Here is a 46,363-nt window from a genome sequence, read left to right as displayed (position 1 = left end):
CGCCCGCGCCGAGGTCTTCACCTTCATCGAGACCTTCTACAACCGGCGCCGCCTGCGGAAACACGCTGCCTTCGGGTACATCAGGCCCCGCGAGACACGCCAGCGGCTCCAGAACGACCAAGCATGTCGGTGTGCCACTGACGATCACCGGTTACGCCTGGGTCGTGGTCTTCTGCTTGAGGCGTTCGTAGGGGGTTTGGCCGCCGAGTCCGCCGTGAGGGCGATGGTAGTTGTAGTAGTCCTCCCACTCGCGCAGCTTGTCGTTGAAGACCTCGGCGTCGTCGATGATGACGCCGTCGAGCAGCCGGTAGAACTCCTCGGTGTCGATGCGGTGGGAGCGTTCGACCTTGCCGTTCAGACGTGGCGTGCGGGGCTTGATGTAGGTGTGGGCGATGCCCTTGTCGAGAACGTGCCAGTGGAAGGCAGTCTGGAACTCGGCGCCGTTGTCGGTCTGGATCACCTCGACCTGGAACGGTAGGCGTTGGATGACGTAGTCGAGGAACTGAATGGCGGTCTTCTGGTTCAGCGCGGGATAGATCCGCAGGATGCGCAGGCGGGTGCAGTCGTCAATGGCGGTGAACTGGTAGTACTTGTTGCGTCCGCCGCGCCGTCCCTGTGCCGCGGAGGCGAGGGGTTCGATGAACTTGACGTCGATCTGCACGCGGTGGCCGGGCAGCTGCTTCTCGTACCGTTTCCATCGCTTGTCGTGGCGCTTGTAGCGCTGAGAGGCCGGCAGGCGGCCCATGTCCAGGCGGTGGAGGATCCGCCACACCCCCGACTTGCTGATGGTGACGTCGTGGTACCGCTTGAGGTACATCGCGATCTTCTCCGGGCCGAAGTGGTAGTTCTTCCGGAGATAGATGATCTTCCCGACCACCTCGACGTGCGTCGCGTTCGGAGAGGTCTTCGGGGCCTTGGAGCGGGTGCGTAGGCCCTCGGCGCCCTCGGCCTGGTAGCGGCGGTACCAGGTGTAGTACGCCTGCCGGCTGATCCCGAAGTAGCGGCAGGACAGCGCGACGTTCCCGGTGACCTCTTCGACATGGCGTATCACCGCCAGGCGCCGCTTGGCCTCACGGTCAAGCCGCGGAGTGATGGGGGTCGACTTCGACATGCGGATCTCCGTACTGATCAGAGACCCAGGTGTCAACGATGATCGTCAGTTTTATAGGGGGATCTTGGCTATGGTGATGTCCTCGCTGGCGAATAGGGGGTCGAAGGTGGCGGTGAACTTCGTGTCCCGGTCGCGGATGATGTGAGTGAATTCGGCGGCCCGATCGCCGAGTTGCCACAGGAACTGTCGGGCCTGCTGAGTGGCCCATGCGGCGGTGGGGTGGGCGGTGACGCCGAGGATGTGGACGGTGCGGGTGCGCACCTCCATGATGAATAGGGCGTAGAGGCGCTGCAGGCTGATGGTGTCGACATGGAAGAGATCGGTGGCGAGCAGGCCGCTGGCCTGGGCTTTGAGGAACGCTGCCCACTCACCGCGCGCCGGCTGGCGGCGCGGCGCGGGACCGAGACCGGCGGCGCGCAGCACCCGACGGACGGTGGCGGGGCTGACCTTGTGCCCGAGGCGTGTGCCGTTCAGAAACCCGTCGCGGCTAGTCAGGCCGCATGTCTGTACTCGTTGATCAGGCCTGAAGGGTGTCTTTATTGCCGTACGGTGGTTGACCTGGGGCTTTGCCGTCGTCTGCGTGTGGGCATGATCAGTGATTGTGGGTCCGCGACTGCTCTACTTGATCTTCTGCCGGCTACTGGGCTGCCTTCTTTTGCTGGGCCGGTCGACCGCCGCGAACAACGCCGAGATCCTCGCGCTTCGTCATGAGGTTGCTGTGCTTCGTCGGCAAGTAGTGCGGCCGCGGCTCTCTTGGGCTGATCGTGCCGTGCTCTCCGCTCTCGCGCGGCATCTGCCATCCGCCTTGCGCCGCTATCGGCTGGTTACTCCGGGGACGCTGCTGGCCTGGCACCGTCGTCTGGTGTGCTGGAAGTGGCGTCAGACGGCGGTCGGACCGGGTCGGCCACCGCTGGCAGAAGAGATTGCGGCGCTCATCCAGCGCCTGGCGCGAGAGAACCCGACCTGGGGGTACGTCAGGATCCAAGGCGAGCTGCGCTGGCTCGGTCATCGGGTTGCCGCCGCTACGGTCCGGCGCGTCCTGCGCCGTTCTGGTCTACCGCCCGCACCGCAGCGAGCAAGCCAGCAGACCTGGCGTTCCTTCCTCCGTTCACAGGCTCACACGCTCCTCGCTTGCGATTTCATGCACGTAGAGACCGTCTTCCTCAAGCGTCTCTATGTCTTCTTCGTCATGGAGATCGCCACCCGGCGCGTTCACGTCCTGGGTGTCACCGCCCACCCGACCGGCGCATGGGTCACCCAACTTGCCCGCAATCTGCTCATGGACCTCGGCGACAGAGCGGGGTGCTTCCGGTTCCTCATCCGTGACCGGGACAGCAAGTTCACCGCCGCGTTCGACGCTGTCTTCGCCGGCAATGGCACAGCCGTCATCCCGACCCCGCCGCAAAGCCCCCGGTCAAACGCGTTCGCCGAACGATGGATACGCACAGCCCGCGCCGAATGCACCGACCGACTCCTCATCACCGGCGAACGACACCTCCGTGCCGTCTTCACCACGTACGCCGAGCACTACAACACCGGACGGGCCCACCGCAGCCTCGACCTACGGGCCCCAGACGACCACCCGAACGTCATCCCTCTACCCGCCGCCACAGTCAGACGCCGCCAGATACTTGGCGGACTGCTCAACGAATACCACACCATGCCGCCCCGGCTGCCTCACGATCCACAGGAAACACCCAGCTCAGCAGCCTGATCGGAATATTGACACCCTTCAGGTATCAGCCCCGACAGCGCAGCCAGCCAGAACCGATCAAAGGGCTCGTAGCGTACTCGGCCGCTGATCTGGCGCCGCAGCACCTCGTTCTCGTGCCGCAACACGAGCAACTCCACGTCCTTCGTCGCCTCCCGGCGCAGCAGCACCCGGGGTATGGACAGCAGCTTGCGAACGACCTTGTACACCAGCGAGACAGTCACGCGGACATGCTGCCAGCCGAGACCGAATACCTGACGCCACCTGCAGCGACGACTTTCCGAGCCCCACACGTCGGCCCCGATCTCAAAGCGGCTGGCTTGCTCGAGATCGGCGACGACACCGTCACGGTTTAGAGGTCAGAGCCCGCAGTCTGCTGGTCTACAGACTCGTCCCGCCTGGCAGCTCCGGCGGTCTCCGGGGCGGTGTAGAAGACGGACGCGCCCTGCTTGGTGCGCTGGGCCTGGTTCTTGGCCACGAGGTTTTCGAGCGTGGTGCGCACGACGGTGGTCTTGACGTTGCGCTCAGGGTGCTGCTTGTCGAGCGCGGCCGTGATTTCGGCTGCGGAGCGGGGCTCGCCCTGGCCAGTCAGATGCTCGCGGACCAAGTCGACGAGAGTGGGCTGGGCCGATGATACGGCGGATGCCTCGGGCGGGTTCTTCTTGCGGGCCTGCTTGGGGGCTGGCGTGGCGGACTTCTTTGCCCGCGGCTGCTTGTCGGCCTTCGAGGCGGCAGCCTTCTTCTTGCGGGGTGCGGGCACTGCTGTGGTGGACTCGGATACAGCGGGTGCTGCCGAGGCTCCGAGGGCCTGCTGGATGTTCACCAGGACGGTGTGGTCCTGCTCCAGAGCGGCCAACTGTGCTTTCAGCGCTTCAATTTCACCGCTGATGCGTTCCTGTTCCTTGAGGTTGCGCTTGAGGTCATCCGCCACCTGCGTGCTGTACTGCGAGGTCAACTGGGTTGGCGGAGCAGTGTTTTTCGACATGTGGTTACGTCCCCTTCTGGGCGCCACGGCTGGTGGGGGAGGGCTCGCCGTGTGTGCGAATCATATGTATGTGCTGTCAGGGTCTGCTGCCACGTGTGCGGGAGCAGGTACTACTCCCGCATGGCAATGTCGTAGTGATAGTACGGAAAGGGCATGTGTCTTGCACTGCCGTGTGTCGCAGACGCAGCGGATCCGAAGTCTGGTGATGGTGAGCGCGCACCTGTGATGGCATAACGGTAGGGAGCCACGAGGACGGTAACGGGGGGAGCTCTTCGGTGTCTCGCGGGACGGTTCCGACGCAGGGTGTGGCTTACTCACTGCTGCACAGCTGGCCCGCTGCGGAGGTTGTCTTTCGACCCCTCGTGAAGCTGGGATGGGAACCACAGCCCGCCGGCACACCGAACTCCTCACCACGGGTAGGTCCGTCGTTAGGACCGCCGACCTCGCCCTGCTCCGCCGCTACGCGCCCTGCCCCTGTGACCCCGCCCCCTTGGAGCACGTAATGCTGGACATCGAAGTGCAGACCGCCGATGCCTGGACCAGGTACGGCGCGCACCACGCCACTCGGGGCAGCGACGTCCCCGAAGTCGACAGGCTGGCGTGGGGCTACTGGCTCGCGGGTCCCGACGAAGAACTCCTCGGCGACCTGACCGGCCTCCGCGTACTGGACCTCGGATCCGGCATCAGCAAATACGCGGCCCACCTCGCCCGCTGCGGCGTCCAGGTCGATTGTGCCGTTCAGAAATGCGTCGCTGCAGATCACTGGGGGTGTCTGGCGGGGCCTGCTGGGGTGCTGGGGTCCTGCCGAGGTGATCGTTTCGCTGGTGTATCGGGTGACGCGGATGCTGTTGTCGGTCCCGGCGGTGCTGTTGCGTCGGCAGGCGGTCAAGGATGCTGAACTGTTGGTGCTCCGGCACGAGAATGCGGTGCTGCGCAGGCAACGTGTGGGCCCGGTTCGATACGAGCCGGGGGATCGGCTCTGGTTCGCGGCGCTGTCCTCGCTGATACCCCGGTGGCGTTGGGTGCAGGTGTTTCCCGTGATACCTGGGACGTTGCTTGGCTGGCAGCGATGGCTTGTCGCGCGCAGATGGGGCTACAGCGATCGCGGGGGGAAGGCGGGTCGGCCGACGACGGCGACGGTGGTGAAGGAGTTGGTGGTGTGGTTGGCGTGGGAGAACCCGCGCTGGGGTTGTCGCAGGATTCAGGGCGAGCTCGCGCGGCTGGGGTATCGGCTCGGCGCCTCGAGGGTCTGGGAGATCTTAACGGCGGCCGGTATCGGTCCGGCTCCCCGCCGTTGCGGACCGACGTGGCGTGAGTTCCTGACAGCGCAGGCCGAGTCCACCATCGCCTGCGACTTCGTGCACATCGATCTGGTGGACCTTCGCCGGGTGTACGCGCTGATCTTCCTGGAGCACGGCACGCGCCGCCTGCATGTCTCTGGGGTGACCGCGCATCCGACCGCGGCGTGGACGGTGCAGCAGGCCCGCAACCTCGCTGTCGAAATGGGCGTGTATCTGGAGTCTCTGCGATTTTTGATCCGCGACCAGGACGTCAAATACACCGAGTCCTTCGACGCGGTCTTCCAGGCCGAGGACATCGAAACCGTGACGACCGCCCCACGGGCCCCGCGGATGAACGCGCACTGCGAGAGAGTCATCGGGACGCTACGACGCGAGGCCTGCGACCACGTGCTGGTCTGGAACGAGGCCCATGCTCGACACGTTCTTGAGAGCTACGCGCGGCACTGCAACGGGCATCGACCACATCAGGCGCGGGCGCAACGCCCTCCTCTCGCCGAACACCAGGCTGCACTGCTGTCCGACCTGAACACCACGCGGCGGCTATGCCGGACTCGTGTCCTCGGCGGCCTGACAAGCCGCGATGAGTTTCTGAACGGCACACGGTAGCCCGGTTGCAGGGCTACGAAGACGGTAATGGGGGGGGAAGGCTGCTGCCGAGGCCAGGCCGAACTGCTGCTTCAGAGCGTGGGTGATCTGGGTGACGGTCCAGCAGGTCGCCGGGTCGGGCCGAAGGAATATCCCGTAGCGAATGTCGTTCAAAGCCGTTTCTCTCTCTTCATGGCGCGATCGGATCCGGGCCGCTGCTGGCCGAGCTGGTCCTGGCACTTCCTGATCGTGGTCTTTAGGTCGGCGACCGCCCGGGTGGGGGCCACGTGGAACGCCCCTCCCGACGCGTCGAGGTCACCCTGCATACCGGAGACGACGGCCCCGCCCTCGTTGTTTCGTGCGTTGGCTTCGGCAGGCGGCCGGCCCGCAGAGCCCGCGTAGTTGGAGAGCAGGACATCGAGAACCAGCCTCTGGCTAGAAGTCGTAGTCGATCTGCCGGCCCGCCAGGGGAACGTGTTCTCGTTTCCCCGGATCGGAAAGGAGGTGGGAAATTGCTCAGCGCTGGCGTTGCGCACGACGGTGTTCGACTGCACCGTGCGACCCGTACTTCGTACGTGGACGGCATGGGCCGCGCCGGGAACATCACCTGGCGCGGTCGTCGCAACGCATCGGTCGCGGTCGTTGTCGGACCCGTCGTCCTCCGCCCGCCGTCCTCCGCATCGCGTCGCATGCAGCGTGCCGGGCCGGTGGCCAGGAGGTGCAAGTGCAGCTACAGCCAGTTGCGCCGCGTGGCCGCCGCCGAAACCGGTGGCGGCCACGCCGGGTCAGGATGCTTCTGGAGTCAACGCTGCATCGTTGCGGGCGAAGGACGGGAATCGCGACGTGAACTCGTCGCTCGCCAGCAGGAGCTGGCGTGCGTATTCCGGTGCGTTCGAGGCCGACATGTCGACGTCGAGTTCGAGAAGGCGTCGGACGTCACCGGGTCCTTCGATGAGGGACCCGCCGACGACGTATCCCGCGTCGTGCAGCTCATCGACGAGCGACCGCTTCAGTGTCGCCAGTGGAAGCAGGATCGTCGAGACGTCCAGTCGCCGCATGTCGTCGCGCCAGTTGCTGTCCATGTCGGGGACGTGCAGAGCGGTTCCGCGAGGGGTGTCTGGCCACTCGTCGGTGTAGTCGCTCAGCGACAGCGGTTCGAAGCTCGTCACCAGGCATCGTGCCTGATCGCGTTCAGGTCGGTCACGCAGCAGCTTCGCGAGGCCGCGTGCCGCGGCCGGCGCCTTGATCTCGACCTGGAGGAGGACGGTCGTCGCATCGAGTACTTCGTCGAACGTGGGGATCCGTTCCCCCGAACCCAGGTCGACGCTCCGCAGCTCGCTGAAGGTGAGCTCCTCGACGGGGGTGTGCAGATGGGGGGTCGACGTTGCGGCGGTTCGGGCGGCTGTCCGATCGTGGATGACCACGAGTACATCGTCTCGTGTCACACGAACGTCGAGTTCGATTTCGTCGACGCCGACGCGTTCTGCGCTGGCGAACGACGACAACGTGTTCTCCGGCGTGTCCGCAACGTTTCCGCGGTGTCCGCAGAGCACAAAGGTGCGTGAGTCTGTCATCAGGACTCCTTCATCCCGTGGGGGGTGTGCTGGCGGGTGCTGTCAGTCGAGCAGCGGATCGAGCGCGTCGGCGAGCCGGGGGCTGGCGATGAGTAGCCGCTCGGCCGTGGGCGCCACGCCGGCGACGACGCGCACGTCGGCTCCCGCCTGGACTGCGATGAGAGTCGCCGCTGCGTAGTCCCAGATCGGAAGTCCCCGCTGGATGTGGGCGTCTGTGCGGCCCTCCGCGACCCCGCAGATCTCCAGTGCCGCGGCCCCGATCAGCCGGAAGTCGCGGATGCGCGGGGTCAGTGTGTTGATGTCCTCAAGGATCTGGGCGCGCCTGGCGAGGTCGTAGTGAATGCCCGTGGACACGAGAGCCTTGTCCAGGGGCACGTTCTCGTTGACGTGCAGCGGCGTTCCGTTCAGGCGGGCGGGATGGCTGACGGCTGCGGTGTACTCCGCCGAGCGCGCCGGTGCGTAGACGCAGGCCGCGACGGAGGTGTGTCCGCCGTCCTCGTCCTTAACCGTTGCGGCAATGGACACCGCGTAGTACGGGGAGCCGTACAGGTAGTTCACGGTGCCGTCGATCGGGTCGACGATCCAGGTGATGCCGCTGCTGCCGGAGACCTCGCCGGTTTCCTCGCCGAAGAATCCGTCGTGCGGTCGCTCTGCGGTCAGCTTTTCCCGGATGAGCGCTTCCACGGCGGTGTCGGCCTGGGTGACGATGTCCAGTTGGCTGGACTTCGTTGTCTCCACGCTGATTCCGGCGTTCCGCATGGTCGTGGCCAGCGTCCCCGCTTCGGCCGCGATACTCCGGGCGATATCAAGCAATTCCAGGGGATCGGGGTTCGTCACGGTGACGCTGTCCTTTCAGTGGTCTTCTGTGCGGTGTCGCAGACGATGTCCACAACCGGCGCGGGCATCAGGTTCGCCCGGGGACGTGACATCCGTGGACGGCACGTGAAGCGATCCTGCAGACAACGGCTCACGGGAGGTGTGCTCCTGCGAGATCGACGGGCCGAGCTACTTCAACCCGCTTCGGGTGAATGGCGATGAGCCGCTTCCGGAGGATGAGGAAGATGATGACCATGGGCAGCGCGGCAAGGACGCCGGCCGGCATCAGCACGTTCCCATCGATTGTGTACGCACCGCGGAGCGAAGCGATGCCTGGTGCGAGGGTGAGCTTGGTGTTGCGTAGGTCATCCTTTGAGCGCGGAGCCGGCGACGCTCTGGATGAAGTATCGCTGGAAGAGGAGGAAGACGATCAGCACCGGAAGCACGAGGAGTGTTCCAAACGCGAACACCTGGCCCCAGTCCGGCGGCTGCTGCGCGGAGAAGACACTCATCTCGAGTGGCAGGGGCCGCACATTCGGGTCGGAGGTCATGAGCAGTGGCCAGAGGAACTTCCCCCATGAGTCGAGGAAGGAGAGGATCGCGACGGTTGCGAATGCTGGCTTCGAGTTCGGGACGACGATGCGGAGGTATACGCCCCAGGAACTCAGGCCGTCCAGGCGGGCAGCCTCTTCCAGGCTCTTGGGGATGTTGAGGAAGAACGTGTAGAAGAGGTACACCGAGAACGCGTTGGCGATGAACGGGATCATCTGCACGAACAGAGTGTCGCGTTGTCCCGACATCAGCCACAGCAGCGGCATCGCGATCGACTCGAACGGCACGATGATCAGCAGGACGACGAGAATGAAGACCTTGTCGCGACCGGCCCATTTCAACCGTGCAAAGGCGTAGCCAGCCATCGAGTTGACGATCAGCCCGGCGATGACGATCACGAACGAGATGACGAATGAGTTGACGAAGAATCGCCAGAAGTATCCGGTGGCATCGGAGTTCAGTGCGGAGAACGCGGCCAGGTAGTTGTTGAAGGACAGGTGCACGGGGAGAAACCCGCTGAAGCCGTTGAGGACCTCGTTCGAGGGCTTCAGGCTGCCGATGACGAGGTAGTAGATCGGGGCGACCATGATGATCGCAGCGATCACCATAACGACGTAGTCGCGAGCATCTGCGAGGGTGCGTCGGCGGTTCCTGGGCCGGAGGGTGGGGGGTGTCACTCTTCGCTCCTCTGTCGAAGCAGTCGTCGCTGGATCAGAGTGATGATCACTACGATGACGAATAGGAATACGGAGATGGCCGATGCCCGGCCGAGATTATTGTCCGAGGAGAGGGAATTCGTCGCCTGGTACAGCACCGTTTGTGTCGCGCTCTCGTTCGCGCCTGCGGTGCGAATGAGGATGTAAACCTGGTCGTAGACGCGGAACGCCAGGATGGTAGTCAGGAGCACGACGAAGATCAGCGTGTTGCGGATACCGGGGACGGTCACGTGAATGAACTGCTGCCATGCGTTGGCGCGGTCAAGGCGGGCGGCTTCGTAACGTTCTTCGGGAATGTCCTGGAGGCCGGCGAGGATGATGACCATCTGGAAGCCGACGCCCTGCCAGACCGAGAGCAGGATGACAGACCCGAGCGCAGTCGCGGACGAGCCGAGCCAGTCCTGCGTGGGGACAAGACCCGCCGTGAGGAAGTGGACCGAGGCGTTGAGCAGACCGTCTGAGCTGCGGTCCAGGATCAGCCGCCAGATGACGGCGACGAGCGCCATCGGGAAGACGACGGGCATGAAGAACAACGTGCGGAAGAAGCGCACGCCTCTCAGCTTGCGGTTGAGCAGGACCGCGAGGAGGAGCGCGAGTCCTGTCTGAGCCGGGATGACGACGATCGCGAAGACGAGGTTGTTGATCAGGGAACGGAGGAACGCTCCTGAGACCAGGGGGTCGGTGAACAGCCGAATGTACTGGTCGAGGCCGACGAAGGTGGCTGGCCGAACCTGATTGATCTGCACGTTGAACAGGGACAGGGCGATTGCGGTGATGAAGGGGACGGCGATGAACGCGATCAGCCCCGCGACGGCGGGGAGGGCCATGAGGATGCCCGTGGCGGTGTCCCGGTTCGGTCGCCGTCGGCGGGCCCGACGTGTGCGTGCGCTCGAAGCGGTGGTAGCGGTGGGAAGGCCTGGCTCAGCCATGAGATCTCTTTCGGGAGATGGGTGTGGGTGCCCTGCGCCCACACCCGTTGTTCCTACTTGTAGTTGCTGTTGTCGGCGAAGTTCGAGTCGATTGCCCTGGCAGCGTTGGTGAGCTCAGTCTTCGGGTCGGCGCCGCCGTAGATGGCGGACAGGGCACTTCCGAACTTCGCTGTGACGGTCGGGTATCCCGGGGTGACCGGGCGGTAGATGGCGGCGCAGTCGCTGGTCACCTTGTCAGCCGCGCAGGCCTTTGCCAGCTGCTTACCCCACAGCGCCAGGGCGCCTCCGGTCTTGTACAGGCTCGCGTCGGCGAACGCGGATTTCGTCGCGGGCGGAGCGCCGTTTGCCTTGACCATGGCGTTGACGCTGGTGTCGCTCAGCAGGTAGTCGAGGAATGCGCCGGCGGCCTTGCCGTTCTTGGTGCCGGCGCCGATTCCCCACGTCCAGGAGCCGACGCCAGACTTCGCTCCGTCACCGAGGTTGGGCAGCGGCAATGCCACCAGGTTCTTGCCGAGGGCCTTGCTGTTGTCCGGGTACAGCCAGTGGCCACTCCACTGCAGACCTACCTTGCCGTCGGGGAAGGCCTTGCCGTCGGGGCTGGAGGCTACGTACGGCTTCCACGACGCGAACGTCTTCAGGGCCTTGACGCTTGCGGCCGAGTTGAGGGCGCCGGAGGCCTTGTTGTCCTTGAGGATGCCTCCGCCGGCGGAGTAGATCAGGGGGGAGAACGCGTAGATGCCCCACTCGCCGGACAGGCCTGACTCTCTGAGGTCGATCGCCTTGCCGGACGGGGAGACCGCGGCGACTTTCTTCAGGACATCAGCGAACTGGCTAGTTGTCCAAGCCTGATCGCTGGAAGTCGGGATGGGGACGCCGGCGGCCGCCAGGAGCTTCTTGTTGCCGTACAGGCCGATGGCGGAGTCGAACTGGGCAAGCCCATAGAGCTTGTGGTCGTAGGTGCCTTCCGCGATGGAGCCGGCGGTCGCGTTATCGATGGTGGCCTTGGAGACGTAGTCGCTGAGTGGGCTGATCCGCTTGTTGTAGGCGAAGGAGGCGAGGGTCGGGCCGTCGATGTCCATCACATCCGGGAGCTTGTCCGCGGGGGTGTTGGTGATGGTCTGCGTGTACGTGTCGCCCGGGATCAGCCGGAGCGACGCCTTGACCTTCGACTGGGACGAGTTGAAGCCGTTGACGGCCGCCTTGATCGCGGCGACCTCAGCTTCCTGGCCCTGGTGCGACCAGATCTGGATCGTCCCGGTTCCGTCGCCGGCCGCGGACTGGGGTTCGCTGGAGCTGCAGCCGGTGATGACAGCGACGGCGGTGACCGCGGCGAGAGCTGCGAGGCTTCCTCGACGCGCAGCGCGCTTGATGTTCATGATTCTCCTCTTGTCGTGCGCTGGGGCTGGGATCACGGGTTGGGTGGCTGGGGCCTCAGTCCGCCGCGTCTGCCACGGCGGTCCGAAGCTGGAGGGTGCTGCGTTACAGCGGTGAGGAATCGAAAGCGGCATCGTCGACAGCCAGGTAACCGTCCGCGTCGAGGCTGACCGGGAGGGGATCGCTGATCACGCCACGGAAGTCGCTTCCGGGTTCGGCGCCGATGAAGCACATGAGGGACCATTGGGCGTCGCGATCTGCCACGAGCCGGCCGGAGTAGTGAAATGACGTCGTGATCGGGCGCGCGGCCCGCACATCCATGTGCTCATGAGGCGCAGAGATGGGAAGCGCCCACGTGCCCGGGTCGCCCTGGCGCGCCGGGTTGTCGGCTGAAAGCGTGTTCGGTCCGCACGAGAACACGAGCCACCATTGCCCGTCGATTTGCGCGACCTGCGGCACCTCAAGGTGAGCGAATCCTGCACCGGGATCGGACAGCGGCGGGAGGATTTCCCACTCCTGAAGGTCCGGTGAGTACGCGTGCCCGATCACTCCGCGGTTGTCGAGAGGCCCCTCCTTGGCACGGGCGGTGACGAGCATGTGCCACCCAGATCCGTTCGGATCACGGAAGACCCACGGGTCCCGCCACGCTTCCTCTTTCCAGCCCTCGCCGGGCACGTACGTCTCGTACCAACGCGGATCAGCACGGGTGATGGGGCCAGGAAGTTTTTCCCAGGTGGTCAGGTCCGAAGACACGGCGACCCCGACTGTCTCGATGTTGGCGTACTCCGGTTCAGGGTGCAGGAATCGAGAGCCGGTGTAGAACATGCGCCAGAGGCCGTCATCTCCGCGGACAACGCAGCCCGTCCACGTCGCCGTGGCGTCGAACGCGCCCTCGTCCCCAGCCTCGAAGGCGCGCCCGACGATCTCCCATGTACGGAGATCCGTAGAGACCGCGTGACCGATACGGGCGGCGCGGTGGCGCCGTTGTGGATCCCCCAGACTGTGGGGAGCGTTCAGGAAGTAGAGGTGGAAACGATCCGTATCCTGGGCGATCCAGAAGTCCCATGCCCACCCGTCGGGAACCTTCAGCATGAGTGCTCTCCCTTGGTGTACTCATCCAACGGCTGCAATGCGCCTCCGTCGACGTAGTTCGGAGCCGTGGAGCTTTGCCACATGACGTCAAGGCCTTCGCCTGCGCCGAGGGGGACGTCGAGCCGGTAGTACTGGTCCACCGGGACCTGCTGGAGGTAAAGCTTGACGTCCGGGTTCGCAGCCTTGAGTCCATCCACGGCCTTCTGAACACCCGCCTTCTGGGTGGGGCCCCAGATCATCAAGCTCAGATTGATGGAACCGCTGGTGTGCGTCGGTGATGCTGAACAGCCGACGATGCCGGTGTTGAGGGCTGCCGCGCCGACAGCAGTGGAATCGGAACCTTGGGCGCGCTTGAACGAGAGCATCTCTCCGGACCTCCTTCGATCTCCTGCTGTGGGGCGCCTTCTGCGACCGAAACTGTCAGCCACGGGCCGAGACCGTTCCTACGCCTCTTGGCCACCGGAGTGACGACGTACGGGAAGGCCTATGTACTGCTTCGCCCGGCACCTCACACGTCTGCGACGCTACGGGAACGTTCCCGGTCCGACAATGGGCGTGAAAGTATCAGAGGTCGTTCGACGTGAACAAGCAACACTTGCGTAAACGTGAAGTGGCCGCAAAAATCCGAAATGATAGACCGGCGTTCTTGCCCGAGGGGGGCGATGCACGTAACCTGCCCCGCCGGGAACGCTCCCGGCTCGATGGTGTGCCGGGCACCTACCATCAGCCAGGAAAGGAGCGCCCGTGACCGATCCCGGTCTCATATTCGGACTCTCGTTCAGGATCCTCGTCGCCATGGTGCTGGGCGCGGCGATCGGCCTGGAACGGCAATGGCAGCTGCGCACTGCCGGCATCCGCACCAACGCCCTGGTCTCCGTCGGTGCGTGCCTGTTCGTCTTCATGGGAGCCGTCGGGCTCGGCGAGAACCCCGGAGCCGACCCCACGCGGGTGGCGGCGCAGGTCGTGTCCGGCATCGGTTTCCTCGGCGCCGGCGTCATCCTGCGGGACGGGTTCAACATCCGCGGACTGACCACGGCAGCGACCCTGTGGTGTGCCGCAGCGATCGGCTCCCTCGCCGGAGCCGGGATGGAGATCATGGCGCTCATCGGCTGCGTGGCGATCATCGCGACCAACACACTCCTGCGCCCCCTGGGCCGGTTCGTCAACGGCCGCCAGCGAAACCCCGGCGCGTCACCGCAGCAGGCGGGCGACGAGGACGACGAGCCGACCGACTACATGCTCGAGGTCGTCACCACCGACAAGAGCGAACCGCGCGTCAGGGCGATGGTCCTGCAGGCCGTGGACCGGCCGGAATACACACTCCGCTCGCTCAACATACGGCCCGGAAAGAGTTCGCAGACCAAGGTCCTGGCGGGTGTGTCGGCGCAGCACGCCGGTGACTCGGAGGGCCTGGAGATCGCCGTCCAGCGCATCGGCATGGACCCGAAGGTGACATCGAGCCGATGGTGGCCGGCCGAAACCGATGACTGACCGGGCCCTCCCGGCCGCGCAGGGGTCACGGCAGGCGGGGAAGTCTGCCTGCCGTGCGGCCTTCGATGAGACTGCCCCGAAGCTCGACCAGGCGGTCCTGGTCGGTCTTGCCTTCGATCTTGTCGAGCAGGAGATTGATCGAGGTCCTGCCGATCTCCTCCACCGGCTGGCGGAACGTGGTGAGCCCAAGGTATGGGGTGTTCAGCGGGCCGAAGCCGTCGTAACCGGTCACCGTGCAGTCCTCGGGTGCCGACTGCCCTCGCTGCCTCAGGACCTCCAGGGCATCGACCGCTGACCCGTCCGTGGGGCACATGATGGCCGTCACTCCGGCGCCGTCGAGCTGGTCGGTGATCGCCTGGGTCGCCTCTCGGTCGGTGGCGACGTGCCAGACGACGGGTGTTTTCCCTACGGCGCGTATGCGCTCGACCATGGCGAAGCCGCGGGCGTACTGGCTCAGGGAGTAGGCCTCGTCGGCCAGGACGACCGCGATGCGCTCGTGTCCGAGCTGTAGCAGGTGCTCCGCCAGCACGGTGCCGCCGTCGGCGTCGTCACAGAACACGCTGGTGATGCCCCGGCTCGTCTCGCGCCGGCCCGCCACCACGATCGGTACCCGGTCGATGAATGGGACGATCTCCTCCGAAGGCAGACGGGCCGACGACACCACCAAGCCGTCCACCTGCAACGAGACGAGATTCCTCAGCGCACGCAGCGCGTCGGCGACACCCAGGTCGGCGGCGCTCGTGGCGGTGACGACCTGATAGCCGCGGTCCTCGGCCGCGCGCTGCATCGCCGTCTGCAGCAAAGCATAAAACGGCCGTGTCATGTCCCTGAGCAGGACACCGACTGTCTTCGTCTGCGAGCTGACGAGCCCCCGGGCCATGGCGTTGGCCACGTAGCCGAGCTTGCGCGCGGCACGCTCGACCTTCTCCCGGGTCTCTGCGCTTACCTCGCCCTGCCCCGACAGGGCGCGCGACACGGCAGACTTGGAGACCCCTGCTTCCGCGGCGATGTCCAAGATCGTGGGAGCCTTGCCGCGGGCCCTCGTCATCCGTTCCAGCTCCCCACTACGCGTTAGCCAATGCCATCCGGGAACGTTCCCTGCCAACGACTATAACCGGTGGCCCTAGCAGTGATCTCCCATCGTAGCGGCCCGAAAGCACAGAGCGAGGGTGGAAGGGGCGATGGCCTGACCTGCCGTGAACCGGTACCGGCAAAGCTATCTCGTTGAAGGATTCGGCGGGTGCGGATGCAGGAGCAAAATCACTCGGCCACTGCCCTCACATGAGCGTCGGTCGGTGCGGTTGCCTGGCTGCCGGCGGCGCGTCAGCTTGCTCTCGGCAGTTCGGAGCGGGTGAGGCGGTGGTCGATCGTCGCGGCTGCGGTCTGGAGCATGGAGATTGCCTGGTTCAGGAAGGGGCTGGGGTCCGAGGTGCGGCGGACTGCTAAGACCCGGCGCACATGCGAGGGGCGGGTGAGCCGGATGACGCGCACCTCGTGGGATTCGATCATGCCTAGTGCCGCATCAGGCAACGTTCGCCCTGTTCGCTGCGGCTTTGGTTCGAAGGGCCGCGACCGCAGCATCGGCGGCGGAGGAGGAGGACGTCGGCCGGCGAGGGCCCGCGCTAAGTTGAGAATCCTTGGACCGGCGGGCTGCTGTTCCGGCTACGGTCTCGATCATGTTCAGGTCAGGGATGGGGTTCCTCGCGTTGTTCGGGCTCGGCTGGTGGCTGCTGGGCTCGAGCGCATTCGGCGGGTTGTTGTGGCAGGTCCTGGTCGTAGTTGGCTGTGCCGTCATGGTGGGGCTGATGCTCGCCGCGCGCCGTTTCCTTCCTTCGTCGGCAGGGGGGCCATTCCCCGTTGGGCGACGTCGACGGTTCCACCAAATCAACGGGCTTCAGTGGCTGTTGATCATCGCTATCGCCGCAGTCTGCCGTCGTGTCGGGGTGCCGGTGATCATTCCCCCGCTGATTGCGGTCGTCGTCGGGCTCCACTTCCTGCCGTTGGCGGCGGTGTTCGAGCAGCCCCGACTGCGAATACCGGCGGGCCTGTTGATCGCTTCCGGGGCGGCGGGTGTGACCGTCTGGCTCACGAACGGCCCGGACGAGACCGTTCGCCTCGTGGTGGGCGTTATTTCTGCGCTCTCCCTTTGGGGGATGGCGATATGGACAGTCGCAGGGGCGGCATCCGCTGCCGGGCAAGGGGCAGGAAATGAGGGATCTGGCGACGCGTGACCGCCATCCTGTCTTGGTGGCTGAGCGAGTACGCGTGCGTGAGATCGGAGATGACGAGGGGCGGCGGCTGCTGCGGATCATCCGAAGGGGCACTGGGTCGGTGGTGACCTGGCGGCGGGCCCAGGTCGTCCTGCTGTCCGCTCAAGGCATGCCGGTCGCGAAAATCGCCGAGGTGTCGTTCACCAGCGCCGACCGGGTCCGCAATGTGATCCACAACTTCAACACGGACGGCTTCGACTCGCTCTACCCGAAGTACAAGGGCGGCCGCCCGAAGACGTTCACGCTGCCCGAGCGCCGCGAGATCAAGAAGATCGCCAAGTCCAAGCCGACCGAGCACGACCTGCCGTTCTCGACCTGGAGCCTGGCCAAGCTGGCGGACTTCCTGGTCGCCGAGGGGGTGGTCGACGAAATCAGCCACGAGGGCCTGCGCATCCTGCTCCGTGAGGAAGGCGTTTCCTTTCAACGCCTGAAGACCTGGAAGACCTCCCGTGATCCCAACTACGCGGCCAAGAAGGCTCGCGTCGAACACCTCTACGCGATCGCCGACGACGAGGTCATACCTGAGGAGGGCGAGCCCGAAGTGGTCTTCTGCATGGACGAGTTTGGGCCGCTCAACCTGATGCCGCACCCCGGACGGCAGTGGGCCGAACGCGGGGGCAAGCACAAAGACCCCGACCGCGAACCCCGCCGCAGACGGCGGGCGACCTACAACCGCTACGGGGGAGTGCGGCACCTGTTCGCCGCCCTGGACCTGGCCAAGAACAGGCTCTACGGCCACATCAAGCCCATCAAGAAGCGCACGCAGTTCCTGGAGTTCTGCCGCTACCTACGCAGCCTCTACCCGCCCGATGTCCGTATCGCGATCGTCTGTGACAACTTCTCCCCGCACCTGACAACGAAGAAGTGCCAGCGCGTCGGCATCTGGGCAGCGGCGAACAACGTCGAGATCGCCTACACACCCACCAACAGTTCCTGGCTGAACCGGATCGAGGCCCAGTTCACCGCGCTGCGGTACTTCACTCTCGACGGCACCGACCACGTCGACCACAAGGAACAGGGCAGCATGATCCGCCGCTACATCATCTGGCGAAACCGCTATGCCGACGACCAGCACCTCCGCACACTCGTCGACAGGGCGAACGTTGCCTGATGCGGCACTAGCGACGCAGGACCGCGTTCTCGTGCCGCAGCACCAGCAGTTCCGCGTCCTTCGCCGTCCCGCGACGGAGGAGAACTGATGGAACGCTCAGCAGTTTCCGGGTCACGTTGTACAGCAAGGACACGATCACGGAGGACATGATCCCAGCGGACTGCTCGCACCCGGCTCACCTGCGGCGATGACTTTTCGAGCGGCACAGGCTCAGAACTTCTCGGCGACGTGCTTGCCGAGATCGAGTTCGATTCCCTGAGGCTGCTGCAAGCCGCGTTCGAAGAGGCTGCGCAGGTGATCCGCGTTCTCCGGACGCATCGACGTGCGCCTGAAGGCGGCCATAGCGGCTGCGTAGTCCCCCGCTGGGATTGCGGTGGCCGCGTCGACGAACTCCTTCGCGCCGGAGACCCCGGCCTTGCTGAAGCCGGCGATGCGGCGGGCGAAGGTGTCGACGAAGTCGTCCAGCTCGTCCTCGGGAAGAACGCGGTTGACGTAGCCGTATTCGGCGGCGAGATGGGCCGGGAAGTCGTCTCCTCCCACCACGATCTCCATCGCGCGGCCCCGGCCCACCAACTCGGCCAGTCGCCCCATCGGGTTGCCACCGGGTACGGCGCCGAAGCCCACCTCGGGCTGTCCCAGGATGGCGTTGGTACCGGCGAAGCGGATGTCCGTGTTCAGGACGAACTCACTTCCCGCTCCTCGGACACGGCCCTTGATGGCCGAGATCGTGACAGCCGGGACCTTGCTGAGGCGCAGAAGGCTGTCCGGGTAGGGGAGGAGTCCGGTGGGGCCCGGGGCCGTGGTGTACACGCGCTCGATCTCGGACAAGAGGTCGAAGTGTGCCATGAAGAAGTCGGGGTTGGCACTCTGGAACACCACGACGGTCAGATCGGGGTCCTCCTCCATACGGGTCACCAGATCGGCAAGCTGCTCGATGGTGTCCGGATCGATGAGGTTGATCGGGCCGTTCTCGAAGGTCACCTTCCAGTAGGACGGCGACACCGCATGTACCTGAAATTGCGAGTGATTGCTCATGGGGGCGATGCTAGAGAGTCTGACTTTAAAAATGCAACCCAGTCTGGACGTGACTGTGACCCCACTTTCGAGGGAAGCGGTGAGTTCGAGGGCGCCGGACTGTCACCGCATCGGCGCTGAGCAGGCATGTCCGTCGTCCGGCTGCGCGGATGGCGCCGCGAGCCGCCGGAAGAGGAGGTGATGCGGGTGGGATTCTTGCTGCTGTTCATGGCGCAGCCCCCGAAGGCTCTCGCGCATCCTGACGCCGCAGAAGGAGTGCCAGGAGAAAGCCTCGGTGACTGCTCGGGCCGTCAAGAGATCCATGGACCCAGGAGTGCTCACTGGAGTGCGGGCAGGTTCTCTGTGTACCGCCCCAGCGCGGGTCCTGTGGGCCGCCGGCCCTCGCCGTTCCGCCGCATCCCGGATACCGCTGCAGTCGGCTGGGCGGGATCAGGAACTTGTTGGCGGGGGACGCCGTCAGCCGGACTGGCTGGCGGGTGGTCGACCCAGTGGACGACACCTACCGCAGGCAGATGAACCGGCAGCTCGCCGTGCAGGAGTCCCGCCACAAGCTGGCCCGGGACATCTGCCACGGCAAGCGTGGGCAGATCATGGAGGCGTACCGCGAGGGCCAGGAGGACCAGCTCGGCGCGCTCGGCCTGGTCCTGAACGCGACCGTGCTGTGGACGACCACTACCGGACGCCGCCTCGCCCAGCTGCGGTCGCTGCCGCCCGAGGAGCGTGAGCACGACGTTCTGGACGAGGACGTGGCCCGGCTCTCCCCGCTCAAGCACGCCAACCTCAACGTGCTGGGCCGCTACAGCATCCGCGCTTCGGTCCCGGCCGACGGCGGCCTGCGCCCGCTGCGCGGCCCCATCGCGCCGGAGCTTGACGAGGACGACGGTGGGCAGGGCTGACCCGGACCCAAGGCCGACGGCAGGTGCCTTGCCGGTGCGGCAACACTCTGTCTGGACCGGAGGCCAGGTGACTTCCGAGTGCCGCCTGGCCGTCCTGGATCCGTCGCGTCGGGGGCCGGGCGGGTCGGGGCCTGCTGGCGGCGTCAGGCACCGCTGACAACCCGCATGAAGACCGTCGGTTCAGTGTGCTCGTTGAGGTAGGCATACTGCTGGTCGCTGGGGATGGTGGCGCTCTGCCCCGGCCCCACCATCTGCGGTCCGGTTTCCAGGGCGAGGGTGAGACGGCCGGCGAGGACGTGGTGGATCTCCTGTGCTCCGGGCCGGTCGGGTTCGGCGTCGTAACGGCCGCCTGGGGTGAGGGTCCAGCGCCATAGTTCGGCGCGCGGGTTCTCGGTGGCGCCCAGCAGGAGGGCGGTGCTGCCGTCCCGGGCCTCCCATACGAGCGTGCCTTCGGCTTCCGCGCCGGGCGCGTCGTTCTCAGGCAGGGCGAGGGCGGCGAAGTCGGTGTCGAGGGCGAGGGCGACGCGGTCGACGGTGGCGAGGCTGGGGTTGGCCTGGCCGAGTTCGATGTCGGTGAGCATGCGCCGGCTGAGCTTGGCGGCGTCGGCGAGCTGCTGGACGCCCCAGCCTCGCTGTTTGCGCAGCGTGCGGATGCGCCTGCCGATACGGGTGACGAACTCCTGCGTTGCCTGACTGTCGGGGGCGCTCTCGCTGCTCATGGTGAGCACTATAGTGCACAAAAAAGTTGCCACCCGATCGAGTGGGCAATATATTGCTCATTATGCGTGTGATCAGCTCTCCCCGCGTCTCCGAGCAGGCCGTCCTCGCCGCTCTCCGCGACGCCTTCGGGGCCCCTTCCCTCCGTACGGCACCGACTCCGGGCCAGTTCGTCGTCGACCTGCCCGGTGGCGGTGACGTCATCCACTACCCGGCCGTCCTGCCCCATGCCGACGTCTACTCGGTCAAGGTCTCCCCGTACCTGCCCGACCCTGCCGGTCCCGCCGTGGTCACGGCGTGGACGATGCTCGTGAGCCTGTCCACCGGACAGCCGCTCGCGCTGCTGGACGCCTCCAAGCTGACTGTCGAGCGCACCGCGGCCACCACCGTGCTCGCCACCGACCTGCTCCTGCCGCCCGGCGCCCGCACCGCGGCCGTCATCGGTTACGGGCGCGTCGGCCGTGCGCACGCCCGCTACCTGCGCCACCTGCGCCCCGGCATGACCGTCCGCGCGTTCTCACCGAAGGGCGTCGACGAGGCCGACGACGGCGTCCAGGCCGCGGCGAACCTTGAGGACGCGGTGACGGGTGCGGACCTGGTGATGCTGTGCACCTCGGCCGCCGACGATGTGATCGACCCCCGTGCCCTGCCCGCAGGCACGGTCGTCACCTCGATCTCGACCAACGCCCCCGGCGCCCGCGAGATCCCGCCCGCCGCCGTCGAGGCCCTCGACGTCTACGTCGACGCGCTCACCACCCTGCAGGTCGCCGCCGACCTGACCCGCGCCGCCGCTGACGGCTGGGACCCCGCCGCCGTGCGCGGCGACCTGGCCGGCCTCGTGGCCGGCCGCGCCCAGGGCCCGAGCGGCGAGCGGCCGGTGTACTTCCGGTCCGTGGGACTGGGCATCGAGGACGCGGCCGTCGCCTGGGCCGCCCTGTACAACGACAATGCCATGACGAAGGGACAGTCCCGGTGAAGATCCGCCCGTTCGCCGTCGAGCAGTGGATGAACGACTACGAGGAGACCTGCCGCCACAACCTCGCCGAGACCTGCGTCCGCTCCCTGACCACCGGCGAATTGCTTCAGATGTCCGGACGGCGGGAGGAGATTCTTGCCGAACTCGACGACACCCCGCTCACCTACGGCCCCATCGCCGGTAGCCCCCGCCTGCGTGGCCTCGTCGCCGGCCTCTACGAGAGCCGGGGCCCGGACAACGTCCTGATCACCCACGGCGCGATCGGCGCGAACACCCTCGTGCACGCCACCCTCGTTGAACCCGCCGACCACATCGTGGCCGTCGTCCCCACCTACCAGCAGCACTACTCCATCCCCGACAGCTACGGCGCCCGCGTCACCCAACTGCCGCTGCGCGAGGAGAACGGCTGGCTGCCCGACCTCGACGAACTCGACCGCCTGGTCTCGGCCGACACCAAGCTCATCGCCGTCAACAATCCCAACAACCCCACCGGCGCCCTCATCGACGAAGCCGGACTGGCCCGCATCGTCAAGATTGCCGAACGGGTCGGGGCATGGGTGTTGTGCGACGAGGTTTACCGGGGCGTCGACCAATACGGCGACGGCTTCACCGCCTCGATCGCCGACCTGTACGAGCTCGGCATCTCCACCGGCAGCATGTCCAAGCCCTACTCCCTGGCCGGACTGCGCCTGGGCTGGATCGTCGGCCCCACCCGCCTCCTCGCCGAGGTAGCCACCCACCGGGACTACACCACCATCAGCGTCGGACGCGTCGACGACCTCCTGGCCTGCGTCGCCCTGGAGAACAAGGACGCCGTCCTCGCCCGCTCCCACCAGATCACCCGCACCAACCTCGCCATCCTCGACGAGTGGGTCACCGGCCGTGACGACATCACCTACGTCAAACCGGCCTCGGGCACCACCGCGCTCCTGCGCTACAACGCCCCGATCGGTTCCTACGAGTTCTGCACCCGCCTACTCGGGGAGACCGGCGTCATGTTCACCCCCGGCGCCGCCTTCGGCATCGAGCACACCGTCCGCATCGGCTTCGCCGACGACACCGAGACCGTGTGCACCGGCCTGGAACTGGTCGGCCAGTTCCTCGACCGCCTCGCCCAGGACTGACTCACCGGCAAGAGGGCCGGGGGAACCCGGGTGCTCCGCCTGAAGAAGGCGCTGCGCATCCCGACCCGGCGGACCGGGGGCCGGGTCGGCCATGGCGCCCGGGCACTCCGCCGCCGGCGCCGATCGACCCGGACCTGCCGAGCGCGGACATCCGCATCGGGTACGCCCGCTGCTCGACGCTCACCCAGGAACTCCGGTCGCAGGTCGACGCGCCCGACAAGCACGGCATCGAGCGTCCTGCTTCTCCGAGTGCGCCAAGACCAGGACGCCGTCGATGTCCACGATCACTTGCCCGCACGCGTCCGGCGCCGCATCCCCGGCCAATCGCCAGACGTGTTCGCGCACTTCGGCGCGGGCGATGCGGAGCGCAGCCAAGACCCGCTTGCCGCCTGACGCCAGCCTGCCGACCAGACGAGAGACCGTGGGGTCCGAGGCCACAGGCCCGAACACGGCCGACTCGGCCCGCAACAGGGCCACATCGGCCAGGCAGTCCCCGCCCAGCGCGACGGCGAGCGCCACATCCATCAGGATCTTGCCCGGATCGTGCACCGCCCGCGGACGCCGCCACGGCGAGAGCGCCGCCGATATCGCCCCATCCAGTCCGGCTTTCCGGACGGTCTCCACCAGCAGTACGCCGCCCGCCTGGCTGACGACTCCACGGCCGCCGCCCTCGACATGAACACGTGGGTAGGACCCGGTACGCTTCTTCACCCGAGAAATACTCCTAAGCCAGCAACGGACAAGACCCTCAGCAAGTCTCATCGTTGCAGCTCAGGAGCATTTCTTACGTTTTCGATCAGGGTGCGGACAGCTCGCCCCTGCGAGGGCCCGAGGCTAGTCGGCGCGGCCTGTCGCTGCCACGGTCACGCCCAGGCCGATCATTGCGAAGCCGCCCGCCCCGCCGACCATCGAAAGGCGGCGATCCGAGCGGGCGAACCAGGAACGGGCCGCCGAGGCGCCCAGGCCCCACAGGGTGTCCGTAATCATGCCTATGGCGACCGGGACCAGCCCCAACACCATCATCTGGAGGGGGACTTGGCCCGCCGAGTGATCCACGAACTGCGGCAGCACCGCCGCGAAGAAGACGACGCCCTTCGGGTTGGTGACGCCCACGAAAATACCGTCCAGGATCGTGCGCAGATCACCGCGCCGCTCACCCGCCGGGGCCTCCATGTCCCCCGCGCGCATCTCCTTGCGGTGCCGGAACGCCTGCACGCCGAGGTAGACGAGATACGCCGCTCCGGCCAGCTTCACACCCATGAACACCGTCGCCGAACTCTCCACCAGCGCGCCGAGGCCCCACGCCACAGCGATCACCAGGAGGTACGAACCGACCAGGTTGCCCAGGACCGTCGCGAGCGCCGTGCGGCGGCCGTGCGCGAGGGCTCTGCCGATCACAAACAGCACGCTCGGCCCCGGAATCACGATCACCAGCAGCGACATCGCCGCGAACGCGAGAATACTCTCCGTGGACACCATAAGTCCGCCACCTCCTGGATTGCCGTCCAGAGGTCATACAAACAGATGGCGGACCGTCCACTCCAGGCTCATCCACCTGCCGAGACACCTGAGGAGTGCAGCCTTCCCGACGACGAACAGGACCCTAGACAAGTCCCATCGTCCCAGGTCAGCGGCACACCTCACTCATCCGAACAAGCTTCGGACAGGTCACCTCGTGAAAGCGCGAGGCTAGTCTTGGAGATGCTCGCCGGCCCCCTGCCCGGCATCTACGACCCCACAGGCCCGGGAAAGCTGCTGTTCGCATTCTTCGCGGCGATGGCGCAGACCGAGCGGGAGGACATCCGCGAGTCCACGTCCGAAGGGCTCGACACCGCGGCCCGCAAGGGCAAGCACGGCGGCCGCCCGTCATAACCTACGACATGCTCCACACCGTGCTCCGCCGCCGCGCGGCCGGCGAGCCCGTCGAGCAGATTCAGCCCGACCTGATCATCCCCACCGGCAAGCGCAAGGACCAGAACCCCTCGGTGGCCAGCATCTACCGGGCACTCGCCGAGCACGCCAAGCGCGAGGCATACCCCGAAGCCGTCGCCCAGGCACACGCCGACTTCTCCGCCCTCCAGGCCGGGGAAGTCCGGAGCCACGGGCCAAGTCACAGCCCGTACGGTGACACGCCTCCAGGGGCACGGGAGCGCTTAGCGCTAACGGCTGTTCCGTAGTTCCCCGAGGCCGGACGAGTTCTGAGGGTCAGGTGCTGCCATCAGCGACACATCCTCCATGGGAACCTCGCGACCATCGTCATCGAGAAACCCCACGTGGACGGCCCGACCCGTGGAGCGGGTCCGCTGGGAAGCGGAGGGACCTGCGGGCCGCGGACGGTGACGGTCCCCCCACTGCTGCAGCGCACCCAGGACGGGCTGCAGTTCGAGCCCGGCCGGCGTCAGATGGTAGCTCTGCCGGTGCCTGCTACCGGCCTCCTGGTATGCCAGCGTCCGCAGCACTCCGGCGTCGACGAGAACCTTGAGTCGGTCACTGAGCAGGTTCGACGCGATGCCGAGAGCTGACCGGATTTCAGCGAACCGGTGCCTGCCGTAGAGGACCTCACGCAGCACCAGCAGAGTCCACCGCTCGCCGAGTATCTGCAGGCTCCGCTCCATGGAACAGGCCGGCTCGTCATCCATAGGGCCGGACACGTGCCTTCCTGACGGCACAGAACTCACCTCCACATCGACGCCGGGTACTCGTTCCGGTGGCCACATACGCCCCGCAGCCCGCACGACCTGAGTTTACTATCACTAACCAGATGGCACGTACGCCTGCCGGGCGGGAGCAGGCGACTCGGGCAGGTCCTGCCACGGGGTGGACGGCGTGCATCACGCGCAAGATCCCACACAGGCAAAGGGACGCGGCAGGTAAGCAGAAACAACCGTGCACCCCCTCGCAGACCGGGCCGATTGCACGCCGCGGCCGCCGACCTGGCGCATGTAACGGCGAGACGGGCTGGCCAGTACGACCGGCGAGCCAGTGATCCGGTCAGTAAGGCGCAGCCGGGGGCGTCCGCAGCGGACGCCGGACATGGACGGCGCTGCGGGAACCGCGGCCAGCCAGCCGTCAGGCGCGGCGCCTCCGGCGAAGGCCGCCCGCTCCGGATTCCACGGAGCGGGCCGCAAGGCCTGGCGGCGTTCGTTCGCCTCCGGTCGTGGAGCCTGCGAGGGTCACGTCTTGGAACTGGAACCTGCGCTACTTCCGGCCGGGGGAGGCGGCGGTCGGCATCAGTGCCACGGAGCTTTCGTCGACTTCGTTTCCGTCGTCGTCGATGAACCCGACGTGCACCGGTCGTTCGGTGCCCTCGACCAGGCGCAGGATGCTCGGCCCGTCCGGCCACGGCAGGTACTTGTCGCCCCATTGCTGCAGGCCGAGCAGGACGACGAGGAGCTCCCGGCCCGCATCCGTGAGCACGTACGAGAAGCGAGCCCGCTCCCTGGGCTCCCGATAGGGCACCTTCTCCATCACGCCGTATTCGACCAGCGTGTTCAGGCGTGCGGTGAGAACATCCGGCGCCACACCGAGCCCGCTGCGGAACTCCGAGAACCGGCTCGACCCCGCCACGGCCTCGCGCAGGATCAGAAACGTCCAGCGCTCGCCCAGCACGCCCAGGCTGCGGGCGATAGCGCAACTGTCATTCGGAATCTTGCCCATGCTGCAACCCTACCCTGAGTTGCTTCTTCCAACCCAGGTGGTCTACATTGGAAAAACCTACCCAGCAGGAGTTGCGCCATGCAGATCGAAGGACAGACGGCACTGGTCACCGGGGCGAACCGCGGCCTGGGACGTCACCTGGCGAAGCAGTTGCGCGACCGCGGCGCGACCGTCTACGCGGCCGCCCGCAATCCCGCAGCCGTCGGCCTCGACGGCGTGAAGCCGATCGCCCTCGACGTGACCGATCCCGCCTCCATCGCCGCCGCGGCAGAGGCGACCGGCGACGTGTCGATCCTGATCAACAACGCCGGTTCGGCCACCTACGCATCGCTGCTGACGGGCGACCTGGCGGACATCCGCCTGGAGATCGACACCCACTACCTCGGCACCTTGGCGGTCACCCGGGCATTCGCCCCCCAGCTCGGCTCTCACGACAGCAGCGCGGTGCTGAACATCCTGTCGGTCGCCTCCTGGGTCAACTTCACCGATTTCGGTGCCTACTGCGCCGCCAAGTCGGCCTCCTGGTCGATGACGAGCGGGCTGCGCCAGGAACTCGCCCCGCAGGGCACCCGGGTCTCGGCGCTGCACGTCGGGTACATGGACACCGACATGACCGCTGGCCTCGACGCGCCGAAGGCCGACCCTGCCGACATCGCGCGCATCGCCCTCGACGGTGTCGCTTCCGGCGCCCCTGAGATCATCGCCGACGAGACGAGCAAGACCGTGCTCGCGAGTCTGTCCGGAGGCATCGGCGCGCTCCACCCGCAGTTCGGGACGGAGAAGGTCACGCCCGCTTACGTCATTGTCAACTTCGATGTGCTCGACGAGGAGGCCGGCCTGGCCTACGCGGCCGTGGCCCAGCAGTCCATCCTCGACCACGGCGGCCATTACCTGGTCGGGGGACCCACGCCCGAGCCCGTCGAAGGCACCTGGGACTCCTCCGGGTTCGTGGTCATCGAGTTTCCCGACATGGACCGGATCCGGGAGTGGTACGACTCCGCCGAGTACCGGCGGGCCCGGGAGATACGAAAGGACAAGGCCCGGGTGGCCATGCTGTTCGTCGAGGGCGCACCGCCTGAGGGCTTCTCCCGCCCGGCCTAGGTGTGCTGTCCGGGGACGGTCGGGGCGCCCTGGGTGCCGTCGAGGGGCCGGCAGCGGGCGAGGGGTTGGCGGTGGACCTCCGGCGTGGTGCTGATGCGCAGGGTGTAGCCCTGGCCGCACCGTACGGTGACGCCCTGGTCGAGCGCGCCGCGCTCGACGGGCTCCAGTTCGGTGGCGCGGAGGAAGTCGGCGACCTTGCCCGGCACGTCGCGGACGACCGGCGCTCCGGAGCCGGGGCGTCCTTGTCGGCGGCCGCGTGCTCGGGCAGAAGATCAGCGACGGCGGTGCGAACATTCTCGGCAAGCACAGGTACGGCCGCGCCTCACCCGGCCGGTGACGGCGTCGCGATACCGCACGACGAGCCCGGGCGAGGGAGGGGAGCTACGCGGTGACTTTGTCCTTGGCCTCGGTGTCGTCGTCGAAGGTCATCTCCGGTGCGGGCCGGCGGAAGCCCTTGGTCATGGCAGCCAGGTAGACGACGCCGATCGCCAGCCAGACGCCGCCGATCTGGAGTGCGACGTCACCGAGCCTCGTGAGCAGGTAGAGGGAAACGCCGGCGCCGACGGCCGGCATCACCAGGTACGAGAAGAGGTTGGGGGTGCGGCCGTGTCTGCGCTCTCGGACCAGGTGGGCGATCACGCAGACGTTCACCAGGACGAAGCCGAGGAAGGCGCCGAAGTTGATGAACGAGGTGGCTGTGGTCAGGTCGAGTTTCATGGCGATGACACCGGCGGCCGCTGTCAGCAGCAGGTTCAAGACGGGCGTGCCGGTCTTCTTCGACAGGTTGCCGAAGACGGCCTTGGGCAGTGCGCCGTCGCGTCCCATGACGTACATGAGGCGAGCGGCGGAGGCTTGCAGGGCGATGCAGGAGGCGATGGATCCGGCGATGGTGACGAAGTTGATGATCTCGGCGTACGTCTCGCCGCCGACCTGGACCTTCAGGTGGTAGGCGGCCGCGTCGACGTCGGCGAACTTCGCGCCGGGGTGGACCAGTTGCATCACGAAGGACAGCACGATGAAGATCGCTCCGGCGGCGATGACGCAGCCGATGATGCCTCGGCCGATCGTCTTTGCCCCGCCCCTGGCCTCCTCACCGAGCGTGGAGACGGCGTCGAAGCCGAGGAAGGAGTACGCGGCGATGGCGGCGGCCGCAGTGACCGCGCCGATCGAAGTACCGGAGTTCCACAGGGCGTCCGTGGCGGGGGCGGAGGAGCCGTGCTTGCCGAGGAAGACGACACACAGGGTGGCGAAGAGGACCAGCGACCCCAGAGCGATGAACATCAGGACCTTGTTGACGCGGTCCGCGAGCTTCATGCCGAAGACGTTGATGCCGGTGGTGATGCCCACCGAGACGATCAGCCAGACCCACTTGGGTATGTCAGGGAACTGGGCGTTGAAGTAGATCGCCGTGATCAGCCAGCCGACCATCGGGATGAAGAAGTAGTCGAGCAGCATCGCCCAGCCGGACAGGAAACCGATGCGGCTGTCGAGCATCTTGCGGGCGTAGGTGTAGACCGACCCCGAGCCGGGCACGGCGCGCGCCATCCTCGCGTAACTCAGCCCGGTGAGCAGCATCGCGAGGGTGGCGACGGCGAACGCGGTCGGGGCCACGCCGCCGCTGGTGGCGGCGACCACGCCGAAGATCGTGACGACGATGCCGGGGGAGATGTAGGCCAGGCCGAACAGGACGACGGAGAGGAGGCTCAGGTCGCCCTTCAGTCTCATGGTGTTCCCGGTTGTCTCGCTGTTCATCGTGGTGGCTCCTCGGTGGTGTGGGCGGCGTTCCAGGTGGCGGGGTCGATGCGGCCGCCGTACAGCGGGAGCTCGAGGGCTGGGTCGCCGGGGCGGAACTGGTCCCAGATCCGGTTGAGACCGGCGGTGCCGTAGCGGCGGACGTTGCTGACCTCGTCGAGGTCGATCACGTCGGTGAGGGTGGAGTCGCCGGCATCGACGGTTTCGGCGCGCACCGTGCCCTGCGGATCGATGACGAGGCTGCGGCCGATCCCGGATGGGGCAGCGGAATTGACGCTGGCGACGAAGACCTGATTGGTGATGGCGTTGGCGCGGCTGAGGACGACTTCCTGCGCGCGGTCGCTCGTCGACGTGCGGACCACGTTGACGATCAGCTCTGCGCCCATCCAGGCCAGATGGCGGGAGATCTCCGGGAACCAGGTGTCATAGCAGATGGACAGTCCGATGCGGCCGACCCCGGCGAGGTCGACGACCTCGAACCGGTTGCCGGGTGTGGTCGTCTCGTACGGGCGCCACGGGCAGATCTTGCGGTACGCGGCGAGGCGCTCACCCCGTGGTGAATAGACCGGTGTCGTGTTGTGGACGCGGTCGCCGGTGCCTCGCTCGTAGACGCTGCCGGGTACCAGCCAGATGCCCAGATCCCCCGCGAGCTCGGCGAAGGCGGCATCGCGTTTGCCGTCGAGCGGCTCGGCCCCCTTCTCCGGGGCGGCGGGGACGCCGGGGGCGCTCTCGCCGAGGTGCAGTTCGGGGTAGACGACGAGGGCGCCGGGTGCGCGCAGTTTCACGCGCCGCTCCACGTCGGTGGCAAAGCCTGCGAGGTCGTCGGCCGGGCGGCCGGGCGCCTGGGCGAGGATCAGGGGCAGGGGGCGGGCCATGCGGGAACCAGCCAATCGAAAGGATTATTTGTACGAGGAGAAGTCGACGGAAATTCGGGCGCCGATAACCGAAAATTCCGGTGGGACAAGAATGCAGCCAGTCAGCCATAGCTTCAAATACTTGGCAGGGCTGATTATCATGCCTTTGAGGCATGAAGGTGTCATGCCTCCACCGTCTCCCGAGGGGCCACCGCCATGGAACTCCGAGTGCTGCGCTACTTCCTGACCATCGTGGAGACCGGTTCCGTCACCAAGGCTGCTGAGGTGGTCCGCGTCGCCCAGCCCTCGCTGTCGCGTCAACTGCGCGGCCTGGAAGCGGCCTTGGGGATGACGCTCTTCGACCGCAGCGGCAAGCAGATGGTCCTGACGGCGGCCGGCCAGCGCTTCCTTCCCCTGGCCCGCGACCTGGTCGCCCGCGCGGATGCCGCCGAGGCCGCAGTCGGTGCGCTGGCTGCCGGTCGTGCCATGCGGATCACCGTGGCGGCGCCGCCCACCACCATCACCGACGTGATCGCGCCGTTCCTGGCCACCTGGGGGCCGGAGGATCCGCTCGTCACCGTGCAGGCGGAGAGTCCGGCACGTGCGTACCAGGCCCTTGCGAGGGGCGCCGATGTAGCCATCTCCTCGGCACCTCCGAGGCGCCGTTTCGCCGGGCTCCCGGTGGCCCGCCTGCCGCTGTGGGCCTACGTCCGTGCCGACCATGCCTGGGCGGACCGGGACCGCGTCACCATCAGGGAACTTGCCGCGGAGCCCCTCATCGTCCTCACCCCGGCGCACGGCACCCGCCGCATCCTGGACCATGCCGTGCAGGATGCGGACGCCTCGTACGACATCGTGCTCGAATGCGACACCCCGCACGTCGCACAGGCCATGGCGGCTTCGGGCCATGGTGTCGCGGTGGTCTCCGACGATCCCCGCTTCGACCTGCACCCGCTGCTGATCCTCGACAGCACGGGCGAACCGCTGCAGATCCACCTGCACGCGGCGTGGGACGCCGGCCACTATGCGCTGCGCAGCATCGAGGCATTCGCGGCCGGGTTGTCACGCTTTTGTGTCGAGCGGTACGGGCCACAGGTCGCAGCCCTTCTATGAACTGCAGCGACGACTACAGACCACGGCCCTCACCACGACGCGAAGCGTGATCGCTCTGCCGCCCGACGGCCGACAGGCCCCCGAGAGCTGGAGGTATGCCTGGCGGGCAGCCTGACCAGATCGGGCAGGCATTGGACGGCGGCCCCGGCGCACCTCACCATGCGGCGATATCCCGCATCAGCTGCCAGCCCGAGAGGACCTCCGACCATGCCGAGACCGTTCCATACCCGACGGCTACGCCGTGCCGCTGCCGTCGCCGCCATGCTCGCGGGGCTGTTCGCCGTCCCGCCACCGACGATGGCGGCGCCCGCCGCAACCGCACCCATACCGGGTGATCCGCTCACCGGAAGCGGGGCGGTGAACCGGACCGAACTCACCGCCGGCCAACTCGCCGGGGGTACCGCCGAGGACACCGTGCCCGACAGCGCCTTCGCCCTGCCGGCGCAAGCAGCGCCACCCACCCACAGCTTCGAAGGCACCCTCACCCTCGACGGCCTCTCCACCGCCGGCGGTTTCCGCGCACTGAAGGACCCGCACGGATACGGAGACACGGCGACAACCCGGCACCTGCCACCGGTCGACATCGCGCTCGTGCAGAACGGCAGCCACCTCGTCCCGGCGAAGCGCGGGTTGCAGTACACGGGGAACCAGGCGTGGAACCTGGCAGTGGGACCCGGCCGCGCGTGGAACGAGGACGGCGACGGCCAACGCACGCGCGCCTCACTGCCGTTCGCGCTCGTCGAGCGCAACGCCAACTGCGTGCACAACGGCGCCCTGACGTTCCTCTTCGACGCCACATCGATCTCCGAAGTCCACTACCAGATCACCACGGAGACCTGCGAGTACTTCCAGTTCGACATGTGGGGCCAGGTACCGGCCGACTACCGGCCCGGCCCCGTCGACGGCGCCGAGAACCTGCGCGACGCGTACGCCTCCGAGATCGGGGACCGGCTCCCGACCAAGCCCATCTCGGCGCTGGCCACCGACTACCCGGACAGTGGGGTGGACGTGGCGAAGTTCGGCTCCGGCATCACGCCGTCCGCGCTGAGCACCTTCGGCTTCTACTTCGGCGGAGTCCACTACGTGGGCAACTGCCGGACCCGGCAAGGGGAGTACCCGTTCTGCGGCCAGATGCTGCTGCCTTCGTACTCGACCGCGAAGTCGGCGTTCGCGGGAACAGCCATGCTGCGTCTGGCGCAGCGCTACGGCCCGGCCGTGGCCCAGGAGAAGCTCTCCGACCGAATCCCCGAGACCGCCGGCAACACTGCCTGGAGCGGCGTCACCCTCGACCACACCCTCGACATGGCCACCGGGAACTACACCTCGCCCGGCTACGAGACCGACGAATCGGGCAGCACCATGGCGGACTTCTTCGCAGCCGAGCCCTACGCCGACAAGATGCGACCCGCCCTGTCCTTCCCGCGTAAGGCCAGCCCCGGCAGCAAGTGGGTCTACCACACCTCGGACACCTTCCTCGCCACCCGCGCGATGAACAACTACCTGCAGGACAAGGCCGGTTCGGACGCCGACATCTTCGACATGCTCCGCGACGACGTGCTCGAACCCATCGGCGTCGGGCCCGACTCCCTCGCCTCCTCCCGCACCGACAACAGCCCCGGCGGGGCACCCTTCGGCGGCTACGGCATGTTCTGGACGCAGGACTCCGTCGCCCGGTTCGCGAAATTCCTCAACAACGACCACGGCGCCGTCAACGGCACGCAGATACTCGACCCGACACTGCTCGCGGCCACCATGCAACGCACACCGGAGGCCCGGGGCATGACCACCACCGGCACCAAGCCCATGAAGTACCAGAACGGCTTTTGGGGCGCCGAGTTCACCTCCGCCGACAACCCCGCCTACACCAGCCCCTTCTACGTACCATTCATGTCGGGATACGGCGGCATCACCGTCGCGATGATGCCGAACGGCGCCACCTACTACTACTTCAGCGACAATAACGAGTTCAGTTGGAACGCCGCCGTCGCCGAAGCCGACAAGCTAGCGCCCATGCCCGGCGCGGCAGTTACTGCGAGGTAGACCCTATCGAACGTGTCCTTGCCGAAAACCTCATCCATGCAGGTCATGTGGCTTTGGCAGGCGCGGCGTCACGCTGCCCACGGGGGACCCACGGCTGAATGCTAACCGTGAGGTCGTGGTTCTCTCAGTCGCTGGTGTTGCTGAGGTCCTGGATGCGGGCTTGTATCAGGGGGAGGATCTCGGCTGTGGCTTGTTCGACGGAGACGAAGAGTACTTCGGCGTTGAGCTTGCGGTGCGGCACGTGAGCGAGTTTGTCGCGCAGTGCGATGGGACCGCTGTATGCCTGTGTCACGGTGCCGTGAGATGCCTGTTTGAGCATTTCGCCGAAGGTGAGCATGCAGTAGGCCAGGGCGAGGAGGCGCTCATTCCCTGGCTTGGGTGTTCCGTCGCGGAGGATTGAGCGCGCTTGGTCGAGTGCTGCCATTGCGTCGGTCAGGCGTAGCAGCTCCCGGTTCTCCCGGTCCGTGCGTGTATTGGTCACGCCGCCCCGCGCAGATCGTTCAGAGGTTCAGTTTCTTCGACTTCCACTCCGGGGCCGCGTGGGACGACTTCCACGAGGGCGCCGAGGATGCTGGACAGGTCTGATTCGAAGCTGGTGATGTCGAAGTAGGAGCGGTCGGCGTCCAGGGTGGCGACAAGTTCCCCGGGCTCGGTGCTCAAGGCGAAGGAGTGCAGGCCATGCCGACGTCCGAGCTGGCGAATGGTCGTGGCATTGGCGCGGAGCTTTGCGGTGGTGGCCGGCCTCACGGCTCATCCTCCCTAGCGCTTTCGGGCACCGGAATCGACAGGAGCCAGAATATCGGAGTGTGGCAGCAGGATGGGCCTGCTCGGGAGGGGCGCAGGGAGCGGTGTCCTCTTGCTCCGTACGGCGGTGTACGACCCCGAGCACTCTTGCTACAGAGTGATACGACTCGTCGCGGAGAGTTGTCGCGCGGCTGGGGGTCAAGGGGTCGCAGGTTCAAATCCTGTCGTCCCGACGGTGTTATTGCAGGTCGGAGGCCGTTTCCGCCGGAAGGCGGGGGCGGCCTTTTCCGTTGGTGGTCGTTGGGTGGTCGTAGATCGGGTACGGGCACGTTTCTCCCCCTGACTTTGTCTCATGCTGCTTGTGCGTACTGGTCGCTGTGAGGCTGGCTTCGCGGGGCGGGCGGGTTGGTGGTCGTTTTGTGGTCGTAGCGCTTTTCCTCGCGGTCGAGCTGCTTGGCGATGGCGTCGACTGCTTGGCGGGCCGCGGGCTTGGTGAGGTGCCCGTAGATGTTGGCCGTGGTGGAGATCGTGGAGTGGCGCAGGGTTTTCGACACGATGGTCAGCTCGACGCCGTGGGTCAGCGCCAGCGTTGCGGCGAGGTGGCGCAGGTCGTGGACGCTGGTGCGTGGAACGCCTGCCTGGCGGGCGAGGTAATGGAAGTGGTTGAGGACGTACTCCGGGTGCAGCGGCCGCCCGTCTTCGCGATGGAAGACGAACCCGCCTCCCTGTTCGCCGGGTGCGTAGCACTGGATTCTGCGGCGGGTGAGGATGGCGTGGATGCGGGGTGACAGGGCCACCCAGTCGCTGCTCTTGCGGGTCTTCGGGCGGGTCAGGACGAGCTTGTTGTTGTCGATCGTCGAGAGGGTCCAGCGCACGTAGACGGTGCGTGCGCCGAGGTGAACGTCGTCCCAGCGCAGGCCGAGGGCTTCACCTTTGCGGAGGCCGGTGCCGATGAGGAACTCGATCAGGTCGGCGAAGGCCGGATCGCTGGTTCGGCAGTGGTGCAAGAAGCGGACCGCCTGGGCCGGGGTCCAGATGGTGCGCTCGCCGGAGGCCGGGCGGGGGATCACAGTGGGCCGGACGACGTTGGTGGGGAGTCGGTGCTGGCGGACGGCGTCGCCGATCGCGCTGGAGAGGGTGGCGAGGATGTGCCACACGGTGGGACGTCCCCGGCCGGCGGCGAGCTGAGCCAGTACGAAGTGGTGGATGTGCTCGTAGGCGAGCTCGTCCAGGCGGACCGGACCGAGGGCCGGAATCAGATCGTCGTGGACGTAGTCGCGGTAGCGGACCCATGTGGTGGCCTTGAGCCGCAGCCGCTTGGCCGCGAGCCACTGGACCAGGTAGTCGGCGACGGTCTGGTTCGGATCGGCACTGACGCCGATCCGGCGGCCGGCACGGTAGCGGTGCAGCGCGGTACGGGCCTCGTCCTCGGTGGGGAAGCCACCCCGGCGCACCGTGCGGTTGTGCCCACCGGGCTCGGTGGCGGGAAGATCGACAGCGAAGGTCCACGTCCCGTGAGCGGGATCGGACATCAGCTGGGGGCAGTGGGCGCCAAGCTGGCGGCGCTGCTCGTCGCGGCAGCCGCAGCGCCGGTAGACGCGCCCCACGGTCTCGTGGGCGCGCATAACGATCACCTTCCACGGCGACATGGAATCGTTGGGCATTTTCATTGTGAATCGCAGCTAAGGAGAAATGGAAATTCCTTACGACCACAATCCGACCACAATGGCCCCGATCTGCTGCCTGACCAGCGGTGATCCCTTTACTTTTCCGACAAGTGCGGAAATCTTCCGGGCGCGGTAGAAAAATAGTGTGCCAAGCGGCTCGACCCTGGTGCTGAGCAACTCGGCGATGGCCGGGCTCGAAATTTGGGCGAGGCATAGGACGGTCATCTGCCTGAAGCCCAGCCCAGGCCGGGAGACGCGCACGTCACGAACTGACGCGGATACCGGCCGGTTGTCGGTGCCGTGTGGCATCCTCACCTGCCATGATCGTGATCAATGGGATTCGTCGAGCACGACGTACTCGCGCCCGACGCCGGGTGGACAAGCAGGCGGACGATCTGCGCGCCGCGCTCGATCGCCTCGGATACGACTGGTGGCCGATACCGCTCGGAGTCCGTGTGGCCTTGCGTAAACATGATGCTGCGCAGTGCGGCTGGTTCATCAACTTGCAAGCCTGGGTGCTGATCGCGTGGCTGTTCCTCAGCTTCGAGGCAGTGAGTTTCTGGCAGGAAGAGCTACTCCGTGGCCGAGTCACCTTGGTCTTCCTCGCCGTCGGGATGGTTCTGACGGTGATCGCTGGTCAAACGATGGACTCGGCACGTGCGACACGCCGCAATCGCCTCGCCTGGCTCTGTGCCTATGTGATCGAGAGGTGCGCTGAGGCCCACAGGCGCGGGGGAGACCGTCGGCGCGAGGCTCTGGTTGAGGTGTCGATGGCCCTCCGGAGCCTGGGGGGTGAAGTGCTGGCTGCTTACCGCAGGTGTGGGTCGGTGCGGTCCTTCTCCCCTCCGAACGCAGATCTGCGGCGCCACGCCGGACAGGTGGTCGCCAAGCTCCGCACCGCTGAAGCGGGGTTGCACGGCGATTGTCCGCAGCACGCCCTGGAAGAGGTGGCGGGGCTGGTCGCGACAATCGCGGAGCAGTACACGCGCAGCAAAGTCGCGACCCTGCTGCCGGTCGGGTCTGTCGCGGACTTCGAACCCGTACGTGACCGTGAGCCGATCCTCGTGGGCGTCACCGTGGTGACGATCGCTGGCGGAGCAGTCGCTGTCTCCTTGCTGGATCTGCCCGACGTGGCTTCAGGAGCTGTGATCGTCGCGGTGGCGGTACTGATGCTACTGGTGCTGTTCGGGAGGCGGTGGCACCGGTACCTGCCGATTGCCGACATGTTCAAGCCCGGACCATGATCGGCGCCACCGTTGCCTCACATCTGCGGGCTACTTTCCTACGCCTCGCCGGATCCGTGGCGTCGCCCCGTAGGCACGCCATGGCCCACGATCGCGGCCACGGCTCGCTGCGCGTCGGCGACGATGCCCACTTCCGCGGGGTAGTTCTTGCCGATCTCGTGCGGGTCGATGCCGATGTGGATGAGCTTCGCGGGCGGAATCGAGAAGCTGACGCCCTTGGCGCAGCTGACCAGTCGGTGAAGCGGCAGCCGACGGAGATGACGGCATCGGCGGAGCACGCGGTCGCGGGCCCCGCACCGATTCAGAAGTGTCATTGCATCAGCCGGCGCGAGGCCGATCACTGCTCCCTTGATCGTTCCCGGTCGCAGCACCTTGTACGCCATGGACGCGCGGCCGAGTTGGTTCACAATGGGAGTGTGACTTCCGGTGCGACTGACGACCAGCCCCTGCCCGAATTGCCGCCTGAGGTCGTTGAGCGAATCGTCGATGAGCTATCAGAGCGCGGTGACAAGGTGGTCGGCTGCCTCCGAACTGCGGCGGCGCTGATCCAGCAGGCGGTGGATGGTGATCGTGGGCTTCGTCTAGCGGAAAGCGCCGGGTACAACCTGCGTGAGGCACTCGATGGCGTAGTGCCGAAGCACAACGGGGTGCCACACGAGCACGACGAGGACGGAGACAATGGCGAGCATGGCCAAGCAGATCAAGCACACCGCCACCGACAAGACCATGACGCTCAACGAGCTCGCCGCCTTCGTCCAGGATGCCATGCGCTCCGGCGCCGACGGCACCGAGAAGGTCAAGGCCACCGTCGCCTTCAGCGGCAGGATCAAGGACGTCACAGTCGACGTCGCCACACCCGCGCAGACCTCCCTCGACAAGCCGGACACCTCCCACGGGGGGTAGGGGTGTCGCAATCACCAGCTTGATCACCTGAGGGTGCGCCGCGGTCAACTCGGGAGACGCGCGCTCATATCGTCGATAGGGAGTCGACAAGCGCCAAGCCTTTAATACTCCAGCTGTAGATCGTGATCCGAGAGAGGCCCGTCGGCGAGGGACGGCCGTTATTCCAGCCACATTCCGTCGCGCATGATGACTCTCCCGCGTAGTTCCGGCTCGCCGCGCCAAGCGCGCACAGTCCTTGGGACCACGCGTACATACAGAAAGGAACCCTCCTCCACGCGCGGATCCCACCCGAACTTGTCGGCGAGCGCCTCCGCTGCGCCTTCGGGCACCTCCTGGTCCGGGAAGCACTCCGCCTCACACTGGAGGAGCACCACGTCGAAGGTGTCCGGTAGCGCCAGACGCACGCGCGGCTCTTTGCGGACGTTCCGCGCAGTCACGGAAGTGGCGCTGGTACACATCCACACCGCTCGTCCATCCCACAAGAACCACAGCGGCACCTGGTGCGGCCCGTGATCAGGGTGAGCCGTCGACACCCATACATCCTGCTCGGTAACGAGCCGCTCCAGAGCGTCGCGCATACGCTCCGCCGTCTGGCGACGAACGATTCCCGTGGTCTCCATGAGGACCGACCCTAGCCAGCAGGCGCGGAGCGCGCCTGAGGCGCGGGACCTACTCCCAACGACCGATGAACCCCTCAGCTTTTGGCTCGGGGCGACCAACTTCGGTGCTCAGGATGGCCAGCTGCAGTGCTCAATCACGCTTGTCTCCGGTAGTGGCTGGCTCGTGATCGCGCCTGGTGGCTGCGTCGCCAGGCGGACCAGCTGAGCCGGTGGGCCGGGCCGTGGGCGGGCCGGACAACAACACTGATGAACAGGCGCTGGATCTCGTTACAGGTCAGCGGGATCAGGTTGGCCGGCGTGGGGCAGTGTGCGTGTTCGTCGGCGCGGACGACGGCGAGGAAGGCATGGGCCAGCATCGCGAGGGTGACTCAGCGGGCCCAGGAGGGGTAGCGGCGGACCTGGTGCTCATCCAGTCCGACCAGCCCCTTCTCACTTTGGAAGGTTTCCTCCACCCGCCATCTGGAACCTGCGACCTTGACCAGGGTGGCGAGGGATGCCGACGTGGTGGAGTGACAGCGGTAATAGGCGAGTTCACCGGTGGTGCGGTTGCGGCGGATCAGCAATTGGTGGTGGCCCGGTGCCGCCTCGGCGAGGTCGATGACGGCCCAGTCGTAGAACCGCTGTCCCTTCGCGCCGCGTCCGGCCGAGAGCTTCTGCCAGGCCCGCTTCGGCACCTTCTTCACCAGCGCATCGGCGCGGAACGTGCTGGCGCCGGTGGTCATTTGGGCTGAGCAGGCCACTGCGAGGACGCAGCCGATGCCGCGTTTTTCCAGCGCGGATCGCAGTTTGGGGTTGCCACCGTAGACCTCGTCACCCGTGACCCAGCCGACGCGGTGTCCAGCGTCCAGGAACCGTTCGATCATCACCCGGGCCAGTTCCGGCTTGGTCGCGAAGACGGTGCCCTCGCCGAGCCCCGCGGCCCGGCAGCGGTCCGGATCGCAGGTCCAGGAGCGCGGGATGTACAGCTCTCGGTCCACCGCCGCGTGCCCGCGCTCGCTGGCGTAGTCGAGGTAGACGGCGACCTGAGAGTTCTCGATTCGCCCGGCGGTGCCGGTGTATTGGCGCTGGACCCCGACGGTGCGTGTGCCCTTCTTCACGTTGCCGGTCTCGTCGACGACCAGCACTGCGGCCTCGTCGTGGAGGTGCTCGACGACGTATTCGCGCACGTCGTCGCGGACGGCCTCGGCATCCCAGGCGGCCCTGCACAGCAGATGCTGCATGCCGTGTGGGGTGGCCTTCCCGGCCCACTCTGCGATCGTCCAGCAGTTCTTGCGCGGCATATCCGACAGCAGGCCCAGCACCAAGCGCTTGGCCCGGAGGCGGGGTTCGATCCGCGCGAACCGCCCGGCTATCCGGCTCATCAGGCCATCGAACGCCTCCTGCCAGCGGGCAGGGTCTACGCTGTGACCTGCGGCCACCGCGTGATCGTTTGTCTTCACACACCGATGATCAACGTGGCCGCACCCGTCTCCACAGCGCGTCAGGGTCGCGCAGCGTCGCCGTCCTGTGTCAGGAGGACATGTGCAACGTGGCGAAGTCTGGTGGGTCGAGTTCGACGAGCGGCGGCCGGTCGTACTGCTGTCGGAAGGCGACGCGTCCGGGATCCGGGTGATGCAGGTCGTGGCTCCGGCGGGCGTCGACATCAGCGGTCTGGGCGTCGAAGTGGCAGTAGGCGCCATGGAAGGGCTGCCCTTTGAAGGCGTGCTGCGGTTCGCGTTCCCGTGTCCGGGCTTTACCCCTTGCACGTGGCTGACCACCGTGTCCCGGGACGACTTGATCGAGCAGGCGGGCGCCCTGCCCTACGCGAAACTCAACGAGATTGAGGATGCCCTCCGACTCGCTGGACAGGCGAAGGAGCGGACCCCGGCGACGACCGCGAAGCTCAGCGAATTAAGGGACGCCCTCCGTCTCGGTGGACTTGAGTAGTCGGGTAGGCGAGAAGGAACGGACACCCTCGGTGGCGTGGTCGATCTCGTCCAGATGATCGACACTGACCACCTGTCTCCTCGGCGCCCCTCACCATCGAGATCACGATCTACAGCTGGAGTATTAAACTGCCGCGATGAAGACGGGTGAGGGGTGGCTGGCCGTCTGGCCAGTAGCCGCGTTCTTTCTGGGTGGCCTGGCGACGCAGTTCGCCGCGTTGCTAAATCGACGCTGGCAGCAGCGCGATAAGGTAGCGCAAGACGCTGACGAGATTCGGAAGCGACGTGAAGAGTTCGAGCTAAGTCATCTCGTCGATGTCAATGAACTGCTCTCCTCTCTGGAGAATTTGTTCATTGAAGCATGCCGCGAGCTGAAGGCGTACCAGAGGCTGCAGACCCAATCTGATGTCGAGCCGGACTTCCCCGATGCGCCTGTAGACGCCTATAAGGGCGCTGCTGCCGCTGTCCGGCAGCAAGTTGGGTTCATCCTGTCTGACGAAGTACGCCGGTACGTCTACGTCACCTGGGAATCTGCCAAGGAGACGATAGACCTGTACACCACAGGCGAGGCTGATGAAGATGAGGTGTGGGCGGTCGCGGCTGGTTTCGACGAAACTTATGTAGCCCTTTCGGGTCGCGTGCGGGAGATCTACGCCGGTCGGGCCGTATAGGAGACTTTGCATCGTGTGCCGTTCAGAAATGCGTCGCTGCAGGTCGTAGGCGGTCTGGTGGGATCTGAGGGCTCGTTGGGACCATGAGCAGGTGATCGTCTCACTGGTGTATCAGGTCACACGGAAGCTTCGGCGTGGAGCGAGATCCCAACGCGCACAACGTCCGCATCGCCAGGTCTCTGGGTATAACCGTGCTGACTGGCCACGGCGGTGACCGTGCCATCCTCGAAAAGCTGCACCTCCACCATGCCCGGGCTCTGGCCGCCGTCGGCTCCGACGACCTCGACAACATCGCCGTGGCCATCGCCGCTCAGGGAGTGTCACCCGGGACACGGGTCGTCTTGCGAGCCGGCGAGCACGAAGCGATCGCCGAAACCCGCTCTCTGCTACCCCTGGGCACCATCCGCGACGTCACCAGCCTGTCCGCCGCCCACATACTGGCCCGGCTGATGGACATCCCGGCTACCGGCGTCATCGAACACCAGCACCGCACGTTCGTAGAATTGCCCGCAGACGGCTTCGCGCCCTGGCCACTCGCGGCACGCCAGGGATGCTCACACATGGACATCGCCCTATCCCGCTGACCTTCAGCACCGTGCGCGGATGGGGCTTGGGCACGACCCGCCCCTGACACGTGTCGAACACTGCCGGACGCGGGAACGGCGGGTGCAGCCCGAGATGGGGCTCCTTGTTGCGCGGCGTACTCGGTCGACATGAAGCCTCAGCCGAAGCCCGATCCGAAGTGCGCCACGACATCAGTCATCCCGCGGCGGGCACTACTCGCCGCCCCCAGGAAGACCCAGGAGCGTGACTGGTAGCTCGAACGCCAGGTATCAGAGCCGTCACACCCCTACCCACAGCTATTCACATGCGGTGAAATGCCCATCACCACAATCTTGGGGGAGAAGCCATGAGTAACCCGTACCAGCCGGGCCCGAGTCCCTACCTCACGGGCCCCATGCCGCCCGTCGGCCGGCCGAAGATGTTCAACACCAGAGCCGCGCAGGTCCTGTGGACCCTTCTCCCCATTGTGAGCCTCGGACTCGCGGGCGCCGTTCCTCTCGTCGCTGCCGCGGTCAAAGGTGTCGTGAAGCCCGTGGTACCGGCGGTCTACATCGCCGTGGAGCTGGTTGTGCTCGGGGTCGCCGTGGCCCTGGGTGACGGCGACCACCCGGTCGCGGGTCTCGTGCTGATCTTGTTCATTATCACCGCGGCGACGCACACGGCGCTGCTGGACAGCGAGCGGGTCACCTTCGGAAAGTAGCGTCGCCTGCCACGCTGGGACAAGGCCCTGCATGCCCCGCCCGTCGTGGTAGGGCCTTTGCCGTGCCGTAGCCAGGAGAAGGCGCTGGAGCCTCATCAAGTAGGGCTCGGTAGACCTACGGGTTCGAAAGTTTTAGACCACCCCGTTCCCACAAGCTGCCTCGTGCCGTTTCCCGCGGCCGCCCGCGTCGGCCGTCGAGCGGGTTGAACATCTCAGCGTCGAGGCGGTCGGGACCACGCCAGCAGGGCGTGGGCATCGTCTCAGGAGCCCGGGCCCACAGGTCGGGCGGGCCCGGGCGTCTGCCCCGATCACCGTTCCATCACGCCCCTCGCGCGCCACCCCCACCAGGCCGCATGATGCACCCCTACACCATCCTTGGGGGGATTCATGCACGTCCGTACCACCACTGTCACCGTGCTGCTCGCCGCAGCCATGCTCACCGCATGCGGAAGCAGCGACGACACCAACGCCAAGACCAAGACCAGCCCCAGCGCGGCCAAGCCGACAGCATCCGAGTCCACCGCCGAAACATCGCCCGAGACCGACGAGCCCTACTCGTTCGGCACCCCGATGGACTGGGGCAACGACGCGGGCAGCCTCACCGGCACCACCACCGTCCTCGGCTACGAACAGCCGATCAGCAGCGTCGGGTCGGCCGCGGAAGAGACCGGCGAGAAAGGCTATGTGTGGGGCGCCCTGGAGGTGAAGGTCTGCACCGACAAGGGCAAGCTCCTGGTCACGAACACCGACATGACCCTGGCGTACAAGGACGGCGCTCGCGTCGAGGCGTCCTCGTCGACGTGGGACGACTTCCCGAAGCCGGAGTTCCCCATCGAGACCGAGGTCCGCGCCGGGGACTGCGTCCGGGGGAAGACCGTGTTCCCGGTGCCGAGCGACCAGCGGCCCGAGAAGGCGATGTACGCGCCGGGCGGCGCCAGCGAGATGATCGCTGAGTGGACTGTGCCCGCGAAGGATTAAGGCAATAAGCGGCGGGCCGGCCCCATGGCCCGGCCCGCCATCACCCGGATAGCCTCTGGTGATGGACGACGTACGCGGAGCAGTCTGCGTGACCCTCTACGGCCCTGCGGAAGACTTCGACCGGGCCCTTAGCGCTATACAGCAAGCAGGCATCACCGCCCAGCAGGACAACTTCGAGCCGAACGCGATCGCTGCGTTCTTCCACACGGGGGCCGGACAGCCCTCATCGGAGTTCGTCGCCGAATGCGAAGCCCGTACGCGTGCAGCCGCCCATGGGTCAGGCTTCACCGTTGACCGAGCTGGCGTGTGGCAGAGTAACGCGGCAACTCGCATGCTCGCCTACAACCGCAAGACCGGCGAGTGGCTAGGCGCCTTCATCGACACCGAGCTGCCGATGCTGTTCCGGCTTGAACTGATGAATGACATCGCGGAGTCCCACGGGATCGACCTGAACGACATCGAGCTGCGAGACCCGCCCGAACTCCAGATCCCTGAAAGATGAGGCGAGGCAGCCACCCCTTCGAGCCGATGGACGGCGATCACTACACGCCGGGCTCGCAGCCACGCCACTCGATCAGCTTTCGGTCATCCAGCCGCACGTCCTCGGAGACGCCGACGCGACGTAGGAACTCGCGGAGATCCCGCGTGACTCCAGGGTCCGCTCGCACAGGCCCACGTGTATCACGGTATGGATATTACTGAGGTTTTCGTTAGTTCTGTGGGTGTAGGGCGCTGTGCGGTGTGAGTATCTTGGTGTGCCTTCCGAGTCTCAGTCCGTTGTTTCCGCAGTCTCCGCTCCGCCGCTGACGCGACCGCAGTTGGCCGAGGCCCGACGCATGCGGGCGGTGGAGTTGTTCGAGCAGGGACGTCCCCATGTGCAGATCGCGAGAATGCTGGGGGTCTGTCCCGAGAGTGTGCGGCGGTGGAAGCGCCAGTGGGAACAGGGCGGGGCTTCAGCGCTGCGGCGATCTCCGGCCAGGGGGCGGCCGTCCAAGCTTGATGACGCCCAGGTCGAGGTGGTGCGGGCCGCGTTGGAGCAGGGTGCCCAGGCGCATGGGTTCGAGGCCGATTTATGGGCCTTGGAGCGGGTCGGGCTGGTGGTTGAGCGGGTGACCGGGGTGAAGCTGGCGCGAGCATCGGTGTGGCGGCTGCTGACCGGGCGGCTGGGGTGGAGTCTGCAGCGTCCCCAGCGCCGGGCGGTCGAGCGGGACGAGTCCGAGATCGCCCGATGGGTCGCCCATGAGTGGCCACGCATAAAAGGGGGCGGTGAAGAAACGTGCCTGGATCGTGTTCTTCGACGAGTCGGGTGTGTCGCTGCTGCCCCAGGTGCGCCGGACCTACGCGCCCCGTGGCCGGACCCCGACGTTGCGGCACCGGCTGAACTGGAAACGCGCCTCGATGGCCGCCGCTCTGGGATACCACGCCGCCGACGCCGGCCGTGGTCCGCGGCTGTGTTTCTACCTCAAGCCGGGCAGCTACGACACCATGGCGTTAATCGACGTGCTGCAGCAGGTCAAAGCGTTCTATGCGGGTGAGCCGGTAGTGCTGGTGTGGGACGGGCTGTCCGCGCACTGGAGCCGGGACATGCGAGCGTGGGTGGCCGGAGAGGACTGGCTGACGCTGGAACGGCTGCCCGCCTATGCACCTGAGTTGAACCCGGTGGAACTGCTGTGGTCGGCGATCAAAACACGTGAGCTGGCCAATCTCACCGGCGACCACCTCGCCGACGTCGCCGATGCCACCGAACGCGGCATCCGCCGGGTCTGCTCCGACAAACAACTCCCATGGTCCTTCATCACTCACACGGGACTGACAATTCATAACCACTCACCACAGAACTAACGAAAACCTCAGTAGGCTAATTGCCAGGCATGCCTGTTGGGGGCAGGTGCCGGGCAGTAGCTTTTTCTCCTAGCTCCCACGCAGCGAAGACCCGGCGGTGACACCACAGTCCCGGCTTGGCCAAGTCCTGGAAGCAGAGAAGGACCAGCAGGTGATCCCCTGCCGCATCCGCAATCTCCCGCAACCGCAACGCGATCCGCGCAAGGGCCGAGCTGATCGAGGTCAGTCCGGTACACGCGGGTGAACATGGAGGACACCATGAGTGACGTTCGGCCCGCCTGGACCGCCATCGCTCACTGGCTGGCGGTGCACGCGCCTGCCTCGCACGCCACCTTACGGCCGGGCGCTGCCGTGGCAGACGTTCGATCCGCGGAGGTCGAGTTGGGGATGGGTCTTCCCGCCGACCTGGTGACGCTGCTTTTGGTGTGCGACGGAACGGTCGATGTCTCAGCCCTTGACCGCGACCCCGACGAGTATGATCCGGGCCTGTTTCTCGCCCAGCACCATCTGCTGCCGCTTGAGGAGATCGTGCACGTCCGGGGTAGCGGAGGGAACACCGATCAGTTCTGGGGTTCCTGGGTTCCTTTCGCCGTCACCGACTACTCCCTGCCTCCGTGGGGCGGCCTGGCAATCGACGCCGAAGGCCGCCTCGCCACCTTCAGCCAGGACGGCGGTGAGCCGCCGTCGGCACCGCTCACCTCCCCCGGGCACGGATCCCTCAGCGAGTTCTTGGACACCGTGGCCGAAGCCCTCACCCAAGGCACCGGCCCGTTGATGGCCGAGGCCACACCCGGCATCCACCGGGGCGCGCTCGTGTGGGGGCCGTTGCCAGGTGACGGCGCTCCGTGGACGCCGGCGCACCCGGAGCACGGCTCCACAGGCTGAAGGACAGCCTCCAGACGGGCGGCGGCGGATGAGAAGCGCAGGTCGGAGAGTACGGGGCAGCCGCTCTTTCACTCCCAGGGACGTCGAGCGGTTCGTGCTACGCCACGCGAATGCTGTGCTGCGCGGCAGTGCCCCGAGGCCACCCCTGGACTGGGCCGACCGCGCAATCTTGCGGGGCTTGAATATCCGTCCCTGCACCTCAGGCGGCGCACGGCTACTCGTCGCCACGGCCCGGGGTGCGCCCGCACATTCCTCTCTCGGGTGGACTTTTGTCAAATGTTGCCAAGCGGTGCATGATGGAAGTGACGGCGAAGCTGGCTTATGGAGGCACTGTCGTGGGGACCATTTGGGGACCACACGGTGTGCGCGACCCCGCACAACTCAGGCGTTACCGCACGTATTTCACCTGCGGAAAGCGTCGTAATTCCGGGGAATTCGGCGTTCGCACTTGACTGGGGGTCAAGGGGTCGCAGGTTCAAATCCTGTCGTCCCGACCAGCGTTTTCGCAGGTCGGAGGTCGTTTCCTCAAAGTGAGGGAACGACCTTTCTGACGTTTTGTCGGCTTGTGGTCGCAAGGTGGTCGCATGCGCCCGAGCGCTTCGGGGCTGGGCTGCTGTAACTCGCGGCTTCTGTGGGCCGCCTGATGATGGTCAGCTGGTTGTGCCGTTTCGGGATGTGGTCGCAGTGTGGTCGCGGGGCCGGTATGAGCTGTGGGGGAGTGGTTGGCAGCGCGGCTT

The 46,363-nt window shown here is 66.5% G+C and carries 50 protein-coding genes, 1 tRNA gene and 4 pseudogenes; 25 read left to right on the top strand and 30 right to left on the bottom strand.

The genetic code is table 11. The features are described 5' to 3' along the window. Positions 1–151: 151 nt before the first annotated feature. Both EEJ42_RS05880 and EEJ42_RS05875 read right to left on the bottom strand, forming a co-directional pair. Complete coding sequence (locus EEJ42_RS05880) at positions 152–1,111, bottom strand: IS481 family transposase (protein ID WP_123098912.1); 960 nt, start codon at positions 1,109–1,111, stop codon at positions 152–154. A 51-nt stretch (positions 1,112–1,162) separates the two neighbouring features. After that, positions 1,163–1,534, bottom strand: coding sequence for a hypothetical protein (locus tag EEJ42_RS05875; RefSeq protein ID WP_246096129.1), 372 nt, complete (start codon positions 1,532–1,534; stop codon positions 1,163–1,165). A 178-nt stretch (positions 1,535–1,712) separates the two neighbouring features. Here EEJ42_RS05875 and EEJ42_RS05870 point away from each other — a divergent pair, with 178 nt between their 5' ends. After that, positions 1,713–2,825, top strand: a complete 1,113-nt coding sequence (locus tag EEJ42_RS05870; RefSeq protein ID WP_123098911.1) for an integrase core domain-containing protein — start codon at positions 1,713–1,715, stop codon at positions 2,823–2,825. On the opposite strand, the gene EEJ42_RS05865 is transcribed toward EEJ42_RS05870, so the two are convergent. Continuing rightward, complete coding sequence (locus tag EEJ42_RS05865) at positions 2,789–3,046, bottom strand: hypothetical protein (protein ID WP_342778250.1); 258 nt, start codon at positions 3,044–3,046, stop codon at positions 2,789–2,791. The two genes, EEJ42_RS05870 and EEJ42_RS05865, sit on opposite strands and share 37 nt — an antisense overlap. Before the next feature lie 128 nt (positions 3,047–3,174). Next, a complete protein-coding gene (locus tag EEJ42_RS05860) occupies positions 3,175–3,807 on the bottom strand; it encodes a hypothetical protein (RefSeq protein WP_123098910.1) in 633 nt (210 codons plus the stop codon). Between the two features lie 809 nt (positions 3,808–4,616). Between EEJ42_RS05860 and EEJ42_RS05855 the strand changes: the two genes are divergently transcribed. Continuing rightward, entirely contained in the window at positions 4,617–5,714 is a 1,098-nt protein-coding gene (locus EEJ42_RS05855; RefSeq protein WP_123098918.1) for an integrase core domain-containing protein, read from the top strand. 149 nt (positions 5,715–5,863) lie between these two features. Here the strand turns inward: EEJ42_RS05855 and EEJ42_RS50190 are convergent, their stop codons facing one another. The 8 genes from EEJ42_RS50190 to EEJ42_RS05820 all read right to left on the bottom strand — a co-directional run bounded on the left by EEJ42_RS50190 (position 5,864) and on the right by EEJ42_RS05820 (position 13,111). Next, entirely contained in the window at positions 5,864–6,247 is a 384-nt protein-coding gene (locus EEJ42_RS50190) for a hypothetical protein (RefSeq protein WP_148081863.1), read from the bottom strand. A 231-nt stretch (positions 6,248–6,478) separates the two neighbouring features. Further along, the gene (locus EEJ42_RS05850; protein ID WP_123098909.1) at positions 6,479–7,267 is read right to left on the bottom strand and encodes a glycerophosphodiester phosphodiesterase; all 789 of its coding nucleotides are present in this window, start codon (positions 7,265–7,267) and stop codon (positions 6,479–6,481) included. A 42-nt stretch (positions 7,268–7,309) separates the two neighbouring features. Beyond that, positions 7,310–8,104, bottom strand: coding sequence for an inositol monophosphatase family protein (locus tag EEJ42_RS05845; RefSeq protein WP_123098908.1), 795 nt, complete (start codon positions 8,102–8,104; stop codon positions 7,310–7,312). 344 nt (positions 8,105–8,448) lie between these two features. Continuing rightward, positions 8,449–9,243, bottom strand: a complete 795-nt coding sequence (locus EEJ42_RS05840; protein ID WP_123098907.1) for a carbohydrate ABC transporter permease — start codon at positions 9,241–9,243, stop codon at positions 8,449–8,451. Positions 9,244–9,308: 65 nt separating this feature from the next. Next, the gene (locus EEJ42_RS05835; protein ID WP_123098906.1) at positions 9,309–10,178 is read right to left on the bottom strand and encodes a carbohydrate ABC transporter permease; all 870 of its coding nucleotides are present in this window, start codon (positions 10,176–10,178) and stop codon (positions 9,309–9,311) included. Positions 10,179–10,333: 155 nt separating this feature from the next. Continuing rightward, on the bottom strand, positions 10,334–11,656 hold the full coding sequence (locus EEJ42_RS05830) for a sugar ABC transporter substrate-binding protein (protein ID WP_123098905.1): 1,323 nt from the start codon (positions 11,654–11,656) through the stop codon (positions 10,334–10,336). A gap of 103 nt (positions 11,657–11,759) precedes the next feature. Then, a complete protein-coding gene (locus EEJ42_RS05825) occupies positions 11,760–12,746 on the bottom strand; it encodes a glycoside hydrolase family 68 protein (protein ID WP_123098904.1) in 987 nt (328 codons plus the stop codon). Further along, a complete protein-coding gene (locus EEJ42_RS05820; RefSeq protein ID WP_123098903.1) occupies positions 12,740–13,111 on the bottom strand; it encodes a type 2 periplasmic-binding domain-containing protein in 372 nt (123 codons plus the stop codon). The genes EEJ42_RS05825 and EEJ42_RS05820 overlap by 7 nt, the downstream gene beginning before the upstream one ends. A gap of 379 nt (positions 13,112–13,490) precedes the next feature. On the opposite strand from EEJ42_RS05820, the gene EEJ42_RS05815 reads away from it, so the two are divergent. Beyond that, positions 13,491–14,237, top strand: a complete 747-nt coding sequence (locus EEJ42_RS05815; protein ID WP_246096127.1) for an MgtC/SapB family protein — start codon at positions 13,491–13,493, stop codon at positions 14,235–14,237. Between the two features lie 25 nt (positions 14,238–14,262). On the opposite strand, the gene EEJ42_RS05810 is transcribed toward EEJ42_RS05815, so the two are convergent. Then, entirely contained in the window at positions 14,263–15,252 is a 990-nt protein-coding gene (locus EEJ42_RS05810; RefSeq protein WP_184502954.1) for a LacI family DNA-binding transcriptional regulator, read from the bottom strand. 661 nt (positions 15,253–15,913) lie between these two features. On the opposite strand from EEJ42_RS05810, the gene EEJ42_RS05800 reads away from it, so the two are divergent. Both EEJ42_RS05800 and EEJ42_RS05795 read left to right on the top strand, forming a co-directional pair. Then, positions 15,914–16,468: a hypothetical protein gene (locus EEJ42_RS05800; protein WP_123098916.1), complete on the top strand. Its 555-nt coding sequence runs from the start codon at positions 15,914–15,916 to the stop codon at positions 16,466–16,468. 16 nt (positions 16,469–16,484) lie between these two features. Continuing rightward, the gene (locus EEJ42_RS05795; RefSeq protein WP_221179325.1) at positions 16,485–17,618 is read left to right on the top strand and encodes an IS630 family transposase; all 1,134 of its coding nucleotides are present in this window, start codon (positions 16,485–16,487) and stop codon (positions 17,616–17,618) included. Positions 17,619–17,625: 7 nt separating this feature from the next. Here the strand turns inward: EEJ42_RS05795 and EEJ42_RS05790 are convergent, their stop codons facing one another. After that, the gene (locus EEJ42_RS05790) at positions 17,626–17,766 is read right to left on the bottom strand and encodes a hypothetical protein (protein WP_246096123.1); all 141 of its coding nucleotides are present in this window, start codon (positions 17,764–17,766) and stop codon (positions 17,626–17,628) included. Between the two features lie 62 nt (positions 17,767–17,828). Beyond that, complete coding sequence (locus EEJ42_RS05785; protein ID WP_055553546.1) at positions 17,829–18,653, bottom strand: enoyl-CoA hydratase/isomerase family protein; 825 nt, start codon at positions 18,651–18,653, stop codon at positions 17,829–17,831. 473 nt (positions 18,654–19,126) lie between these two features. On the opposite strand from EEJ42_RS05785, the pseudogene EEJ42_RS05780 reads away from it, so the two are divergent. Beyond that, positions 19,127–19,549 (top strand): annotated as a pseudogene (locus EEJ42_RS05780) (Tn3 family transposase); the annotation flags it as partial. A gap of 143 nt (positions 19,550–19,692) precedes the next feature. Here the strand turns inward: EEJ42_RS05780 and EEJ42_RS05775 are convergent. After that, complete coding sequence (locus EEJ42_RS05775; RefSeq protein WP_055553599.1) at positions 19,693–20,268, bottom strand: helix-turn-helix domain-containing protein; 576 nt, start codon at positions 20,266–20,268, stop codon at positions 19,693–19,695. 62 nt (positions 20,269–20,330) lie between these two features. Between EEJ42_RS05775 and EEJ42_RS05770 the strand changes: the two genes are divergently transcribed. Both EEJ42_RS05770 and EEJ42_RS05765 read left to right on the top strand, forming a co-directional pair. Continuing rightward, positions 20,331–21,242 carry an ornithine cyclodeaminase family protein gene (locus EEJ42_RS05770; protein ID WP_123098900.1) on the top strand — a complete coding sequence of 304 codons (912 nt, stop codon included), beginning with the start codon at positions 20,331–20,333 and terminating at the stop codon, positions 21,240–21,242. After that, positions 21,239–22,366, top strand: a complete 1,128-nt coding sequence (locus EEJ42_RS05765; RefSeq protein WP_123098899.1) for an aminotransferase — start codon at positions 21,239–21,241, stop codon at positions 22,364–22,366. Before EEJ42_RS05770 ends, EEJ42_RS05765 begins: the two co-directional genes overlap by 4 nt. A 231-nt stretch (positions 22,367–22,597) precedes the next feature. Here the strand turns inward: EEJ42_RS05765 and EEJ42_RS05755 are convergent. Next, a pseudogene (locus EEJ42_RS05755) lies at positions 22,598–23,077 on the bottom strand (transposase); the annotation flags it as partial. Positions 23,078–23,200: 123 nt separating this feature from the next. Beyond that, positions 23,201–23,845 carry a LysE family translocator gene (locus tag EEJ42_RS05750; protein ID WP_123098898.1) on the bottom strand — a complete coding sequence of 215 codons (645 nt, stop codon included), beginning with the start codon at positions 23,843–23,845 and terminating at the stop codon, positions 23,201–23,203. A 222-nt stretch (positions 23,846–24,067) separates the two neighbouring features. Here EEJ42_RS05750 and EEJ42_RS52560 point away from each other — a divergent pair, with 222 nt between their 5' ends. Both EEJ42_RS52560 and EEJ42_RS52555 read left to right on the top strand, forming a co-directional pair. Next, complete coding sequence (locus EEJ42_RS52560) at positions 24,068–24,238, top strand: recombinase family protein (protein ID WP_234357060.1); 171 nt, start codon at positions 24,068–24,070, stop codon at positions 24,236–24,238. A gap of 8 nt (positions 24,239–24,246) precedes the next feature. Beyond that, positions 24,247–24,543: a hypothetical protein gene (locus tag EEJ42_RS52555; protein WP_234357061.1), complete on the top strand. Its 297-nt coding sequence runs from the start codon at positions 24,247–24,249 to the stop codon at positions 24,541–24,543. Here EEJ42_RS52555 and EEJ42_RS05740 read toward each other — a convergent pair. Together EEJ42_RS05740 and EEJ42_RS05735 are read right to left on the bottom strand one after the other, a co-directional pair. Then, a complete protein-coding gene (locus tag EEJ42_RS05740; protein WP_055553554.1) occupies positions 24,526–25,005 on the bottom strand; it encodes a winged helix-turn-helix transcriptional regulator in 480 nt (159 codons plus the stop codon). The two genes, EEJ42_RS52555 and EEJ42_RS05740, sit on opposite strands and share 18 nt — an antisense overlap. A 559-nt stretch (positions 25,006–25,564) precedes the next feature. Beyond that, positions 25,565–26,023 (bottom strand): winged helix-turn-helix transcriptional regulator, encoded by a 459-nt coding sequence (locus tag EEJ42_RS05735; protein ID WP_055553556.1) that lies wholly within the window; start codon positions 26,021–26,023, stop codon positions 25,565–25,567. Between the two features lie 78 nt (positions 26,024–26,101). On the opposite strand from EEJ42_RS05735, the gene EEJ42_RS05730 reads away from it, so the two are divergent. Continuing rightward, positions 26,102–27,124, top strand: a complete 1,023-nt coding sequence (locus EEJ42_RS05730; RefSeq protein WP_123098897.1) for an SDR family oxidoreductase — start codon at positions 26,102–26,104, stop codon at positions 27,122–27,124. Here EEJ42_RS05730 and EEJ42_RS05725 read toward each other — a convergent pair. The 3 genes from EEJ42_RS05725 to EEJ42_RS05715 form a co-directional block, all read right to left on the bottom strand. After that, positions 27,121–27,330 carry a hypothetical protein gene (locus tag EEJ42_RS05725; RefSeq protein WP_246096120.1) on the bottom strand — a complete coding sequence of 70 codons (210 nt, stop codon included), beginning with the start codon at positions 27,328–27,330 and terminating at the stop codon, positions 27,121–27,123. The two genes, EEJ42_RS05730 and EEJ42_RS05725, sit on opposite strands and share 4 nt — an antisense overlap. A gap of 175 nt (positions 27,331–27,505) precedes the next feature. Continuing rightward, the gene (locus EEJ42_RS05720; RefSeq protein ID WP_123098896.1) at positions 27,506–28,876 is read right to left on the bottom strand and encodes an APC family permease; all 1,371 of its coding nucleotides are present in this window, start codon (positions 28,874–28,876) and stop codon (positions 27,506–27,508) included. Beyond that, a complete protein-coding gene (locus EEJ42_RS05715) occupies positions 28,873–29,751 on the bottom strand; it encodes a carbon-nitrogen hydrolase family protein (protein WP_123098895.1) in 879 nt (292 codons plus the stop codon). Before EEJ42_RS05715 ends, EEJ42_RS05720 begins: the two co-directional genes overlap by 4 nt. A gap of 195 nt (positions 29,752–29,946) precedes the next feature. On the opposite strand from EEJ42_RS05715, the gene EEJ42_RS05710 reads away from it, so the two are divergent. Together EEJ42_RS05710 and EEJ42_RS05705 are read left to right on the top strand one after the other, a co-directional pair. Then, positions 29,947–30,843, top strand: coding sequence for a LysR family transcriptional regulator (locus EEJ42_RS05710; RefSeq protein ID WP_123098894.1), 897 nt, complete (start codon positions 29,947–29,949; stop codon positions 30,841–30,843). 207 nt (positions 30,844–31,050) lie between these two features. Beyond that, positions 31,051–32,883: a serine hydrolase domain-containing protein gene (locus EEJ42_RS05705; protein WP_148081862.1), complete on the top strand. Its 1,833-nt coding sequence runs from the start codon at positions 31,051–31,053 to the stop codon at positions 32,881–32,883. A 124-nt stretch (positions 32,884–33,007) separates the two neighbouring features. On the opposite strand, the gene EEJ42_RS50185 is transcribed toward EEJ42_RS05705, so the two are convergent. The 3 genes from EEJ42_RS50185 to EEJ42_RS05690 form a co-directional block, all read right to left on the bottom strand. Continuing rightward, positions 33,008–33,364, bottom strand: coding sequence for a hypothetical protein (locus EEJ42_RS50185; protein ID WP_148081861.1), 357 nt, complete (start codon positions 33,362–33,364; stop codon positions 33,008–33,010). Next, positions 33,361–33,630 (bottom strand): hypothetical protein, encoded by a 270-nt coding sequence (locus EEJ42_RS05695; protein ID WP_055558216.1) that lies wholly within the window; start codon positions 33,628–33,630, stop codon positions 33,361–33,363. Before EEJ42_RS05695 ends, EEJ42_RS50185 begins: the two co-directional genes overlap by 4 nt. Positions 33,631–33,977: 347 nt before the next feature. Further along, positions 33,978–35,252, bottom strand: a complete 1,275-nt coding sequence (locus tag EEJ42_RS05690; protein WP_246096118.1) for a tyrosine-type recombinase/integrase — start codon at positions 35,250–35,252, stop codon at positions 33,978–33,980. A 362-nt stretch (positions 35,253–35,614) separates the two neighbouring features. Here EEJ42_RS05690 and EEJ42_RS52545 point away from each other — a divergent pair, with 362 nt between their 5' ends. After that, complete coding sequence (locus EEJ42_RS52545) at positions 35,615–36,538, top strand: hypothetical protein (protein WP_246096116.1); 924 nt, start codon at positions 35,615–35,617, stop codon at positions 36,536–36,538. 38 nt (positions 36,539–36,576) lie between these two features. Here the strand turns inward: EEJ42_RS52545 and EEJ42_RS52540 are convergent, their stop codons facing one another. Then, entirely contained in the window at positions 36,577–36,945 is a 369-nt protein-coding gene (locus EEJ42_RS52540) for a hypothetical protein (protein WP_246096114.1), read from the bottom strand. Positions 36,946–37,225: 280 nt separating this feature from the next. Between EEJ42_RS52540 and EEJ42_RS05675 the strand changes: the two genes are divergently transcribed. Beyond that, positions 37,226–37,441, top strand: a complete 216-nt coding sequence (locus EEJ42_RS05675) for a hypothetical protein (RefSeq protein ID WP_148081860.1) — start codon at positions 37,226–37,228, stop codon at positions 37,439–37,441. Positions 37,442–37,599: 158 nt separating this feature from the next. Here EEJ42_RS05675 and EEJ42_RS05670 read toward each other — a convergent pair whose 3' ends face one another. From EEJ42_RS05670 to EEJ42_RS05665, 3 genes and pseudogenes are all read right to left on the bottom strand, one after another. After that, complete coding sequence (locus tag EEJ42_RS05670) at positions 37,600–38,061, bottom strand: pyridoxamine 5'-phosphate oxidase family protein (protein ID WP_123098890.1); 462 nt, start codon at positions 38,059–38,061, stop codon at positions 37,600–37,602. A gap of 134 nt (positions 38,062–38,195) precedes the next feature. Continuing rightward, entirely contained in the window at positions 38,196–38,417 is a 222-nt protein-coding gene (locus tag EEJ42_RS54530; protein ID WP_425472850.1) for a hypothetical protein, read from the bottom strand. Between the two features lie 15 nt (positions 38,418–38,432). Continuing rightward, positions 38,433–39,422 (bottom strand): annotated as a pseudogene (locus EEJ42_RS05665) (IS701 family transposase); the annotation flags it as partial. Positions 39,423–39,582: 160 nt separating this feature from the next. On the opposite strand from EEJ42_RS05665, the gene EEJ42_RS05660 reads away from it, so the two are divergent. The 10 genes and pseudogenes from EEJ42_RS05660 to EEJ42_RS05615 all read left to right on the top strand — a co-directional run bounded on the left by EEJ42_RS05660 (position 39,583) and on the right by EEJ42_RS05615 (position 46,123). Further along, positions 39,583–39,987 (top strand): type II toxin-antitoxin system PemK/MazF family toxin, encoded by a 405-nt coding sequence (locus tag EEJ42_RS05660; RefSeq protein ID WP_123098889.1) that lies wholly within the window; start codon positions 39,583–39,585, stop codon positions 39,985–39,987. Positions 39,988–40,123: 136 nt separating this feature from the next. Next, positions 40,124–40,657 carry a hypothetical protein gene (locus EEJ42_RS05655; RefSeq protein ID WP_123098888.1) on the top strand — a complete coding sequence of 178 codons (534 nt, stop codon included), beginning with the start codon at positions 40,124–40,126 and terminating at the stop codon, positions 40,655–40,657. Positions 40,658–40,791: 134 nt separating this feature from the next. Then, positions 40,792–41,241: an NAD-binding protein gene (locus EEJ42_RS05650; protein WP_246096113.1), complete on the top strand. Its 450-nt coding sequence runs from the start codon at positions 40,792–40,794 to the stop codon at positions 41,239–41,241. A gap of 374 nt (positions 41,242–41,615) precedes the next feature. Then, complete coding sequence (locus EEJ42_RS05645; RefSeq protein WP_246096111.1) at positions 41,616–41,921, top strand: hypothetical protein; 306 nt, start codon at positions 41,616–41,618, stop codon at positions 41,919–41,921. A 387-nt stretch (positions 41,922–42,308) separates the two neighbouring features. After that, positions 42,309–42,899: a hypothetical protein gene (locus EEJ42_RS05640; RefSeq protein WP_123098885.1), complete on the top strand. Its 591-nt coding sequence runs from the start codon at positions 42,309–42,311 to the stop codon at positions 42,897–42,899. 61 nt (positions 42,900–42,960) lie between these two features. Next, complete coding sequence (locus EEJ42_RS05635; protein WP_123098913.1) at positions 42,961–43,401, top strand: hypothetical protein; 441 nt, start codon at positions 42,961–42,963, stop codon at positions 43,399–43,401. A gap of 334 nt (positions 43,402–43,735) precedes the next feature. Then, a pseudogene (locus EEJ42_RS54525) lies at positions 43,736–44,125 on the top strand (helix-turn-helix domain-containing protein); the annotation flags it as partial. A gap of 40 nt (positions 44,126–44,165) precedes the next feature. Continuing rightward, the gene (locus tag EEJ42_RS05625) at positions 44,166–44,741 is read left to right on the top strand and encodes a transposase (protein WP_123098884.1); all 576 of its coding nucleotides are present in this window, start codon (positions 44,166–44,168) and stop codon (positions 44,739–44,741) included. Between the two features lie 246 nt (positions 44,742–44,987). Next, complete coding sequence (locus tag EEJ42_RS05620) at positions 44,988–45,626, top strand: SMI1/KNR4 family protein (RefSeq protein ID WP_123098883.1); 639 nt, start codon at positions 44,988–44,990, stop codon at positions 45,624–45,626. Positions 45,627–46,035: 409 nt separating this feature from the next. After that, positions 46,036–46,123: transfer RNA gene (locus tag EEJ42_RS05615), tRNA-Pro, on the top strand. Positions 46,124–46,363: the final 240 nt, after the last annotated feature.

The organism is Streptomyces botrytidirepellens (assembly GCF_003721215.1).
Classification (GTDB): Bacteria; Actinomycetota; Actinomycetes; order Streptomycetales; family Streptomycetaceae; genus Streptomyces; species Streptomyces himastatinicus.
Note: the sequence above shows the minus strand (reverse complement) of the source record. Positions and strands in the feature narration are given on the sequence as shown.

Coding starts and splice junctions, on each gene's coding strand:
- EEJ42_RS05635 (WP_123098913.1), top strand. CDS start 42,961: ATGGACGACGTACGCGGAGCAGTCTGCGTGACCCTCTACGGCCCTGCG.
- EEJ42_RS05720 (WP_123098896.1), bottom strand. CDS start 28,876: ATGAACAGCGAGACAACCGGGAACACCATGAGACTGAAGGGCGACCTG.
- EEJ42_RS52555 (WP_234357061.1), top strand. CDS start 24,247: ATGCTCCACACCGTGCTCCGCCGCCGCGCGGCCGGCGAGCCCGTCGAG.
- EEJ42_RS05820 (WP_123098903.1), bottom strand. CDS start 13,111: ATGCTCTCGTTCAAGCGCGCCCAAGGTTCCGATTCCACTGCTGTCGGC.
- EEJ42_RS05830 (WP_123098905.1), bottom strand. CDS start 11,656: ATGAACATCAAGCGCGCTGCGCGTCGAGGAAGCCTCGCAGCTCTCGCC.
- EEJ42_RS05645 (WP_246096111.1), top strand. CDS start 41,616: ATGCCGCCCGTCGGCCGGCCGAAGATGTTCAACACCAGAGCCGCGCAG.
- EEJ42_RS05735 (WP_055553556.1), bottom strand. CDS start 26,023: ATGGGCAAGATTCCGAATGACAGTTGCGCTATCGCCCGCAGCCTGGGC.
- EEJ42_RS52545 (WP_246096116.1), top strand. CDS start 35,615: ATGATCGTGATCAATGGGATTCGTCGAGCACGACGTACTCGCGCCCGA.
- EEJ42_RS05770 (WP_123098900.1), top strand. CDS start 20,331: ATGCGTGTGATCAGCTCTCCCCGCGTCTCCGAGCAGGCCGTCCTCGCC.
- EEJ42_RS05620 (WP_123098883.1), top strand. CDS start 44,988: ATGGAGGACACCATGAGTGACGTTCGGCCCGCCTGGACCGCCATCGCT.
- EEJ42_RS52560 (WP_234357060.1), top strand. CDS start 24,068: ATGCTCGCCGGCCCCCTGCCCGGCATCTACGACCCCACAGGCCCGGGA.
- EEJ42_RS05825 (WP_123098904.1), bottom strand. CDS start 12,746: ATGCTGAAGGTTCCCGACGGGTGGGCATGGGACTTCTGGATCGCCCAG.
- EEJ42_RS05710 (WP_123098894.1), top strand. CDS start 29,947: ATGGAACTCCGAGTGCTGCGCTACTTCCTGACCATCGTGGAGACCGGT.
- EEJ42_RS05675 (WP_148081860.1), top strand. CDS start 37,226: ATGGCCAAGCAGATCAAGCACACCGCCACCGACAAGACCATGACGCTC.
- EEJ42_RS05730 (WP_123098897.1), top strand. CDS start 26,102: ATGCAGATCGAAGGACAGACGGCACTGGTCACCGGGGCGAACCGCGGC.
- EEJ42_RS05860 (WP_123098910.1), bottom strand. CDS start 3,807: ATGTCGAAAAACACTGCTCCGCCAACCCAGTTGACCTCGCAGTACAGC.
- EEJ42_RS05880 (WP_123098912.1), bottom strand. CDS start 1,111: ATGTCGAAGTCGACCCCCATCACTCCGCGGCTTGACCGTGAGGCCAAG.
- EEJ42_RS54530 (WP_425472850.1), bottom strand. CDS start 38,417: ATGCTGGCCCATGCCTTCCTCGCCGTCGTCCGCGCCGACGAACACGCA.
- EEJ42_RS05750 (WP_123098898.1), bottom strand. CDS start 23,845: ATGGTGTCCACGGAGAGTATTCTCGCGTTCGCGGCGATGTCGCTGCTG.
- EEJ42_RS05840 (WP_123098907.1), bottom strand. CDS start 9,243: ATGGTGATCGCTGCGATCATCATGGTCGCCCCGATCTACTACCTCGTC.
- EEJ42_RS05835 (WP_123098906.1), bottom strand. CDS start 10,178: ATGGCCCTCCCCGCCGTCGCGGGGCTGATCGCGTTCATCGCCGTCCCC.
- EEJ42_RS05800 (WP_123098916.1), top strand. CDS start 15,914: ATGTTCAGGTCAGGGATGGGGTTCCTCGCGTTGTTCGGGCTCGGCTGG.
- EEJ42_RS05775 (WP_055553599.1), bottom strand. CDS start 20,268: ATGAGCAGCGAGAGCGCCCCCGACAGTCAGGCAACGCAGGAGTTCGTC.
- EEJ42_RS05715 (WP_123098895.1), bottom strand. CDS start 29,751: ATGGCCCGCCCCCTGCCCCTGATCCTCGCCCAGGCGCCCGGCCGCCCG.
- EEJ42_RS05670 (WP_123098890.1), bottom strand. CDS start 38,061: ATGGAGACCACGGGAATCGTTCGTCGCCAGACGGCGGAGCGTATGCGC.
- EEJ42_RS05740 (WP_055553554.1), bottom strand. CDS start 25,005: ATGGATGACGAGCCGGCCTGTTCCATGGAGCGGAGCCTGCAGATACTC.
- EEJ42_RS05850 (WP_123098909.1), bottom strand. CDS start 7,267: ATGACAGACTCACGCACCTTTGTGCTCTGCGGACACCGCGGAAACGTT.
- EEJ42_RS05655 (WP_123098888.1), top strand. CDS start 40,124: ATGAAGACGGGTGAGGGGTGGCTGGCCGTCTGGCCAGTAGCCGCGTTC.
- EEJ42_RS05640 (WP_123098885.1), top strand. CDS start 42,309: ATGCACGTCCGTACCACCACTGTCACCGTGCTGCTCGCCGCAGCCATG.
- EEJ42_RS05690 (WP_246096118.1), bottom strand. CDS start 35,252: ATGCGCGCCCACGAGACCGTGGGGCGCGTCTACCGGCGCTGCGGCTGC.
- EEJ42_RS05705 (WP_148081862.1), top strand. CDS start 31,051: ATGCCGAGACCGTTCCATACCCGACGGCTACGCCGTGCCGCTGCCGTC.
- EEJ42_RS05790 (WP_246096123.1), bottom strand. CDS start 17,766: ATGTCCTCCGTGATCGTGTCCTTGCTGTACAACGTGACCCGGAAACTG.
- EEJ42_RS05785 (WP_055553546.1), bottom strand. CDS start 18,653: ATGAGCAATCACTCGCAATTTCAGGTACATGCGGTGTCGCCGTCCTAC.